The organism is Psychrosphaera haliotis (assembly GCF_039523615.1).
Taxonomy (GTDB): Bacteria; Pseudomonadota; Gammaproteobacteria; order Enterobacterales; family Alteromonadaceae; genus Psychrosphaera; species Psychrosphaera haliotis.
On record NZ_BAAAFQ010000001.1, the window covers coordinates 519,044 to 575,618 of the forward strand.

Annotated in this window: 53 protein-coding genes (1 of these 53 only partly in view); 31 read left to right on the top strand and 22 right to left on the bottom strand. The window is 40.4% G+C overall.

What is annotated here, in order from left to right; translation table 11 throughout:
* The 8 genes from fabF to yceD all read right to left on the bottom strand — a co-directional run.
* Window positions 1-1,140 carry the 5' portion of a beta-ketoacyl-ACP synthase II gene (fabF, locus tag ABD009_RS02280; RefSeq protein WP_343822391.1) on the bottom strand. The gene continues 99 nt to the left of window position 1, outside the view, so 1,140 of the gene's 1,239 nt are visible here — the first part of the coding sequence; the start codon lies at window positions 1,138-1,140; its stop codon lies beyond the left edge, outside the window.
* A 96-nt stretch (window positions 1,141-1,236) separates the two neighbouring features.
* Entirely contained in the window at window positions 1,237-1,470 is a 234-nt protein-coding gene (gene acpP, locus ABD009_RS02285) for an acyl carrier protein (protein ID WP_155695159.1), read from the bottom strand.
* Window positions 1,471-1,626: 156 nt separating this feature from the next.
* A complete protein-coding gene (gene fabG, locus ABD009_RS02290; RefSeq protein ID WP_343822392.1) occupies window positions 1,627-2,370 on the bottom strand; it encodes a 3-oxoacyl-ACP reductase FabG in 744 nt (247 codons plus the stop codon).
* An 11-nt stretch (window positions 2,371-2,381) separates the two neighbouring features.
* Window positions 2,382-3,311 carry an ACP S-malonyltransferase gene (gene fabD, locus ABD009_RS02295; protein WP_343822393.1) on the bottom strand — a complete coding sequence of 310 codons (930 nt, stop codon included), beginning with the start codon at window positions 3,309-3,311 and terminating at the stop codon, window positions 2,382-2,384.
* 27 nt (window positions 3,312-3,338) lie between these two features.
* Window positions 3,339-4,301, bottom strand: a complete 963-nt coding sequence (locus ABD009_RS02300; RefSeq protein WP_343822394.1) for a beta-ketoacyl-ACP synthase III — start codon at window positions 4,299-4,301, stop codon at window positions 3,339-3,341.
* A gap of 34 nt (window positions 4,302-4,335) precedes the next feature.
* On the bottom strand, window positions 4,336-5,361 hold the full coding sequence (gene plsX, locus ABD009_RS02305; protein WP_343822395.1) for a phosphate acyltransferase PlsX: 1,026 nt from the start codon (window positions 5,359-5,361) through the stop codon (window positions 4,336-4,338).
* Between the two features lie 19 nt (window positions 5,362-5,380).
* Window positions 5,381-5,545 carry a 50S ribosomal protein L32 gene (gene rpmF, locus ABD009_RS02310; protein ID WP_208832017.1) on the bottom strand — a complete coding sequence of 55 codons (165 nt, stop codon included), beginning with the start codon at window positions 5,543-5,545 and terminating at the stop codon, window positions 5,381-5,383.
* Window positions 5,546-5,554: 9 nt separating this feature from the next.
* Window positions 5,555-6,088: a 23S rRNA accumulation protein YceD gene (gene yceD / locus ABD009_RS02315; RefSeq protein ID WP_155695165.1), complete on the bottom strand. Its 534-nt coding sequence runs from the start codon at window positions 6,086-6,088 to the stop codon at window positions 5,555-5,557.
* 135 nt (window positions 6,089-6,223) lie between these two features.
* On the opposite strand from yceD, the gene ABD009_RS02320 reads away from it, so the two are divergent.
* The gene (locus ABD009_RS02320) at window positions 6,224-6,832 is read left to right on the top strand and encodes a Maf family protein (RefSeq protein ID WP_343822396.1); all 609 of its coding nucleotides are present in this window, start codon (window positions 6,224-6,226) and stop codon (window positions 6,830-6,832) included.
* Window positions 6,833-6,994: 162 nt separating this feature from the next.
* Here ABD009_RS02320 and rluC read toward each other — a convergent pair whose 3' ends face one another.
* Window positions 6,995-7,990, bottom strand: coding sequence for a 23S rRNA pseudouridine(955/2504/2580) synthase RluC (gene rluC, locus ABD009_RS02325; RefSeq protein ID WP_343822397.1), 996 nt, complete (start codon window positions 7,988-7,990; stop codon window positions 6,995-6,997).
* A gap of 537 nt (window positions 7,991-8,527) precedes the next feature.
* Between rluC and rne the strand changes: the two genes are divergently transcribed.
* Entirely contained in the window at window positions 8,528-11,506 is a 2,979-nt protein-coding gene (gene rne / locus ABD009_RS02330; protein ID WP_343822398.1) for a ribonuclease E, read from the top strand.
* A gap of 141 nt (window positions 11,507-11,647) precedes the next feature.
* Here rne and ABD009_RS02335 read toward each other — a convergent pair whose 3' ends face one another.
* Both ABD009_RS02335 and ABD009_RS02340 read right to left on the bottom strand, forming a co-directional pair.
* Window positions 11,648-12,772 carry a PilT/PilU family type 4a pilus ATPase gene (locus ABD009_RS02335; RefSeq protein ID WP_343822399.1) on the bottom strand — a complete coding sequence of 375 codons (1,125 nt, stop codon included), beginning with the start codon at window positions 12,770-12,772 and terminating at the stop codon, window positions 11,648-11,650.
* 21 nt (window positions 12,773-12,793) lie between these two features.
* The gene (locus tag ABD009_RS02340; protein WP_343822400.1) at window positions 12,794-13,852 is read right to left on the bottom strand and encodes a type IV pilus twitching motility protein PilT; all 1,059 of its coding nucleotides are present in this window, start codon (window positions 13,850-13,852) and stop codon (window positions 12,794-12,796) included.
* A 34-nt stretch (window positions 13,853-13,886) separates the two neighbouring features.
* On the opposite strand from ABD009_RS02340, the gene ABD009_RS02345 reads away from it, so the two are divergent.
* Genes ABD009_RS02345 through ABD009_RS02360 form a run of 4 tightly spaced genes read left to right on the top strand, consistent with a single transcriptional unit; the run spans window position 13,887 to window position 16,463 of the window.
* Window positions 13,887-14,594 carry a YggS family pyridoxal phosphate-dependent enzyme gene (locus tag ABD009_RS02345; protein WP_343822401.1) on the top strand — a complete coding sequence of 236 codons (708 nt, stop codon included), beginning with the start codon at window positions 13,887-13,889 and terminating at the stop codon, window positions 14,592-14,594.
* Window positions 14,595-14,617: 23 nt separating this feature from the next.
* Window positions 14,618-15,463, top strand: a complete 846-nt coding sequence (gene proC, locus ABD009_RS02350) for a pyrroline-5-carboxylate reductase (protein WP_343822402.1) — start codon at window positions 14,618-14,620, stop codon at window positions 15,461-15,463.
* Between the two features lie 2 nt (window positions 15,464-15,465).
* Window positions 15,466-16,008, top strand: a complete 543-nt coding sequence (locus ABD009_RS02355; RefSeq protein ID WP_155695172.1) for a YggT family protein — start codon at window positions 15,466-15,468, stop codon at window positions 16,006-16,008.
* 23 nt (window positions 16,009-16,031) lie between these two features.
* Window positions 16,032-16,463, top strand: a complete 432-nt coding sequence (locus tag ABD009_RS02360) for a DUF4426 domain-containing protein (protein WP_343822403.1) — start codon at window positions 16,032-16,034, stop codon at window positions 16,461-16,463.
* Between the two features lie 130 nt (window positions 16,464-16,593).
* Here the strand turns inward: ABD009_RS02360 and ABD009_RS02365 are convergent, their stop codons facing one another.
* Window positions 16,594-16,824 (bottom strand): DUF2789 domain-containing protein, encoded by a 231-nt coding sequence (locus ABD009_RS02365; RefSeq protein WP_155695174.1) that lies wholly within the window; start codon window positions 16,822-16,824, stop codon window positions 16,594-16,596.
* Between the two features lie 137 nt (window positions 16,825-16,961).
* Between ABD009_RS02365 and ABD009_RS02370 the strand changes: the two genes are divergently transcribed.
* The 12 genes from ABD009_RS02370 (at window position 16,962) to ABD009_RS02425 (ending at window position 26,832) form a co-directional block, all read left to right on the top strand.
* Window positions 16,962-17,597 (top strand): GNAT family N-acetyltransferase, encoded by a 636-nt coding sequence (locus tag ABD009_RS02370; RefSeq protein ID WP_155695175.1) that lies wholly within the window; start codon window positions 16,962-16,964, stop codon window positions 17,595-17,597.
* 18 nt (window positions 17,598-17,615) lie between these two features.
* Window positions 17,616-17,951, top strand: a complete 336-nt coding sequence (locus ABD009_RS02375; protein WP_343822404.1) for an Mpo1-like protein — start codon at window positions 17,616-17,618, stop codon at window positions 17,949-17,951.
* Window positions 17,952-18,029: 78 nt separating this feature from the next.
* Window positions 18,030-18,359, top strand: coding sequence for a ribosome silencing factor (gene rsfS / locus ABD009_RS02380; RefSeq protein WP_343822405.1), 330 nt, complete (start codon window positions 18,030-18,032; stop codon window positions 18,357-18,359).
* Window positions 18,360-18,365: 6 nt separating this feature from the next.
* Window positions 18,366-18,836, top strand: coding sequence for a 23S rRNA (pseudouridine(1915)-N(3))-methyltransferase RlmH (gene rlmH, locus ABD009_RS02385; protein ID WP_155695178.1), 471 nt, complete (start codon window positions 18,366-18,368; stop codon window positions 18,834-18,836).
* Window positions 18,837-18,839: 3 nt separating this feature from the next.
* Complete coding sequence (gene mrdA / locus ABD009_RS02390) at window positions 18,840-20,777, top strand: penicillin-binding protein 2 (protein ID WP_343822406.1); 1,938 nt, start codon at window positions 18,840-18,842, stop codon at window positions 20,775-20,777.
* The gene (gene rodA, locus ABD009_RS02395) at window positions 20,770-21,888 is read left to right on the top strand and encodes a rod shape-determining protein RodA (protein ID WP_330997724.1); all 1,119 of its coding nucleotides are present in this window, start codon (window positions 20,770-20,772) and stop codon (window positions 21,886-21,888) included. The genes mrdA and rodA overlap by 8 nt, the downstream gene beginning before the upstream one ends.
* A 1-nt stretch (window position 21,889) precedes the next feature.
* The gene (locus ABD009_RS02400) at window positions 21,890-22,672 is read left to right on the top strand and encodes a septal ring lytic transglycosylase RlpA family protein (RefSeq protein WP_343822407.1); all 783 of its coding nucleotides are present in this window, start codon (window positions 21,890-21,892) and stop codon (window positions 22,670-22,672) included.
* 79 nt (window positions 22,673-22,751) lie between these two features.
* Complete coding sequence (locus ABD009_RS02405; RefSeq protein WP_155695181.1) at window positions 22,752-23,906, top strand: serine hydrolase; 1,155 nt, start codon at window positions 22,752-22,754, stop codon at window positions 23,904-23,906.
* A gap of 50 nt (window positions 23,907-23,956) precedes the next feature.
* Window positions 23,957-24,229, top strand: a complete 273-nt coding sequence (gene ybeD / locus ABD009_RS02410) for a DUF493 family protein YbeD (protein WP_155695182.1) — start codon at window positions 23,957-23,959, stop codon at window positions 24,227-24,229.
* A gap of 14 nt (window positions 24,230-24,243) precedes the next feature.
* Window positions 24,244-24,927, top strand: coding sequence for a lipoyl(octanoyl) transferase LipB (gene lipB / locus ABD009_RS02415; protein WP_343822408.1), 684 nt, complete (start codon window positions 24,244-24,246; stop codon window positions 24,925-24,927).
* Window positions 24,924-25,895 carry a lipoyl synthase gene (lipA, locus tag ABD009_RS02420; RefSeq protein WP_155695184.1) on the top strand — a complete coding sequence of 324 codons (972 nt, stop codon included), beginning with the start codon at window positions 24,924-24,926 and terminating at the stop codon, window positions 25,893-25,895. The genes lipB and lipA overlap by 4 nt, the downstream gene beginning before the upstream one ends.
* Before the next feature lies 1 nt (window position 25,896).
* Window positions 25,897-26,832, top strand: a complete 936-nt coding sequence (locus tag ABD009_RS02425) for a M14 family metallopeptidase (protein WP_343822409.1) — start codon at window positions 25,897-25,899, stop codon at window positions 26,830-26,832.
* Between the two features lie 89 nt (window positions 26,833-26,921).
* Here the strand turns inward: ABD009_RS02425 and ABD009_RS02430 are convergent, their stop codons facing one another.
* A complete protein-coding gene (locus tag ABD009_RS02430) occupies window positions 26,922-28,616 on the bottom strand; it encodes an NAD-dependent malic enzyme (RefSeq protein ID WP_343822410.1) in 1,695 nt (564 codons plus the stop codon).
* Between the two features lie 207 nt (window positions 28,617-28,823).
* A complete protein-coding gene (locus ABD009_RS02435) occupies window positions 28,824-30,662 on the bottom strand; it encodes an alpha-amylase family glycosyl hydrolase (protein ID WP_343822411.1) in 1,839 nt (612 codons plus the stop codon).
* A gap of 250 nt (window positions 30,663-30,912) precedes the next feature.
* Between ABD009_RS02435 and hisF the strand changes: the two genes are divergently transcribed.
* Window positions 30,913-31,686, top strand: a complete 774-nt coding sequence (gene hisF / locus ABD009_RS02440) for an imidazole glycerol phosphate synthase subunit HisF (protein ID WP_343822412.1) — start codon at window positions 30,913-30,915, stop codon at window positions 31,684-31,686.
* Here hisF and ABD009_RS02445 read toward each other — a convergent pair.
* From ABD009_RS02445 to ABD009_RS02455, 3 genes are all read right to left on the bottom strand, one after another.
* A complete protein-coding gene (locus tag ABD009_RS02445) occupies window positions 31,683-31,928 on the bottom strand; it encodes a DUF6868 family protein (RefSeq protein ID WP_343822413.1) in 246 nt (81 codons plus the stop codon). The two genes, hisF and ABD009_RS02445, sit on opposite strands and share 4 nt — an antisense overlap.
* A 147-nt stretch (window positions 31,929-32,075) precedes the next feature.
* A complete protein-coding gene (locus ABD009_RS02450) occupies window positions 32,076-33,521 on the bottom strand; it encodes a PQQ-dependent sugar dehydrogenase (protein ID WP_343822414.1) in 1,446 nt (481 codons plus the stop codon).
* Window positions 33,522-33,658: 137 nt separating this feature from the next.
* A complete protein-coding gene (locus ABD009_RS02455; protein ID WP_343822415.1) occupies window positions 33,659-34,480 on the bottom strand; it encodes a DUF3025 domain-containing protein in 822 nt (273 codons plus the stop codon).
* Between the two features lie 129 nt (window positions 34,481-34,609).
* Between ABD009_RS02455 and ABD009_RS02460 the strand changes: the two genes are divergently transcribed.
* The gene (locus ABD009_RS02460) at window positions 34,610-36,226 is read left to right on the top strand and encodes a M28 family metallopeptidase (RefSeq protein WP_425543055.1); all 1,617 of its coding nucleotides are present in this window, start codon (window positions 34,610-34,612) and stop codon (window positions 36,224-36,226) included.
* 387 nt (window positions 36,227-36,613) lie between these two features.
* A complete protein-coding gene (asnB, locus tag ABD009_RS02465; RefSeq protein WP_343822416.1) occupies window positions 36,614-38,359 on the top strand; it encodes an asparagine synthase B in 1,746 nt (581 codons plus the stop codon).
* A 193-nt stretch (window positions 38,360-38,552) separates the two neighbouring features.
* On the opposite strand, the gene ABD009_RS02470 is transcribed toward asnB, so the two are convergent.
* On the bottom strand, window positions 38,553-39,482 hold the full coding sequence (locus ABD009_RS02470) for a patatin-like phospholipase family protein (protein WP_343822417.1): 930 nt from the start codon (window positions 39,480-39,482) through the stop codon (window positions 38,553-38,555).
* 226 nt (window positions 39,483-39,708) lie between these two features.
* On the opposite strand from ABD009_RS02470, the gene ABD009_RS02475 reads away from it, so the two are divergent.
* The gene (locus ABD009_RS02475; protein WP_343822418.1) at window positions 39,709-41,532 is read left to right on the top strand and encodes a M1 family metallopeptidase; all 1,824 of its coding nucleotides are present in this window, start codon (window positions 39,709-39,711) and stop codon (window positions 41,530-41,532) included.
* Window positions 41,532-41,954, top strand: coding sequence for an MAPEG family protein (locus ABD009_RS02480; protein ID WP_155695195.1), 423 nt, complete (start codon window positions 41,532-41,534; stop codon window positions 41,952-41,954). Before ABD009_RS02475 ends, ABD009_RS02480 begins: the two co-directional genes overlap by 1 nt.
* Here ABD009_RS02480 and ABD009_RS02485 read toward each other — a convergent pair.
* Window positions 41,913-43,004, bottom strand: a complete 1,092-nt coding sequence (locus ABD009_RS02485; protein ID WP_343822419.1) for a CNNM domain-containing protein — start codon at window positions 43,002-43,004, stop codon at window positions 41,913-41,915. The two genes, ABD009_RS02480 and ABD009_RS02485, sit on opposite strands and share 42 nt — an antisense overlap.
* Window positions 43,005-43,116: 112 nt before the next feature.
* Window positions 43,117-44,301, bottom strand: a complete 1,185-nt coding sequence (locus ABD009_RS02490; protein ID WP_343822420.1) for an acetyl-CoA C-acyltransferase — start codon at window positions 44,299-44,301, stop codon at window positions 43,117-43,119.
* A 215-nt stretch (window positions 44,302-44,516) separates the two neighbouring features.
* Between ABD009_RS02490 and ABD009_RS02495 the strand changes: the two genes are divergently transcribed.
* The 8 genes from ABD009_RS02495 (at window position 44,517) to ABD009_RS02530 (ending at window position 53,801) form a co-directional block, all read left to right on the top strand.
* Window positions 44,517-44,924 carry a MerR family transcriptional regulator gene (locus ABD009_RS02495; RefSeq protein WP_343822421.1) on the top strand — a complete coding sequence of 136 codons (408 nt, stop codon included), beginning with the start codon at window positions 44,517-44,519 and terminating at the stop codon, window positions 44,922-44,924.
* An 81-nt stretch (window positions 44,925-45,005) separates the two neighbouring features.
* Entirely contained in the window at window positions 45,006-46,175 is a 1,170-nt protein-coding gene (locus tag ABD009_RS02500; protein WP_155695198.1) for an isovaleryl-CoA dehydrogenase, read from the top strand.
* A gap of 95 nt (window positions 46,176-46,270) precedes the next feature.
* On the top strand, window positions 46,271-47,881 hold the full coding sequence (locus tag ABD009_RS02505; protein ID WP_343822422.1) for a carboxyl transferase domain-containing protein: 1,611 nt from the start codon (window positions 46,271-46,273) through the stop codon (window positions 47,879-47,881).
* A 13-nt stretch (window positions 47,882-47,894) separates the two neighbouring features.
* The gene (locus ABD009_RS02510; protein WP_343822423.1) at window positions 47,895-48,767 is read left to right on the top strand and encodes an enoyl-CoA hydratase/isomerase family protein; all 873 of its coding nucleotides are present in this window, start codon (window positions 47,895-47,897) and stop codon (window positions 48,765-48,767) included.
* Window positions 48,768-48,778: 11 nt separating this feature from the next.
* Window positions 48,779-50,800 carry an acetyl/propionyl/methylcrotonyl-CoA carboxylase subunit alpha gene (locus ABD009_RS02515; RefSeq protein ID WP_343822424.1) on the top strand — a complete coding sequence of 674 codons (2,022 nt, stop codon included), beginning with the start codon at window positions 48,779-48,781 and terminating at the stop codon, window positions 50,798-50,800.
* A gap of 2 nt (window positions 50,801-50,802) precedes the next feature.
* Window positions 50,803-51,717 (top strand): hydroxymethylglutaryl-CoA lyase, encoded by a 915-nt coding sequence (locus ABD009_RS02520; RefSeq protein WP_343822425.1) that lies wholly within the window; start codon window positions 50,803-50,805, stop codon window positions 51,715-51,717.
* Window positions 51,718-51,965: 248 nt separating this feature from the next.
* Window positions 51,966-52,439: a GNAT family N-acetyltransferase gene (locus ABD009_RS02525; protein WP_343822426.1), complete on the top strand. Its 474-nt coding sequence runs from the start codon at window positions 51,966-51,968 to the stop codon at window positions 52,437-52,439.
* Window positions 52,440-52,445: 6 nt separating this feature from the next.
* Window positions 52,446-53,801, top strand: coding sequence for an MFS transporter (locus tag ABD009_RS02530; RefSeq protein WP_343822427.1), 1,356 nt, complete (start codon window positions 52,446-52,448; stop codon window positions 53,799-53,801).
* Between the two features lie 1,939 nt (window positions 53,802-55,740).
* Here ABD009_RS02530 and ABD009_RS02535 read toward each other — a convergent pair.
* Both ABD009_RS02535 and ABD009_RS02540 read right to left on the bottom strand, forming a co-directional pair.
* On the bottom strand, window positions 55,741-56,058 hold the full coding sequence (locus ABD009_RS02535; protein WP_155695220.1) for a CcdB family protein: 318 nt from the start codon (window positions 56,056-56,058) through the stop codon (window positions 55,741-55,743).
* Window positions 56,058-56,303, bottom strand: a complete 246-nt coding sequence (locus ABD009_RS02540) for a type II toxin-antitoxin system CcdA family antitoxin (RefSeq protein ID WP_155695221.1) — start codon at window positions 56,301-56,303, stop codon at window positions 56,058-56,060. The genes ABD009_RS02535 and ABD009_RS02540 overlap by 1 nt, the downstream gene beginning before the upstream one ends.
* Between the last annotated feature and the right edge of the window lie 272 nt (window positions 56,304-56,575).

Genomic DNA, 56,575 nt, shown 5'->3' on the forward strand with positions numbered 1-56,575 from the left:
ATAATCTAAATCACAACCTTCGTCTGGGTTATCTAAATTAATGGTAGGGTGAACTTTTTGATCAATTAAACTCATAACAGTAATAATAGACTCTACTGCGCCAGCTGCGCCTAGTAAGTGGCCTATCATAGACTTAGATGAAGAAACTAGTACAGAGTGTGCAAATTCTCCAAAAACAGTTTTAACAGCTTGAGTTTCAGCTTTGTCACCGGCTGGAGTAGAAGTACCGTGCGCATTGATATAACCCACCTGGGCGGCTTTAATCCCTGCGTCATCTAATGCATTTTGCATTGCGCGTGCTGCACCGTTGCCGTCTTCTGGAGGTGATGTCATATGGTAAGCATCGCCACTCATTCCAAAACCAACAAGCTCTGAATAGATGGTTGCGCCTCGAGCTACTGCATGTTCATAGTCTTCAAGAACCATCATGCCTGCACCATCACCTAGTAAAAAGCCATCTCGCTCTTTATCCCAAGGTCTGCTTGCTTTAGTTGGGTCTTCATTTCGTGTTGATAACGCTCGTGCAGCACCAAAACCACCGATACCTAGCTCAGTGGAAGCCTTTTCAGCACCACCGGCCACCATAACGTCAGCATCACCATACGCAATCATTCGCGCTGCGTGGCCAATATTATGCACGCCTGATGTACATGCAGTGGTAATTGAGATGTTTGGACCTTTGAGGCCGTACATAATAGACAGTTGCCCAGCAATCATATTAATGATGGTAGAAGGTACGAAAAACGGTGATAACTTTCTTGGGCCATTGTGAACAAGTTTTGAGTGGTTTTCTTCTATAAGACCTAAGCCGCCAATACCTGAACCTATCGCAGCGCCAATACGATGAGCATTGTCGTCAGTTATTTCAATGCCAGAGTTTTTTATCGCTTGGATTGCCGCTACTATGCCGTATTGAATAAACAGGTCCATTTTTTTTGCGTCTTTGCGAGGGATATACTCTGAAAGGTCAATATCTTTGACCATCGCCGCAAACTTGGTACCAAACTGCTCAGTATCAAAATGAGTGATGAACTCCGCACCACTTTTACCTGCTAACAAATTTTTCCACGTGCTATCAACATCATTTCCGACTGGCGATAACATTCCCATCCCTGTCACTACTACTCTGCGCTTTGTCACTTGTACTCTCCGAAAGCTTTTATTACGGTACTAAATTTTCATTTTTTTGATAAAAAAAAAGGCAGCTTAGGCTGCCCTTCTTTCTACAAACTATTCTTATTCAGCGTGAGCTTTGATGTAATCAATTGCTGATTGAACTGTTGTGATTTTTTCAGCTTCTTCGTCAGGAATTTCAGTATCAAATTCTTCTTCAAGTGCCATTACTAATTCAACAGTGTCAAGAGAATCTGCACCAAGATCATCTACGAAAGAAGATTCAGATTTTACTTCTTCTTCTTTAACGCCTAGTTGCTCTACTACGATCTTAGCTACGCGATCTTCTATGCTCATGTTATTTTCCTTTTTTCTTTTTAAGTAATTTTTTAATGTGTCGTAGTGTAAATACACTCTTCGACGTGTTCAAGTTATTATTTAATATCTGGCGGTGGTCGAACCTCATAGAGAAATTCATGTAAGTTAACGTCAACTTGGCTACAAGATCGACGTTTATACCATATACATGCCGCCATTTACGTGAATCGTTTCGCCTGAAATATATCCTGCCTCATTACTGGCTAAAAAAGCAACTGTCGCTGCAATCTCTTTTGGGTCGCCTAAGCGCTCTGCTGGCACTTGATCTGAAATCGCTTTTCTTTGGGCGTCGTCTAACGCTTTAGTCATATCAGTATCAATAAAACCTGGTGCTACGACATTTACCGTAATGCCACGAGAGGCAATTTCCTTCGCTAACGATTTAGAAAAACCAATAACTCCGGCTTTAGCTGCTGCATAGTTTGCTTGTCCAGCGTTCCCCATAGTGCCCACAACCGAGCCAATATTGATAATACGGCCATGGCGCTTTTTCATCATAGGTCGCATTACAGCCTTACTTAACCTAAATATTGACGTTAAGTTTGTATCTATAATGTCGGCCCACTCATCGTCTTTCATACGCATTAGTAAATTATCACGAGTAATACCCGCATTGTTAACTAATACGTCAACGTCACCAAAGTCAGCCTTAATTGCTTCTAAGGTTTCTTTAATTGAGTCAGGGTTTGTCACATTAAGCGCATAACCCTTGCCGTTTTCACCTAAATATTCAGAAATATTTAATGCACCACTTTCAGAAGTTGCCGTACCTGCCACTTTAGCACCTTGTGCCACTAAAGTTTCCGCTACTGCCTTACCAATACCGCGCGATGCGCCGGTTACAAGCACAACCTTGCCTTCTAAACTAAATAAAGACATTTCTTTTCCTTTTATTCACCCGCAACTAGTGCGGCTACTGTTGCTGTATCATTCGCAACTTTATAATTAATTTCTTTTACAATTCTTTTGCCTAACCCAGTTAATACTTTGCCAGGTCCAAATTCATACACATCTGTAACGCCATTAGTATGAACTTGCTGAATTGTTTCAGTCCATCTAACTGGGCTGTATAACTGTTTTACTAAAGCTTGCTTAATTTCGTCAGCGCTTGTTGGCGCGGCTACATCAACATTATTTATAACCGGTATTACAGGCGTATTAAAATCAAGTTGCTGTAAATCTATTGCTAGCTTATCTGCAGCAGGCTTCATCAGCGCACAGTGCGAAGGTACAGAGACTGGCAAAGGTAATGCTCTTTTTGCACCTAACTCTTTTGCTAATAGCATGGCACGTTCAACCGCAGCTTTTTCACCGGCTATAACAATTTGGCCTGGAGAATTAAAATTAACAGGCGCAACAACGTCACCATTAGCAGCATCAGTACACGCTTTACTTACCAGTTCATCTTCCAAACCGATAATAGCAGCCATTGCTCCTGTACCCGCGGGCACTGCTTGTTGCATATATTGACCACGTTTCTGAACTAATAAGACGGCTTCTGCTAGTGTTAATACTTCTGCACATACTAACGCTGAGTATTCACCAAGGCTATGACCCGCTAAGTAGGAAGGAAGTTCCCCACCTTTAGCAACATAATCACGCCATATAGCTACTGAGCTAGTTAGTAACGCAGGTTGAGTAAATTCAGTTTGATTTAATTGCTCATTTTCATCTTTAGAAACTACAGCCCACATATCATAACCAAGTGCGCTTGATGCTTCGTTAAACGAATCCCTTACAACCTCAGATGTTTCATATAATTCGGCTAACATGCCTACGGCCTGAGAACCCTGGCCAGGAAATACTATTGCTTTTGTCATTGTGAATTTGTCTCTTATATGTGTTTTTTAATACTTAATTAACGCTGAGGCCCAAGTAAAACCAGCGCCAAATGCATTTAATAATAAAGTTTGACCTCGTTGAATTCTGCCATCTCTAATGGCTTCGTCAAGCGCAGTTGGAACGGTAGCTGCTGACGTGTTGCCATACTTATCTAGGTTAATAACGACTTGATCCATACTCATATCTAATTTTTTAGCTACGGCAGAAATAATTCGCATGTTCGCCTGATGTGGAATTAACCAATCAATGTCAGACTTTTCAGCGTTATTCAGTTTTAATGTCGTTTCAACAACTTCTGATAACTTTGTGACAGCGACCTTAAATACTTGGTTACCTTCCATATGTCCCCAAGCGTCGTGTACTGAATCTTCGTTGCCACGAGTTGGCATTTCCGCTTTAAGCAACTCTGATGCATTGCCGTCGGCATGAATATGTGTTGATAAGATCCCTGGCGTTTCGGTAGCTTCTATAATTACCGCACCAGCACCATCACCAAATAAAACAATGGTTTTACGGTCAGTTGGGTTCATTAAGTGACTTAAGCAGTCAGCACCGATAATAAGTGCCTTTTTAGCTGTGCCAGCTTTTATGAAGGTATCGCCAATGCTCAACGCATAACAAAAACCTGAGCATGCTGCCGCGACATCAAAAGCGGGTACACCTGAAGGTATTCCTAAGTCTCTTTGAACTTCACAGCCTGCTGAAGGGAATGCGCGCGCATGGCTAGTCGTTCCGACTATGACCAAGTCAATTTCTGAGGCATCAATACCTGCCATTTCCAATGCTTTTTTAGCAGCTTTAGTGGACATACTAGAAACAGTGTCATTTTCGTCCATGATACGGCGCTCTTTGATCCCTGTACGTTCGGTAATCCAATCGTCCGTAGTCTCAACCATTTTTTCTAAATCTTTATTAGAACGAATTTGCGGCGGGAAATAACTACCAGTACCGATAATTTTTGAAAACATGCAACCTCTCTGTTTGCCTTTAAGACTAATTCATTTAGTCAACAGCGTTTAACATGACCTCAACTTTGTCCTTTATTTTTTCCGGAACCTGGCGCTGAGCTTCTGTTATCGCTTCTTTTATAGCACTGTAAAAGGCTTTTGAAGAAGCATTGCCGTGACTTTTGACAACAATTCCGCGCAATCCTACCAGACTCGCACCGTTATAGTGGTCGGGGTTCATCTTTGAAAAGAGTTTTCTTATACCTGGCATGAGTATGCCAATCATGATTTTGCTGAAAAATGAGGTTTCGCTCATTGCTCGCAACTTAGAGATAATAAGCTTCGCAACGCCTTCTATTGTTTTAAGCGCAACGTTTCCTACAAAACCGTCACACACAATAACATCGGCTTTTCCGGCAAATATATCATTGCCTTCTGCAAATCCTACATAGTTGATGTGCTCACACTGCATTAATTTATCTGCTGTGCGTTTTAGATGCTCCGCTCCCTTAATGTCTTCTTCACCTACATTAAGCAGTGCAATACGGGGGTTTTCTATACCTTCAACTTCTTTTGCCATCACAGCGCCCATTACAGCAAACTGAAACAGGGTATCGGAACAGTGGTGAATATTGGCACCTAAGTCTAGTAATAAGACTTTGTCGTCTTCATAAGTTGGCAAAGCGCTAATTAGTGCAGGTCGTTTTATTGAAGGTAAGGTTTTTAATACATATCGAGCAATGGCTAATAGCGCTCCGGTATTACCGGCGGAAACACACGCATCAGCTTGCTTGTCTTTCACTAACTCGAGTGCTTTTCGCATAGACGAATGCGGTTTTCTACGTAGAGCAAGATCTGGACGCTCATCTTGGTTAACAACTTGTTCGGCATGAACAACGGTTAATCGAGGGTGACCTAATGCATTGTTCTTATTTAAAGCAGTATGAATACTTTGTGAGTGACCACAAAGGTAAAGGTGCAGATATGGGAAATCAGCTACAGCTTTGATCGCTGCAGGAATAGTAGATCGGGGGCCATAATCGCCCCCCATCATATCAAGCGCGATGTGGATATCACGCATATTAAGTCTAGGCTAGGCCTTACTTAATTTTACGACCTTTATAATAGCCGTCAGCTGTCATGTGGTGACGACGGTGAGTTTCACCAGTCGTTTGATCTACAGACAAGTTTTCGATTGTTAATGCATCATGTGAACGACGCATGCCACGTCTAGCTCGGGATTTCTTACTTTTTTGAACCGCCATTGCCGTCTCCTAAGTTTTAAGTTTTTTTAATACTTCAAACGGATTAGGTTTTTCCTGCACCGTCGCTTCTGGCGCTAACTCACCAAAGCTCATGTTCTTGTTACCAAGTTCACAATCTTTTGGTTCATGCATTGCTACAATAGGCAGCGCCAACATTAATTCGTCTTCAACCAAATGAACAAGGCTAATAGAGCCATATTCGTCTAGTTCAATTTCATCATATGCTTCCGGTATTGGATCTTCACTTTCCTTAGCCGCGTTACGTATAGGCGTATAAACGAAGTCAGCTGTTACCTCTGCCTTCAGTCCTTTGCCACAACGTTGACAAGTTAGTTCTAAACTAGCTGTCGCCGTGCCCTGAATCACAACCAAATCCTGTGGATCAACTCCACATTCAATAGATACATTCACGTGATCTGTTAATACTTCAGCCACTTCATTTAGACGTGACAGATTTCCCTTGACGATAATACCGTCATAGGTCATACGTTTTAACGCAGCTTTCGCTGGCTCGATCGAGAGAGGAATTTTTACCGTTTGCATAGGGCGCGCATATTATAGTGAAGGAAACTGAGAGTCAAAAGAAAATGACCTTATTCCCTTAAAAAATAGAAATTAGCCATGTAAAATAGCGTATATTCCTTTTATCATCGTTAAATAGATTAAAAAAGAATCATTATGACTAATCGCGAAAATCGAACCATCATTTTAGGCTCAACTTCACCATTTAGAAAGGCCTTATTAGAAAAATTAAATATATCCTTTAAAACTGACAAGCCTGAAGTCGACGAAACCCCTCTTCAAAACGAAACGCCTGATAAACTAGTTGCAAGACTCGCTTTATTAAAAGCACAAGCCGTTGCTGAACGACACTCTAACTCTATAGTCATTGGCTCAGACCAGGTCGCCGTTTTTGATGGTGAAATACTTGGTAAGCCACATACTCACGAAAACGCCGTTAAGCAATTAAGTAAATTTTCAGGTAATACTGTGACCTTTTTAACCGGCTTAACAGTGATTGATACTAATAGTGGATTAACAAAAACACTTGTTGAACCCTTTGACGTGGTATTTAAAACATTAACGTTAGAAATGATTAATCAATATCTTTATGCTGAAAAACCTTATAAATGTGCAGGAAGCTTCAAGAGCGAAGCATTAGGTATTTGTTTATTTGAAAAGCTAACTGGTGACGACCCTAATACTTTAATAGGGTTACCATTAATAAAGCTAGTTGGCATTTTAGGCGAAATGGATTATTCGGTTTTATCGCAACAGAGCAACTAACAATAATGACTCATCCTAAAATGTGCTGATCTTTATTTAGATATAATGGCTATCTTAAATAAAAAGACCCCCAGTAATTGGAATTTTCAACTATTGGGGGCATTTCCGATAAGAGCTTGTGCTGATTCGCTATCATTTAGTTGGATAATAGCTAAATGGTAGCTAACCGTTGTCTGTGCTTTCACCAGCAACAATCATAGCCTGCTCACCAAGCTTTTGTAACACAACTTCTAACTCAGGTTGAAGCGGCGCCTCAAAACGCATTGTAGTTTCAGATAACGGATGAAAAAATGAAATTTCCTTAGCGTGAAGGAATAATCTATTTAACCCTACCTTTTTAACCACTTTATCAAATTCGCGATCACCATACTTATCATCACATGCAATTGGATGCCCTTGGCAAGCCGTGTGAACACGAATTTGGTGTGTTCGTCCGGTCTGAGGTCGAGCTTCAACTAAGCTACAATCTTTGAAATTACTCAATACCGAAAACAGCGTGCAAGACTTTTTGCCTTCCTCTCTATCTGTTATAACTAGACGTTCGCCAGACTTAGTGGTGATTTTCTTAAGTGGTTCCTGTACTGACTTTTGTTTTTCTGACCATTGTCCTCTAACTAAAGCCCAATAAACCTTGTTCATAGTCTTAATTCTTAATTGCTCATGTAACGAAACTAAAACGGAACGTTTTTTGGCAATTAGTAAAATACCTGAAGTATCTCGGTCAAGGCGGTGTACAAGTTCCATCATTTTTTCTTTTGGTCTTAACGCTCTTAAGCCTTCAATCACACCAAAACTTACGCCGCTACCACCATGCACCGCGATGCCCGAAGGTTTGTTCATTACAATTAGGGACTTGTCTTCAAAGATAATCGCTTTTTCCAACGCTTGCACTGAGCTTAAACCGGCAGAAATACCTTCGCTTTCTTCTTTTACGCGGACCGGCGGAACTCGAACAATATCGCCTAGTTGCAGCTTGTAAGTTTGCTTTATTCTTCCTTTATTAACCCTAACTTCACCTTTGCGGAGAATCTTATAAATTACGCTCTTTGGGCACCCTTTTAATAAGGTGATCAAAAAGTTATCTATGCGTTGACCCTCATGAACATCGTCTATTTCTATTTGTTGTACTTTTGGGAAATTTATCGCTTTTTCTGACATAGTTTTTGATTCACTCACAAATTTAAATAATTTTATTCAATTTTACGCTTAATTTCTGTTGCTATAATCCACTTTCACGTCGATAATAGCACGGCTTATAAAGCAACTGATTGAACTGCCTCACGTAATGAACGTAAGAGTCATGTAACGGAGCAGGGTTTGAGGCCGCGATGATATCAGAATTAACCGAGTATGTTTATCTTTCATTTTTAACAAACATACCGAATAAAGAACACCAGACCTCAAACCTCCACGCCACTTAAGTAAGGTAATGCGAGTAACATATTACCCTCTTCTTTAACCGTTCAGACCAGTCAAATCGAGGCGTCTATTTAACCAGTGCCACCATTCCCGTTTTGTTTACGATAATGGCACAGACAGAATTCTAAAAATTTGGAATTGATAAACCTTTAATTACAGTCGAGATGATTGAAATTTGACAGATAACTAGTTGAGAAACTACACAGTGTCGAGGTGTATTCAAGTGCATCGAACATTAATGGAATGTGGCCTACTACTAAAAGAAGAGCTACATACATGAAACGCATGTTAATTAATGCCACGCAACAAGAAGAAATGCGTGTTGCGTTGGTTGATGGTCAAAAACTGTACGATCTGGACATAGAAAGCCCAGGCCATGAACAGAAAAAGGCCAACATCTATAAAGGAACCATCACTCGAGTAGAGCCTAGCTTAGAAGCGGCTTTTGTTGATTATGGTGCCGACCGCCACGGCTTTTTGCCACTTAAAGAAATTGCACGTAATTACTTCCCATCAGATTATAAATTCAGTGGTCGCCCTAACATCAAAGAAGTGGTGAAAGAAGGCCAAGAAGTTATTATTCAAATTGATAAAGAAGAGCGTGGCCAAAAAGGTGCCGCACTTACTACTTTCATCAGTGTTGCTGGTAGTTATCTTGTATTAATGCCTAACAACCCAAGAGCTGGCGGCATTTCACGTCGAATCGAAGGTGACGAGCGCACTCAACTTAAATCTGCATTAAGCAAGCTTGAGTTACCAAAAGGTATGGGCTTAATCGTTCGTACTGCTGGTGTTGGTAAATCTTACGAAGAATTGGAATACGATTTACGTGCCCTACTTCTTCACTGGGATGCCATTCAACAAGCAGCTGACAGCCGACCTGCGCCGTTCTTAATTCATCAAGAAAGTAACGTTGTATTCCGTGCTATTCGTGACTATTTAAAACGTGATGTTGGTGAAATAATTATCGACAGCCAGAACGTATTTAATGAAGCAAAAAGCCACATTGAATTATTCCGTCCTGACTTTTTAGACCGCGTTAAGCTTTACCAAGGTGAAGTTCCGTTATTTACTCATTACCAAATTGAGTCGCAAATCGAATCTGCCTTCCAACGTGAAGTTCGATTACCATCTGGTGGTTCAATTGTTATTGATCCTACAGAAGCCCTTGTTTCAATTGACATTAACTCGTCAAAGGCAACAAAAGGCAGCGACATTGAAGAAACGGCGCTTAATACTAACCTAGAAGCTGCTGAAGAAATTGCTCGTCAACTTCGTTTGCGTGATTTAGGTGGTTTATTAGTTATCGATTTCATCGATATGACACCGCCAAAGCATCAACGTGATGTTGAAAACAGATTAAAAGACAGCGTTAAACAAGACCGTGCACGTGTTCAAATTGGCAAAATCAGCCGCTTTGGACTGCTTGAAATGTCACGCCAGCGTTTACGTCCATCATTAGGCGACGCGAGCCAACATACTTGTCCTCGTTGTGATGGCCAAGGCACAATTCGTTCTAACGAATCTTTAGCACTTTCTATTCTTCGTTTAATCGAAGAGGAAGCGATTAAAGAGAACACAGCTCAAATTCAAGCTCAAGTTCCAGTTGTTGTTTCATCTTACTTACTAAATGAAAAGCGTGATGCGGTTCGTCACATTGAGAAAAATAATAACGTCAGCGTTGTTATTATTCCTAATATTCATTTAGAAACTCCGCACTATGAAGTATTACGTGTTCGTGTTGATGAAGAATTAGCTGATACTAGTTTCAAAATGGTGAAGCAGCCAGAGCAGAATGATTTTGTTAAAGAAATTGTTGTGCCAATGAAAAAAGAAATTGAGCAGCCTGTACTAAAAGGATTTGCAGCTCCAGTAGCTCCAGCTCCTTCTCAACCAGCACCAACTCCAGCGGCAGCAACAAAACAAGCTGAAGCTAAAGGCCCTGGTTTATTTGAAAAAATTGGTAAGTTTATCTCTGACCTATTTTCATCTGATGACTCTGCAAAGAAAACAAGCAAGAGTAATTCAAGTGGTAAAGGTAAGAATGAACGTGGCGACAAAAACGATCGTAACTCAAATCGTCGCAACAACAATAAAAACAAAAACCGCAATAATAGAAACCGCTCTCAAGATAAAGACAAGAGTAAAGAAGCAGACTCTCGTAATGAGCGTGTAGAAAATACGGATGAAAAACGCAGCGACAATAAGCGTAACAAGCCTAAAAATCCGCGTAATCAAAACAGAAGAAAACCTGAAACTACTGAGAAAGTAGGTTCTGAGCAAGTAAGCCAAGCGCCTGCGGCGAAAGAAGAAAAGGTTCAAGAGCGTCGTAAACGCAGAAATAATCGTAAAAAAGTACGCATTGAGAAAACAGAAAACAATGCGATGGATGCAGCGATTAATAACGTTAGCGAAGCTGAGGTACCTAAGGTAGAGACTGTAAATACGCAACCTACTGTTGACGCTAAAACTGAAGAGCCAATAGTTGAAACAACTATGAGTGAATCAAATAGTGCACCGACAGAAACGCTAAAAGTTGAAGCAGTTGAGGCAACAAGCACTCAAGAAGCTGAAAGCAAAAAGGCTCCGGTAAAATCGCGTAACAAACCTTTGTCTAAGTCTAGTACTAAGAATGAAGAACGTAGAGGCTCTATTAAATCTAAAGTGCAAACTGAAGATAAAGCTGAGACTAATTCAGACTTGTCGAACGATGAGCCTGTAGCTGTAGACTCAACTTCAGAGGCTGTTGAAGCTAAGCCAGTTGTTGAAACTAAACCTGATGTTGAAGCAAAGCCTGTTGTTGAAGCTAAACCAACGACAGAAGCTCCAGTTGAACAAAAAATGGCAGAAGTACAACCTACTTCAGAGCCAGCATCTGAAGCCAATGTAGAAACTCCAGCAGAAGTTAAAGTAGATGCTGAAGTAAAAGTGGATGCTGAAGTAAAAGCAGATTCTGAGGTTGTAGAAAGTCGCTATCCAGAGAACGATGCTGAGTTCGAAAAGAACCACAAGCACCCGACTCCAGTTTCAGAAACTATTGAGAAGGTGTTACACGAACCTAGTGTTGCTAAACCAAGCTACAAAGGAACGTCTAGCGCGCCAATGACAAAGCCTGCTCCTGCCGAGAAAACTGAAGGCCCTATGCCAACAGTAATGGCTGCAGAAGACCGTACTAAGGTTGTTGTATCAGCAAGAACTGGCGGTGCGTCACAAGCTACAGGCTCTGCAACGTCTGAAACACAAAAAACGTTGTAAGGCTACCAAGCTGTAAGGCGTAAACAATAAGGTCTGTAAAACAGACCTTATTAAAAATAAAAAACGAGGCTATTGCCTCGTTTTTTTATGCTTACTAAAAGTGCTACAGCTTACATTAAATTTTAGTCCCTTAGATTTTACTTAGTCATCCTTTTGGATACCGTCCACAGTTACACCTTGTAAAAATCCAGAGCCAGTCTGCTCATTGTTTCTTAGTTTAATCATTAACCTTAAGTCATTTGGTGAATCCGCGTGATGCAGAGCATCTGCATAACTGATCCTAGACTCTTGGTAAAGGTCAAATAAAGCTTGGTCGAAGGTTTGCATACCAAACTCTTTAGATTTACCCATCACCTCTTTAATGCCTGAAATATCACCTTTTTTGATTAACTCTCCTACCATAGGAGAATTAAGTAATACTTCAATAGCTGCTACTCGACCAATACCATCGCTAGTTTGGATAAGCTGTTGGGCAACAATAGCTTTTAAATTTAGAGCCAAATCATACTTAAGCTTGTCGTGTTTTTCTTTTGGAACTAAGTGCATTATTCGGTCTATTGCTTGGTTAGCATTATTTGCGTGTAATGTAGCTACACACAAGTGGCCTGTTTCAGCAAACGACAGTGCATATTCCATAATTTCTTGAGACCGTATTTCACCAATTAAAATAACATCCGGAGCTTGTCTTAATGAGCTTTTTAACGCTGACTCAAAAGACGGCGTATCAATACCAACTTCTCTTTGAGTTACCATGCAACGTTTATGCTCGTGTACAAACTCGATTGGGTCTTCAATTGTAAGAATATGACCTTTAGAATTACGATTTCGATAGCCAAGCAACGCAGCTAGACTTGTTGATTTACCCGTGCCTGTGCCACCGACAAATAGTACTAGGCCTCGTTTCGCCATGATAACGTCTTTTAGAGCCGCAGGCAGGCCTAACTCATCTACATCAGGAATATTTGTAACGATACGCCTAACAACCATGCCTACATTGTCTCTTTGCCAAAACGCAGAAACACGGAAACGGCCGGCATCATTTGCGACGGCAAAATTACATTCCTTTTCTGAATCAAATTCGTTTTGTTGTTTATCTGACATACAGCTACGAACTAGTCGCTCTGCTTCCATGTCAGTAAGAGGTTCGTGATCTAACGGTGTTAATTCTCCATTAATTTTTGCACTAATGGGTAAGCCTGCTGTTATAAATAAATCAGAAGCTTTTTCTGCCACCATCTTTAAAAATATTTGTTCCATTGAGTCCATTACATACTCCAATATTGGCTCTTAAAAACCACCACCAAAACCTTGGCTAAATAAATTCTTATCGTGTGCCTTAGCTTGTGCGTTTTCTTTACTGACTAAGCCTTTGTTCATCAGGTTTAATAAGCACTGATCCATCGTTTGCATGCCGTGTGCAGCTCCGGTTTGGATAGATGAGTACATCTGCGCAACTTTGTCTTCCCTAATAAGGTTTCTAATCGCAGGAATGCCCATCATGATTTCATGCGCTGCAACTCGTCCGCCACCTGTCTTTTTACACAACGTTTGTGAAATAACTGCGCGTAACGATTCTGACAACATTGAGCGAACCATGTCCTTTTCATCACCAGGGAATACGTCAACAATACGGTCAATAGTCTTAGGTGCTGAGGTTGTATGCAAGGTACCAAAAACCAAATGTCCGGTTTCAGCCGCCGTCATTGCGAGTCTAATTGTTTCTAAATCTCGTAACTCACCAACTAATATAACGTCAGGATCTTCACGTAGAGCAGATCGTAAAGCATTACTAAAGCTCAACGTGTCTCGATGAACTTCCCTTTGGCTTATTAAACTTTGTTTATTTTGATGTACAAATTCAATTGGGTCTTCAATTGTTAAGATGTGGTCGTGACGTTGCGCGTTAATGTAATCAATCATTGCCGCTAACGTGGTTGATTTACCAGAACCTGTTGGTCCAGTAACAAGAACAAGGCCTCGAGGGTTTTCCGCAATATCTCTAAAGATATCAGGAGCGCCAATATCTTCTAAACTAAGTACCTCAGAAGGAATTGTACGAAATACTGCAGCGGCGCCACGATCTATATTAAAAGCGTTAACACGGAATCGTGCTAAATCAGGAACTGAAAAAGAAAAATCGGTTTCTAGATTTTCTTCGTATTCTTTACGTTGCTTATCATTCATAATATCGTAGATAAGTGCTTGAACTTCACGTGCATCTAACGCAGGTATGTTAACTCGTCTAACATCACCATCAACGCGGATCATTGGTGGAGTTCCAGCAGAAAGGTGTAAATCTGATGCTTTATGTTGAACACTAAAGGCAAGTAATTCAGTAATATCCATATGGCTAACCTATTAAATAACTAAGACACTGTATATGTCAGAAAATAACGTTAACATTACCATAGCAAATCGACTGGCAACTGCCCACGACAAAATAAGCGATGCCTCAAAAAAAGCAGGCCGACTTCCCGAACATGTCAGCTTAATTGCCGTTAGCAAAACAAAACCGCCGTCTGATATCGAAGCAGCCTTCCAAGCTGGGCAGTTAGAGTTTGGCGAAAACTATGTACAAGAGCTTGCTGATAAAGCCCAACAGCTTTCTAAATTAGAAAACCTTTGTTGGCACTTTATCGGTCCTATCCAGAGTAATAAAACTGCATTAATTGCTGAACATGCCAATTGGGTAGATAGTTTAGACCGCATTAAAATTGCCCGACGACTAAACAAACATTGTGAAGAGTTAAACAAACAATTAAATGTTCTAATTCAAGTTAATATCTCTGACTCAAATACAAAATCAGGCATTGCCCTTCTCGATGTAGCAAATTTTGCTGAAGAGATTCAAGAATTTAAATCTTTAACCCTCAGAGGCTTGATGGCTATTCCCGATGAATATTTAGATAAAAACAAACAAAAAGCAGAGTTTGAACAACTAAACACTTGTTTTTTGGCACTTAAGCATCAATATCAATCGGTAGATACCTTGTCATTAGGCATGACTAACGACATGGAAGCCGCTATATTTAGTGGTAGTACTATGATTAGGCTTGGTACCGCCATATTTGGCCCTCGTACTAATTAAATAAACAACATCACGGGATTTTAATGACACAAAATAACAACACTTCGTATGCATTTATCGGCGCGGGAAACATGTCTGGCGCTATTATTGGTGGAATGGTTAATAGTGGTGTAGAGCCATCTCGAATTATTGCAACCAATCGTACAAAGGAAAAACAACAAGCTTTAAAAGCTAAGTTTGGCATTATTACTGATTTAGATAATCAAGAAGCTATTAAACAGGCTGACGTTGTAATCCTAGGTGTTAAGCCACAAATGATGGCTGATGTGTTAACTGACTTAGTTTCAAACGGTGCAGACTTTTCTGACAAACTTGTGGTAACTGTGGCTGCTGGCTTATTGGTGAAACGTTATACTGACATAATTGGCGATGTACGATTTGTTCGCTGTATGCCAAATACGCCATCTTTAGTTGGTCACGGCGTGTCTGGATTATATGTTGGCTCTAGCCAAGCTCGTTTCGATAAATCAGTAATCGAACAAGATATACAAATAACGACTGAATTATTTAGCCACGTTGGCGCTACAGTTTGGTTGAAATCGGAGTCAGAGATTGATCAACTTGCCGCCGTTTCTGGTTCTGGTCCCGCTTACTTCTTCGCCTTTATGGAAGCGATGGCTAATAAGGCTAAAGAGTTTGGGTTTAGCGAAGATGTTGCCAATATAATGGTTCAAGAAACCGCAATTGGCGCTGCAAAAATGACATTTAACAAAGACAAGAGTTTTGCCGAGCTGCGTGAAAATGTAACCTCTCCTGGAGGCTCTACTGCCGCTGCTTTAAACGTATTTAATAATAACAACCTTCAAGCTACTGTAAATGAGGCACTCGATGCTGCGGTAACTAGAGCTCAAGAGATGAGTAAACTTTAATTATGCAAGCTACCCAATTTTTAGTTAATACTTTATTCGACCTCTATCTAATGGTCGCCATTTTGAGAGTCTGGTTACAATTGGCTCGTGCTGACTTTTATAACCCTGTTAGTCAGTTTGTTGTTAAAGCGACAAACCCTTTGCTCATTCCATTGCGCAAGGTCGTACCGGGACTAGGAGGAATAGACTGGGCCGGTGTGTTATTAGTTATCTTTGTTGCATTTGCAAAGGTCGCTACGTTGCAACTCATGTTTGGCGGTGCTTTTCCTTGGGTTAGTATTTTAGTAGCCAGTTTGATAACGGTTGTGCAAGAGGTGTTCACGTTGGTTTTTTGGGTGACCATAATTCGAGCTATTTTGAGCTGGATTAGTCAAGGTTACAATCCGATTGAGGCATTATTGCATCAACTCACAGACCCCCTGCTTGCGCCAGTTCGAAAGGTTATTCCACCTCTAGGCGGTCTAGATTTAAGCTTACTAGTATTCTTGATTGCCCTACAGTTTGTACAATTATTATTTAATGACTTTTTAAGTCGTTTACTATAAAAGCAATGAACGGAAGATTCATTATGAATAAATTAATATTAGCCATTACCTTGTTCGTTTCAGTGTTGCTGTTATCTCCTAGTACGAGTGCGGAACAAAAAATTACTAAAGGTGATTGGGACATCCATTACATTGCCTTTCCAAGTTCGTTTATTAAACCAGAAACTGCTCGCGAGTATAACTTGGAGCGCAGTCGTTATATGGCTATTGTCAATATATCGGTTTTGGATAGCAGCACACAGAAAGCCCAAAATGTGAGTTTAACTGGCAATGCAAAAAATCTCTTAGGCCAAACTAAGCAGCTTAGCTTCAAAAAAGTAAAGGAAGGCGACGCAATTTATTATTTGGCTCAGCTCAAGCACAGAGACGAAGAAAACCTTAACTTTACGATTGAAGTTCAACGAGGAAATCGTACAGAAACAATTAAATTCAAGAAAAAGCTCTACGTTGATTAACATCAGGGAGCTTAGTTAAAAACAATAATTAGGGCGTACAACAGCCCTATTTATTATACGACTAAACCTATAAACCTATGAACGACTTTGACATCTCTTGGCTTCATCATTCTAAGTTGTATTCTATGCGTTATTTTCGCAGCATCGCATCTAACTGATCTACTATTTCACTCCAATCACCATCCGATTCCAGAGAATCTCTTAAAAATGAAGATTGAGACGCGCTCCAAAAAGACGCTTCATCTATTGTTACGTCGTCCGGAATATTATGTTCTTTAACAAAGTGATATATACCAGAACGCGTGCCGTCTAGACCTAATTGTTCAAATAGCCCAGATATTGAATGTATCGACGTATCCATAAAACCCCCTAAGTTTTTAAAACTCTCTTATATAAAATAGCTTGTTTATTTAGGTACTGAAAAAAATATTCTTGGATATTTTAATAGTTATTGCTAACTTGGTTAAAATAACAACAAAAATGCAGGTATTCAAATATATGACTGTCACAACCCAACTAGCTGAAGATAATGGTATAAAAGCAATTCTTTTAACCGCAGAAGACGTTAATTTAGCGGCCTCACTTTTATATGTTGCTTACCACGACGATCCCATTTTCAAAGAAATATTTGATGGCACCAAAGAAGGTTATGATACTCGCTTGCGCGGTGCAATCAGAGAGGAGTTATCAGCATTTTGGCAAACTCAGCAGCCGATGATTGGGTTGTTTTCGGGTCCTCATTTACTAGGGGTGGCTTGTCTTATAGAACCACAGAAAGGCCTAGAGCCAGAACGGTTTTGGCATTGGCGATTAAAAATGATGCTTCATGCTGGTTTTCTAAGTACCCAAAACATGATTGAAAAAGAAAAAAAGGTTGCAGCTGCGATCCCACACGAGCACTACCACCTTCTTACTTTTATCGCCATTCATCCAGATCACCAGCACCATGGCTTAGGTCAATACTTAGTAAAGGCCGTAGACTCAATTGTTTCGGAAAATCAAATTAGCGAAGGTGTCGCTGTTTTTGTTACAAAAGAGAATAATAAGCCATTGTTTGACGGCGATAATTATGAAACATTAACGAATATAACGATAGGCGACGTTGCCGGCACTTTAATGTTCCGCAATAAATAAAGACATAACTGGATTATTATGGCTAAACCCAAAAAGCTAAACTCATTTAAAGCATTTTATCCGTACTATTTGTCAGAACATCAGCATCCTATTTGCAGAGGCTTGCATTATGCCGGAAGTACTTTTGTTATTTTAGTTGCACTTTATGCCATCACGTCCAATCAATATATGTACTTTTGGTTGCTTCCCTTCATTGGGTATGGCTTTGCTTGGGTTGGCCATTTTTTTATAGAAAAGAACCGCCCAGCAACCTTTACCTACCCGTTTTACAGCTTTTTAGGCGACTGGGTAATGTTTAAAGACTTTTTAACAGGTCAGTTAGACAAAAATTTAAAACTTCACAACCTCGATTAAACGCTTAATGGCTGTACTATAAAAGCGTAGAAAGGTAGAATGGTTGTCCAAAAATTTCTTCTGAGAGTAACAAACGTTTTGCAAAATAAACAAATATTAGATTTCGTACTAGACAAAATTGATGATCTTAAAGCAAAAGGCGTGCTTACATTTGATGTAGCAGAGACGTCTTCAATTACAGACTACATGGTAGTTTGCTCGGGTACATCAAAAAAACACGTCCAATCAATTGCAGATCACGTTTTAATGGAAGCAAAACAAACTGAAGACCCAGCATTAGGCTATGAAGGCATGGAAGAAGGCGAATGGGTTTTAGTTGACTTGGGTCCAGTGGTTTTACACGTAATGCAAGATGCAACAAGAGACTTCTATCAACTTGAAAAACTTTGGCAGGAATCTAGCAAGTAATCGCTTATGAAGATTCAATTAGTCGCCGTTGGTAACAAAATGCCAGGCTGGGTAACATCAGGATTTCAAGAATACCAACGCCGCTTCCCTAGAGATTGTGCGTTTGAGCTTATTGAGATCACCCCTGGCAAACGAGGTAAAAATGCTGATATAGCAAGGATCCTTGAGCAGGAAGGTGAACGGATGTTAGCGGCGGTGCCTAAGTCAAATAGAGTTGTAACGCTTGAGGTAACCGGAAAGCCTTGGACTACACACGACCTTTCAAAACAACTTTCAAGTTGGCAAATGGATGGTCGCGACGTTAGTTTACTGGTTGGTGGACCAGAAGGGTTGGCACCCGCTTGCATTGCACGTTCTGAGCAAAAGTGGTCGCTATCACCTTTAACGCTGCCTCACCCAATGGTTCGCGTTGTTGTAGCAGAGAGCTTATATCGAGCTTGGAGTCTCAATAACAATCACCCTTATCATCGCGAATAACGTATGCGCAGAAACTCCTATCAAATGCAAGATCACACCGCCGAAGCGCATCTATTTGCTAGGCGCGCTATAACGGCTTTGATAGCGGTGGCCGCTCTGATGGGAGTGCTAATAGCGAATCTGTATTATTTACAGATAGAAAAATATCAAACATATCAAACCCGTTCTAATGAAAACCGCATCAAAGTCCAGCCTGTCCCGCCAAACCGAGGGATAATACGTGACATTAATGGCAACATACTCGCTGCCAATGAGCCAAGCTTTTCTTTAGAGATCATCCCCGAAGCAGTCACTGATATGGAATGGACGCTGTCAGAGTTACAGTTAATTATTGATATCCCGGACGAGCAAGTAGAACAATTTAAACGAATTATAAAATACCAGCGCCGTTTTAAGAGCATCCCCATAAAAACAAAGCTAACCGAAAACGAAGTCGCCGCATTTTCAGTAAAACAACACTTATTTCCTGGCGTCGCTATTGAAGCTCGACTTAATCGCCACTATCCATATACAGACACCATGACTCATGTAATAGGTTATGTGGGTAAAATTAACAAACGTGACTTAAATAGGTTAGAACGAGAAGAACGAATTAAGAACTACGCAGCCACTCGTAGTATCGGGAAGTTAGGGCTCGAACGATTTTATGAAGAGCAACTTCACGGCACTACGGGCAGTGAAGAAGTAGAAGTAAACCATCGAAGCCGAGTATTAAGACAGCTGAGCATTGAAGAGCCCAAACCAGGTACAGACCTTCACTTAGCAATTGCCGTGGAAATGCAAGAACAAGCCAAAAAGTCGCTAAGACAAAACCGGGGAGCTATTGTTGCAATGGACCCTCGTGATGGCGCCATTTTAGCTATGTATTCCAACCCCAGTTACGACCCAAACCTTTTTGTAACAGGCATATCTCAAAAAGATTATTCATTGATATTGAATTCCAAAGATAAACCAATGCTCAATCGTACTACGCAAGGCCAATACCCGCCTGCGTCAACTATCAAGCCACAATTAGCATTGTTGGGCTTACACAAAAAGCTAGTTACTCCTGAAACTACCGTTTGGGATCCAGGATATTGGCGATTCCCTAATGTTGAAACCCAACGGAATTTTAGAGACTGGAAAGTTGGCGGCCATGGTTGGGTAGACCTAGTTACCGCGATTAAACAGTCTTGCGACATTTATTTTTACGACCTAGCCTACCGCCTAGGTATTGACGAAATAAGTCCATTCATCTCTAAATTTGGATTTGGAGATTATACCGGCATAGATATTCATGAAGAATATAAAGCGACGATGCCGTCAAGAGAATGGAAAAAAGAAAAGAAGCGTCAACCTTGGTATCAAGGAGATACTATTTCAATTGGAATTGGCCAAGGTTATTGGACAGCAACGCCTATGCAACTTGCGATGGCGACGTCTGTATTAGTTAATAAAGGCGATGTGATTGAACCCAAAGTAGTATCAGCAACCAGTGTAGATGAATCTATTTCATTAACACCTATCAAAAAGCGAAATCCAGTTGTGGTCAACAACCCAAAACATTGGGACACTATTTTAGATTCAATGTATCAAACGGTAAATGCAATTGACGGTACAGCTCGCGCAGCTTTTGTCGACGCTGTTTATACCGCTGCTGGTAAAACAGGGACCGCGCAACTGTTCAGCCTTGGCGAAGATGAAGAATACGACGCTTCCAAAATCAATGAACGCCGACGTGATAATGCAATGTTCGTTGGTTATGCCCCTTATGATAATCCTAGTATTGTTATTGTTGTAGCGGTAGAAAATGCCGGAGGCGGCAGTGCTAATGCGGCTCCAGTTGCGAGAGAAATGATGGATTTATATTTTTCGATGGGATTAGCTAACAAACGAAACATCTCGACTGAAATCATAAATGTTGAAGAGACAGAATTAGCTGAGGAGAATAACGGTGGCTAAAACCGAAAATGAACGCCGACGCAGTTCTCTATTTTTTAGATTCCATATCGATTTGCCTTTATTGGCCGGTATTTTAACTCTAATGCTTATAAGCCTATTTGTGGTTTATAGTGCTGGTAGTCAAAATATGGATATGGTTGTAAGACAAATGGTTAGGATGGGTCTTGGTTTGTTTGTCATGTTGCTGGTCGCCCAAATTTCACCTTTCACCTATCAAAAATGGGCCCCTCATATATTTGTCACTGGTATATTATTACTCGTTGCTGTTCTGTTGTTTGGCGATATGGGAAAAGGCGCTCAGCGCTGGTTGAACCTCGGTATAATAAAGTTTCAACCTTCTGAAATAATGAAACTGTCTTTACCTATGATGATGGCTTGGTTTTTAAGTAAATACACGTTACCGCCGTCCCTAAAGAATACCTTCTTAGGGTTTATCATTATTGCAACACCTACACTTCTGATAGCTAAACAGCCAGATTTAGGTACTTCATTACTAGTAGCAAGTAGCGGCTTTTTTGTTATGTTTTTAGCCGGTTTAAGCCTGAGAGTATTATTTGGTTTAGTTATTTCTGTTGGCGCATTTTTACCAATCCTTTGGTTTTATTTAATGCATGGTTACCAAAAACAACGCGTACTTACCTTCTTAAATCCAGAAAGTGATCCGCTTGGCTCCGGTTACCACATCATTCAATCAAAAATAGCCATTGGCTCTGGTGGCACCGAAGGTAAAGGCTGGCTGCAAGGCACACAATCACAATTAGAGTTTTTACCTGAGCGCCATACTGACTTTATTTTTTCTGTTTTTAGTGAAGAGTTTGGTTTTGTAGGTGTTCTTTTGCTGTTATCTATATACGCCTTTATTATCGTTAGAGGTATGCAAATAGCGTCGCGAGCGCAAGAAGCTTTCACCAAGTTATTAGCTGGCAGTTTAACGCTAACCTTTTTTGTCTATCTTTTTGTTAATATTGGTATGGTTTCGGGATTATTACCGGTTGTGGGTGTTCCTTTACCTTTGGTAAGTTACGGTGGAACATCAATAGTGACTTTAATGGCAAGCTTCGGTATTTTAATGGCTATTGGAACTAATAAACGACTATTGGCTAGTACTTAAAATGGACAAAAACAAATCATCAATTCTACTTACTGCGCTATGTATTGCTTTAATGCTTGTACAAGGCTGTGCACCTACAGGGCGTTATAAAGATAAGTATGATAGTGCGCCAGTTCGACCACCAACATTAACAGAACAACAAGACCCTCGAATAGTTCACGAGCCAGTAGGACGTGGCAACCTGCCATATAAAGTATTTGGTAAACATTACACACCAATGAAAGAACGTAGTCCTTTCTCACAAAAAGGCACTGCATCTTGGTACGGGAAAAAGTTTCATGGGCATCTAACATCAAACGGCGAAGTATATAATATGTTTGGTATGTCCGCTGCTCACAAAACACTGCCACTACCTAGCTATGTGCGAGTTACCAATTTAGCTAACAATAAATCAGCCATAGTGCGTGTAAACGACAGAGGCCCTTTCCACCAAGACCGAGTTATTGATCTCTCTTATGCGGCGGCGTTTAAAATTGGCGTATACGACACTGGCACTGCAAACGTTAACATTGAGTTAATTTTACCCGGAGAGGAACCTTTACCTACTGAGAGTAGTCTATATCAGGTTACCCTAACCGGTTTCAAAAATAAATTGGAAGCTAATGAGTCGCTTAAAGGCTTAACGATAATGTTAAACCATGATGCAGCAGTACATGAAAAAGACGAACAACATAAAGTTGTATTTGGTCCTTTTAAAAATAAAGTGCAAGCAACCGATTTAATTCAAAAAATAAAACAGTTTGGTTATCAATCTGTAAATCTAGAGAGTGTATTAGCGCCATAAACTGGACACGTAGCTTTGGTACATGGATAATACCGCTCTCAATTTTCTTTCTTTTAGCAAAAAACATGAATGGAACACAATGAATAAATTTTTACTCTCTCTGGTTAGTCTTTCGTCCCTAGCGTTTTCATATTTTGCAGAGGCAAAAGTACTAGTACCAAATCCACCTTCAGTGAATGCCAAAGCCTATATCTTAATGGACTTTGATACTGGAAAAGTATTAGCCGAAAAGAATGCGGATGAATTGCTGAACCCAGCTAGCTTAACAAAAATGATGACGAGCTACGTCATTGGTAAAGAAGTTCAAAAAGGTAACATCGCACTAACAGATATGGTGACGGTGAGCCGTAATGCTTGGGCAAAAAACTTTCCTGAATCTTCAAAAATGTTTATTGAAGTGGGTAAAGAAGTTTCTGTCGCTGATCTGAATAGAGGCATCATCATCCAGTCTGGTAATGACGCTTGTGTTGCAATGGCTGAACACATTGCTGGTAGTGAAGAACAGTTTGCTCAACTTATGAATTTGTATGGTGCAGACATTGGGTTATCTGACTCAAACTTTGTAAACAGCCACGGTTTAACCGCTGAAGGTCACCTTTCAACGGCTCGTGACATGGCAAAAATTGGTATCGCTTTGATTAGAGATGTACCAGAAGAATATGCTATCTATAAAGAAAAAGACTTCACTTACAACAATATTTCTCAAATAAACCGTAACAGCCTGTTATGGGACAAAAGCTTAAATGTTGATGGTATTAAAACCGGTCATACAGACGCTGCGGGTTATTCTTTAGTTGCTTCAGCAATGGAAGGTGAGATGCGCTTGATTTCAGTGGTAATGGGCGCTGAAAGCCAACGTGGTCGTAAAGTAGAAAGCAAAAAGCTGTTAAATTACGGTTTCCGTTTCTTCGAAACATTAACGGCATATGAAGCGGGTACTGAGTTTGCAAAACAAAGAATCTACATGGGCGATAAAGATCAAGTTCGTTTAGGTATAAATCAAAGTACACCTTTAACTATACCTCGTGGCTACCGTGAAAAACTAAAAGCGTCTTTCACCCTTGATAAACCATTAGAAGCCCCTATTAACAAGGGCGAAGTGGTTGGAACGTTAACAATCAAAATCGAAGACGATGTAGTTACTACTTACCCTCTTGTTGCACTTGACCAAGTCAATGAAGGTGGTTTGTTTAAGAAGGTAACTGATTACTTTAAAAAGAAATTTGAACTATAAAGTAAATTACGAGTAATGAGTCTAGGGAAGGCTTTTAAAAGGTATAAAAGATGACAGTTAAAGACACTAAATTTGATGAACTATTAGACTTCCCTTGCCACCAAACTTTTAAAGTTATGGGTGTGGCGCATGAAGAGCTGACAATTAAAATTGTAGAAGTATTACAAGACGTAGCGCCTGGCGACTTTTCTCCAAAAGAAAAGCCTAGCAGCAAAGGTAAATACAAGTCAGTTTCAATAAGTGTAAAAGTGACAAGTAAAGAACACATGGAACTGGTTTATAACCGATTAGGTGCCATCGACCTCGTTCGTGTTGTTCTGTAGATTACGGTTATTGAATGTCAGATATAAATAATAATATAGTCATCAGAAACATTGATACTGGAGACTACCAAGATATTTGGCAGTCAATGCAGTTGTTTACCGATACCCGTGACGAAAACGTTACGGATGAACTTTGGGTGGTTGAGCACAATCCAGTGTTTACTCAAGGTCAAGCAGGTAAAGAAGAGCACTTACTAGATACCGGTGACATTCCCGTAGTTAAAGTTGATAGAGGTGGGCAAGTTACCTATCACGGCCCTGGCCAGTTGGTAGTTTATTTGCTCATTAATCTACGAAGAAAAAAAATAGGCGTTCGAGACCTAGTGACATTAATCGAAAATGCGATTGTGGACATGCTAAAAAGTTTTGAAATTAGTGCCTATGCTAAAAAAGACGCACCTGGTGTGTATGTAGATGAGAAAAAAGTCGCATCACTTGGATTAAGAGTACGTAAAGGTTGTAGTTTTCATGGATTAGCGTTGAACGTTGACATGGACCTAGAACCTTTTTTGCGAATTAATCCGTGTGGTTATGCCGGCTTAGAAATGGTGCAAACCAGCCAAATAAATGGTCCAAAAACTATTCAAGAAGCAGCCAAACCGCTAACCGAATTGTTAGCTTCTGCCCTTGGCGCCTCTAACATTGACTATCAGCAAGGGTTACCAAACCTAGCGCTGACAGAAAAGAGAGCTGTATGACAACCGTTAAAACTTCTAAATTAGCCGCTGGCGTAAAATTACGTGACGCGGAAAAAATGGCCTTAATTCCCGTTAAAATCATGCCTTCTGAGCGTGATACTATGCTTAGAAAGCCAGATTGGTTAAAAATTCGCTTACCAAAATCAAGTGAAAAAATCGACAACATCAAAAAGGCGATGCGCAGTCAGGGTTTAAGCTCAGTATGTGAAGAAGCATCCTGCCCTAACCTACCTGAATGTTTTAATCACGGCACAGCAACATTTATGATTTTAGGCGATATTTGTACACGCCGTTGTCCGTTTTGTGATGTTGCTCACGGTCGACCTTTACCACCAAGTGCACAAGAACCTGAAAAACTAGCTCTAACCATTAAGGAAATGGGCTTAACCTACGTTGTTATTACCTCTGTTGACAGAGACGATCTTCGTGACGGTGGTGCTCAACACTTCGCTGATTGTGTTAAAGCAATTCGAGCGCACAACCCTGGAATTAAAGTAGAAATTTTGGTTCCTGACTTCCGTGGTCGTATGGATAAAGCACTTGAGATTTTATCTACTGCACCGCCAGATGTGTTCAACCACAATTTAGAAACTGCACCACGCCTTTATCGCTTAGCTCGACCTGGTGCTAACTACAAATGGTCACTAGACTTACTTAAACGTTTTAAAGAAATGCACCCTGAAGTTGATACCAAATCAGGCTTGATGGTTGGCTTAGGTGAGACAAACGAAGAGATTGTTGAAGTTCTTAGAGACCTAAGAGAACACAACGTAGATATGCTGACTATTGGTCAATACCTACAACCAAGCAAACACCATTTGCCGGTTGAACGATATGTACCGCCAGCTGAGTTTGACATCTTTAAACAAGAAGCTGATGACTTAGGCTTTAAGCACGCAGCATCAGGTCCATTTGTTCGTTCAAGCTATCACGCTGATAAACAAGCCGCTGGAGAGGAAGTTAAGTAACATGACTGAGCAAAGTTATTCAATTGGCACACCAGGAAAAAAATGGGGTGATGCAGAAAAGCATCAATGGCTGGCAAAACAGTTGGTGAAACGTTCTTATCAAGAACAAGTCGTCGCTAAACTGGCAAATTTGTCAACGCAATTTGAAACGCAGGAATATGGCTATTTAAAATATGCTGACCTTCCTGTTGTTAAAGATGCCGATAACTACCCATTATTTATTATCAAAAGTGTGAATTGGAATGATGAGCTCCCTACTGTATTGATTACAGGCGGTGTCCACGGCTATGAAACCAGCGGTGTTCAAGGCGCGTTAAGATTTGCCTTAGAACATGCAGGTAGTTATGGAAATAAGTTTAACTTTGTTATTGCGCCGTGTGTAAGCCCTTGGGGTTACGAAACAATTAATCGTTGGAACCCGCTTGCAGTGGATCCAAACCGTAGTTTTTTTGAAGGTTCAAAAGCGCAAGAAGCCACTTTGTTGATGCAATATCTAAAGCACAATGAAATTAAGCCTATTTGCCACATTGACCTGCATGAAACCACAGATACGGATAACTCAGAGTTTCGTCCGGCGTTGGCCTCTCGAGATGCAATTGAGCAAAAGAATTGGAATATTCCAGATGGTTTTTATCTTGTTGCTGATTCGCAAAACCCACAAGTAGAATTCCAGTCGGCCATTATTGAGTCAGTTAAAAAAGTAACTCATATAGCTCCAGCTGATGAAAATGATTGCTTAATTGGCGCACCACTTCAGCAGTTTGGCGTTATTGAATATGATGCTAGACCACTTGGGTTATGCATGGGTATGACAGATGCCGAATACAAAACAACAACGGAAGTTTATCCAGACAGCCCACTTGTTGATGATGAAAACTGCATAATGGCGCAAGTTGCTGTTATAACGGGCGCTTTGAATCACTTATTGTCACGTTAGCTTTGTAAGCTGGTAACTTGATCGAGTTAACCTTACAAATAAAAAAGGTCTGCATAAGCAGACCTTTTTGTTATCTAAAAACCAATTCTTTATGCGCTAACACGCTTATAAGGACGATATTCTGGAGTCCAGAAATTCTTTTCAATTCGGTTTTGTATCTCTTCGTCAGTAATCGAAAGTGCATGACCTTGTTCAATTGCTACCTTAGCAACGTTAAACGCAATTTCCTTACTTAACCTCGGTAAGTCCACTAGATCAGGTAATAACGCACCTTCACCTTTATTAACTAACGGTGAGTTTTGAGCCAATGTTTCGCTGGATGCCATGATCATTTCGTCAGATATAATCTTAGCACCAACCGCAAGTACACCAAGACCAATACCAGGGAAGATATAGGCATTATTACATTGAGCAATTTCAAAGGATTTACCTTCAAACTCAATCACATCAAATGGGCTACCGGTGGCTAGAATTGCATTACCGTCTGTCCAACTAATTACATCTTTAGGATGCGCTTCTATTTGTTTAATTGGATTACTAAGTGGGAAGATAATTGGTTGATTATCATTGCTGTACATGGTTTTAATCGCTTGCTCAGAAAACAGGCCCGGCACTCCAGATACACCTATTAGAATGCCTGGTTTTGCATTTTCCATTACTTCTACAAGTGATGGATATTGACCTTCAATTTCCCAGCTTTCATAGTCACGAGACTCTTGTGCTAACGCTTGTTGGAAGTCACGTAAATCATTCATGCCGTTTGTCACTAAGCCAAAACGGTCAATCATAAAGACTTTCTTACGTGCCTCTGCGTCTGTAAGCCCTTCTGCCACCATTTGCATAATAACTTGCTCAGCAATACCACAACCTGCTGAACCAGCACCAACAAAGGTAACATTCTGTTCAGACAGTTTTTTGTCTTTTTTACGACAGGCCGCTAATAAAGTTCCAACAGTCACCGCCGCAGTGCCTTGAATATCATCGTTAAAGCAGCAAACTTGGTTTCTGTATCGTTTTAATAATGGCATTGCATTAGGTTGAGCAAAGTCTTCAAACTGAATCATTACGCCCGGCCAGCGTTTTTGAGCTGCGGTAATGAACTTATCAACAAAAGCATCATATTCGTATTGGCTAACACGTTTATGTCGCTCGCCCATATACATAGGATCGTTAAGTAACTTAGGGTTGTTAGTACCTACATCAAGCGTAATAGGCATAGTATACGCTGGGCTAATACCACCGCAGGCGGTATACAAAGAAAGCTTACCAATCGGAATACCCATACCGCCAATACCTTGGTCACCTAAACCTAGTATCCTTTCGCCATCGGTCACCACAATTACTTTTACTTTTTGCTTAGTCGCATTTCGTAAAATATCGTCCATTTGGTCACGTTCTGTGTAGGAAATAAACAAGCCGCGGTTACTACGATATATATCAGAAAACTTCTCACATGCATCACCGACAGTAGGTGTGTAAATGATTGGCATCATTTCGGCGATATGTTGATTAACCAACTTAAAAAACAAGGTTTCGTTGCTGTCTTGAATTGCACGCAAGTAAATATGTTTATTAATCGGTTCTTGGAAACTTGAGTACTGTAAATAAGCTCGTTCTACCTGCTCTTCTATAGATTCATATCGAGGTGGTAACAGCCCCATTAGGTTAAAGTTGGTACGTTCTAATTTAGAAAATGCAGTGCCTTTATTTAGAAGTGGCGTTTCAATTAATGCAGGGCCTGCATAATGAATGTATAACGGACTTTTTTCAGCTTTTTGGTTCATATAGATCCCGAAAGAATGTGGGTCGGATGTTTTTGATTTACACCATAATTTACATGCAATTATAGTCAATTGTTAAAGCATAGTAGAGGATTAAGTAAAAGTTAAGGCACTGGTAATACCTGTTAAATCAACTTTTTAACTAAATATGGGTGTGTTTTAGGCTAAAGCGCGGAAAAACCGCACTTTGCCTATTATTAATAGTGCTAATTATTTGCTTTTAAAAATAACAAAACTTAGCGGAGCAAGTTCAAATTGATTTTCAGTGACTTTTGCTTCACCTAATACAAATTCAACATCGCCTGCCTTATTGTGTTTATATACCTTGCTTGTTGTTGACGAGTTATACACGACAACATATTTAGGCTGTCCTGCAATTTCACGTGAAAGCGCTAAAACACCAGGCTCAGCATTGTGCTCAATAACTTCCTGCTTACCTTTTCTTAGCACTTCATGCTGATGGTAAACCGCAGCATACTCAGCTAAAGACTGGTAAATAGGATGCGTTACATCAAAGTTATCATCTGCTGTTGTTTTATTTGTGCCATATAAGTTGTTGTCATTATAATCAGGTGTTAATGACGGCATCATGTCTTCACGAGCACCGCGATCGCCACCATCACCCGTAAATCCTTGCTCATCTCCGTAATATAGAACGGGAATGCCTCTAGCAAAATACATAAGAGAATTTGATAGTAAGAAACGTTTAATTTTTTCTTCTTCTGACGCCTCTGGCAACGACTGATCAAGCGTATAAGCAAGACGGCCAACATCGTGGTTACTAACAAAATTCATTAGATAGTCAGCGGAGCTGTTGTGGTCGTTGTAAAGGTGATCGTTGCTAAATAGATCTTGTAAATTATCTGTGCCTTTATCATAAGCAAATACGTCTTTTGTACGATACTGGAACGCGAAGTCTAGTACCGATGGAATATCGCCTTCCGTTGTAAACTTACTCAACTCTTTTGGATCGCCAGAATAAACTTCACCAAAAACAAAAAACTTAGGAATGCCTAACGATTTTGCATGCTCGATAATGGCCGGAGTAAATTGTTGCCAAAATTCCATATTAACGTGTTTAACGGTATCGATACGGAAGCCGTCTGGTTTAAATTCAGTGATTAAGTTATTAAAGATATCCGTCATGCCTTTTACAACTTCTGGGTTATCAGTATCTACGTCATCTAGTCCCATGAAGTCACCATAAACTGAGTTCTCGCCCTGCCAGGTACTATCACCTTGATTATGATAAAACTTAGGATCGTTTAACCAAGCGGGTGTTTTTAAGTCCTCATGCCCTTTGGGAATAAACGGTGTGTAACCTTTTCCCGCAGCTTTATCGGCTAAGCTAATGTACTCACACAACTGTGAAGAGGTACTAAACTGAGGTTTGTTTTCGCCATGGCACTCTTCATATTTAATAACGTCGGCCGTGTGGTTAGTAATGATGTCAAAAAACACTTTCATATTTTTAGCGTGCGCAGCGTCTATAAACTCTTTTAAATCGGCATTCGTCCCTAAGTGAGGGTCAATTTCTGTGAAATCTAGTGGCCAATAGCCGTGGTAACCAGACGAATCCCCTTGCACCGCTTGGTTTCTTAAAATAGGTGTTAACCAAATAGCAGATATGCCTAAACCTTTTAGATAATCTAAACGTTTTGTGAGGCCTTTAATGTCGCCGCCATGGTAATGACCATTACTTGTTTTATCAAAACCACCAGCACTTTCAGCGATTGTTTTAGAACCGTTATCATTGGACATATCGCCATTATCAAATCGGTCTGGCATAACAAAATAAAACACGTCGTCACGAACATCACGAGTTAGGTAGTGTTCGCTAAATTCACCATTAAACTGAATATTTTCCGACTGCTGTGCGTTATCGCTATCTGAGTTTTTAATTTGTACCGAACTGACACTTTTAGCCGCTGTGCTTTTTGTACTTTCATTAGCTGAGTCATTTGGATTATTACAACCTGTGATAACTAAACTCGCAAGAAGAGATAAGGAGATCACTGACGATTTACTGAAGCGCTGCTTTATTTTCATTATTATTGAGTTCCGAATTAAGTTCCGACAATCTAAATATTAGATATAACATAACGAATCGAAGGCCTTATGAAAATTAAAAACGTAACCACACTGCATGACTACGTATGTAATTCTTTGTTATTGGCGCCACGTAAGGTTAAATTGCGCTAATTGAACATAAATTCATTATGGATAGATCTACAATCGCCACAACAATGTAGATATACTCTCATTCCAAAATTTTAAATAGCACTCACGAGTACCCAATATGTTAGCAAAACGCATTATTCCTTGTTTAGACGTAAAAGACGGAAAAGTTGTTAAAGGCGTTCAATTTAGAAACCATGAAACCATTGGTGATATTGTGCCATTAGCTGAGCGTTATGCGTTGGAAGGTGCTGATGAATTGGTATTTTATGATATCACCGCGTCAAGTGACGTGCGTGTTGTAGATAAAAGCTGGGTGAGTCGTATTGCTAAAGTGATTGATATACCTTTTTGTGTCGCCGGTGGAATTAAAACCGTTGAACAAGCCGGTGAAATACTGTCTATGGGCGCCGATAAAATTTCCATTAACAGCCCTGCATTATTAAATCCAGAATTGATCACAGAGCTACACGATACCTACGGTCAACAATGTGTTGTTGTTGGCATAGACTCGTATTTTAATGCTGAGTCTGGCGAATATGAAGTGTATCAATTTACTGGCGATGAAAGCCGTACTCAAAACTCAGGCCGCAAAACGATTGATTGGGTAAAAGAAGTACAAGAACGCGGTGCCGGTGAGATAGTTTTAAACTGTATGAACCAAGATGGTGTGCGTCAGGGATACGATTTAAAACAACTTGAACTAGTTCGCGCTCACTGCAATGTGCCACTAATTGCGTCAGGCGGAGCGGGTGAAATGGTTCACTTTAAAGACGCTTATGAAATTGCAAACGTAGATGGAGCCTTAGCTGCCTCTGTGTTCCATAAAAAGATCATTGATATAAATGAACTTAAAGATTATTTAAATGAAGAAGGCATTGCCGTTCGACTTTAATAACCTATTATTTTTAATGCTAGGTATGGGGCAAAGGCAAAAACAAAGATCAAAATTTTGTATTGTCCCAAAATCTTTAAGTACATCGACTTTAGTTCTGCTTTCTCTAAACCAAATATGGCTTGATGAATTGAAAAAACCAGGCCTTCAAATAACGTTATGAATAAAAAGGCGATCGTAATTGCCGCAAAATGAATAACGGACATCCAGCCAAATAACGTTGTGAGTTCTTGAATAGTCATCGCCACTTCCTTTTAAAATTAATCTTGCTGCTATTAACTATTAACTATTAACTATTAACTATTAACTATTAACTATTAACTATTAACTATTAACTATTAACTATTAACTATTAAAAATAATAGTTCTTATCACATGATAGTTGAATATTAATCGCCTTTCGAAAGCCTAATTAACTTTCCAGAGTCAGTAAGCAACAATAATCGGCCTTGCTTATCTTCCGTTATGTCGCGTAAACGCTCGTCAAATGACTTCAAAAAAGTTTGTTCCGAATCCAACATCAAACCGCTGTGACTTTTAGAAACAAATTCACCCGACTGAATAACGTTCTCTGCACTGCCTTTTGAGTTTGAGTTTGAGTTTGAGTTTGAGTTTGAGTTTTCAGAAGGTTTTAATGACACCACGCGCATTTCACGATATTTCAAGGCTGTATTGACCAACTGACCTTTAAATTCAGGAAACTCTTCGCCGCTGTATACCAGCATAGAACCAGGCGCTATTGAAGGTGTCCAATTCACTAGTGGTGACTCCAACCCTTCCATTTGATGATGTGGAGTAATTTCAAACCCAGTGTAATCTATGCCGTAGGTAATTTTGGGCCAGCCATAGTTTAATTTAGGTTTGATAATATTAATTTCATCGCCGCCTTTAGGACCATGCTCATTTGAAAACAACAACTCGCGTTGATTATCATAAAATAAACCTTGTGGGTTTCGGTGTCCGTATGAGTATATTTCTGGAAGCGCGCCTTTTGTTTTTATAAAAGGATTGTCAGCAGGGACAGAGCCGTCATCGTTTAGGCGGATAATTTTACCTAAGTGTGAATCTAATTTCTGTGCATCATCCATGTAAGAGTACCCATCGCCAACCCCAAATACTAACGTTTGATCAGGTAAAAACGCCATACGTCCTGCAAAATGGTACGTCGCTGCTTTTTGAGGTGAGGCTCTGAATAGGAATTTTATGTCGGTAAGTTCAAAACCAAATGGTTTACTGCTTTTGTTATTTGAAGGTTGAGACTGATTTAAAACGATCTTTGCCCTTACCAACGTTGTCCCGTTAGAAAATTTATGGCCTGATGCAAATGTGACATAAACCCAATGATTTTCTGCGAACTTAGGATGCGCGATGACATCAAGCATACCGCCTTGACCGCTTTCATAAACACTATCTTCTAACTGTTTGTTTGCGTTCGACATTGTCGACGTCTGGTTATCCCAAATACGAAGCGCGCCGTTACGTTCCGTAATGATAAAACGCTCATTAGGCAAAGCCGCGATGCCCCAGGGCTTATGTAAACCATCAAACAAAATCGAAACTTTAGGAGCACTATTTTCCTTGTCACTTGTTTTGCTACTATCCTTGGCACTTGCCTCGTCATTTGTCTCGCCACTAGCTAAAGAATACGTTAATAGTGGTGCGGATGAAATTTCAGCGGCTTGGAATTCAGCTGAACAGACAGCTGACGTCACTAATAACGCGAAGCTACTAACTAATTGAAAACTAAAACTGCCGCGTACTTGATGTGGCTTTTTAGCCTTTTTTATGGAACTTACTAGTTCGTTCAGCCTGTTATTTTTAGAAAAAAAGAACATTCGCATTCCCTATTTAGTTTTAGTTTTAGTTTTAGTTTTAGTTTTAGTTTTAGTTTTAGTTTTAGTTTTAGTTTTAGTTTTAGTTTTAGTTTTAGTTTTAGTTTTAGTTTTAGTTTTAGTTTTTCAGATTATTAACATTAACTGCTTTTCGGTCTAAAGTAATCGGTATTGTCGTAAAAGTCTGCCGCCTCATTTCCATCATACCAAGTTGGTACTCCTAGCAAAGGCAGCGGTGAAAGCTCAGAGTTATCTTTCAGTGCTCCAGACTTGATTTTGGCGGCCAAGCGCTCATCAAGCAGTCTATATTGAACATTCTTTGGCAAACCTAAAATTTCTGCACTGCTGTCAATTACTAACCATTTGCCAGTAAGGCCAATAAAGGGTTTTGTTAACATCTCATAATTTGCATGACCAAATTGATAAGCCGCTACTCCATCACCCTCGGCTGATTGCCAGTGGGCCTTCATCTCTACAAAAGCCTTTTTCCAATCATGACTTTTTAACGCGTCTAACAAAGTTTGATTTTTTGTTACTAATACAACCCCACACTCGTCAAATAACGTCAGAGCATTTCGTTGTTTAGAACGCTCTTGTGAATCAGAGGACTTGATATCGAGATAATGTAATTCATTAATTAACGCTTTGGTCCTTGGGTATAAGCTCCAAACAATGGCACCAAACACGTCGTGCCAGCTTTCCTTTCTGGTTGGAACTTGGCCCGTTTCGTAAATAAACGTTTCATACTCTACGGCGTTGTAATCTTTGCTTGCTGCTTGCTCTACAAAACGAATAGTTTTGCCATTTTTGTTTTCTACTTCGTAGGGAAGCAACGAATCTAAAGCAGCGCAAGAAGGCCACTGCACCCAATCATCAAAGGCGGCGACGTGATTAATGTCATTAAAACAGCCTTGGTCAGCAAACTCTGTGGTCCAATGGGTAAAACTAGAAAACTTCTTCATTTCGTCTCAAATCCCTACAAACAGATAATAAAAACGACTCGAATTACAAATCGTTCTGGAATATAGTCTTAATATAGCTGTAATGATAACGCAGCTAAGCGTATGTTTTAATTTAAAAGGGAAATAATAATGATAAAAAAACTAGCCGCCCTCTCCTTCTTGGCTATTCAACCCGCTATGGCGGCAGATAACGACTTCGATAAAGCGTATCAATCTATTAGCGAAGCCGATTTAAAAGTGCACGTAAAAGAAATTGCTGCTGATAAATACATGGGCCGCTTACCAACTGGTCCAGGCGAAAAGCTTCTACTGGATTATCTAACCAAACAGTTTACTTCTTATGGTTTTGTTCCTGGTAATGGCGATAGCTTTTTACAACCGGTAGACCTAGTAGAAATAACTGCCGCTGATGATCAAGTGCTGACTATTGGTGGTAAAGATTATCAATATCGCAAAGACATGGTTATGGGCACGAGCCGCACCAGTGAGTTTGAAGAAATAAAAGACTCGGAACTGGTTTTTGTTGGTTACGGCATTAATGCGCCTGAATACGACTGGAATGACTATGCTGGTATAGACATGAAGGGCAAAACCGCCGTTATTTTAGTAAACGATCCTGGTTTTGAGTCTGGAGACGCTTCTAAATTCCAAGGCAAGACAATGACCTATTATGGTCGTTGGACTTATAAATATGAAGAAGCTAGCCGTCAAGGTGCTGCTGGCGCCATTATTATTCATGAAGACGCACCGGCTTCGTATCCTTGGAGCGTTGTAGAAAACTCTTGGACAGGCCCACAATATGGCTTATTTAAAGCCGATGGTAATAAATCGCGCGTTAACGTAGAAGGCTGGGTTCAAGCTTCTGTAGCACGAGAACTATTTAGCAAGGCTGGTTTAAACTTTGCCAAACTAAAACAGCAAGCCATGAGCAAACCAACTAATGTTGACTTAGGTGACCTAACGGCGACAGTTAAAGTTAAATCAACGGTGAAACCGTCAAAAAGCTATAACTTTATTGCAACGTTACCAGGAACTAAACGTCCTGATGAGCATGTGATCTATACCGCGCATTGGGATCATATTGGCGTAGATAAAAACAAAAAAGGCGACCAGATATATAACGGCGCCCATGATAACGCGACCGGTATTGGTGGCGTACTAGAAATTGCACAAGCTTTTTCAACACTAAAAAACAAACCTGAACGTTCAGTCTCAATATTAGCGGTAACGGCAGAAGAGCAAGGTTTACTAGGCTCTAAGTATTACGCGCAAAACCCAATCATTCCACTGACTAAAACCGTTGCTAACATTAATATGGATAGCTTAAACGTATTAGGTAAAGTGAAAGAGATCAGCGTTCAAGGTAAAGGTAAATCAGAAATGGACAACTACCTTGCTACAGCTGTCAAAAAACAAGACCGAACATTAATTGAAGGCGATAACCCGTCTGCTGGATATTATTACCGTTCTGACCACTTTAACTTTGCCAAAGTAGGTATTCCTGCACTTTATGCCGGCGGTGGCGCTACACCGATTGATGCTAAAACTGCAGAGTATCGCAAAAAAATGAGCTTGATTGTACGTGGCTGTTATCACCAACCATGTGACAAATACAGAGAGAGCTGGGACTTATCAGGTGCGCAACAAGACGTGCAATTGTTCTTTGATGTTGGCTATCAAATTGCAAATGACGATAAGTGGCCTGCGTGGTCAAAAGGCGCTGAGTTTAAACGTCCGAGCAAATAAGCTTTATCTTAACCACTTGCGTTAAGTAATCACGTTAACTGCTTGCGTTCATAAACATACGTAATCTTTCAAAATTTAATCAGGGCAGCAACCGCTGCCCTTTTTTGTTACCCGTTCAACAGAATTTTTGTTATACAACTATCGGTTAATTTAAAACAAAATTGCTCAAGAAAACAGCACCCAGCCTCCTGAACCAAAAAATAACGAACTTCCCATTAATCTTTGCTTGTCTTCACATTTTACCCATGGCAGTCTGAATTCAGAGCAAAATTTAAAGTAGATGCTCTAAATATAAAACAAGTAACGAACGTTGTTTTGTCGCGCCGACTCACAAACTTCGTCCGTGTGAATTTCGATAACTAAGAATAAAATGGAGTGAACTCACTTATGTGTTCAATTTTCGGTATTTTAGACATCACTACTGATGTCGCTGAATTACGCCCAAAGGCGTTAGAATTATCTGGTCTGTTAAGACACCGTGGCCCTGACTGGTCTGGTATCTGGAGTAATAACAACGCGATTTTAGCCCACGAACGTTTGGCTATTGTCGATTTAGAGAATGGCGCGCAACCTCTAATAAATAACAATCGAAATCACATCTTGGCCGTTAACGGTGAAATATATAATCACAAGCAGTTAGAAGCTGCGTTGACAACTGACTATGCCTTTCAAACACAATCTGACTGTGAAGTTATTTTGGCTTTATACCAACAGCAAGGCATTTCATTTATTGACCAGCTTGAAGGCATGTTTGCCTTTATCCTTTTTGACGAAAGTGACGGCAGCTACTTAATAACACGCGATCATTTAGGGATCATTCCACTTTATTATGGTTATGACGTACATGGACAACTTTACGTCGCGTCTGAAATGAAAGCCCTAGTACCGGCTTGTAAATCTGTATTTGAATTTCCTCCTGGGCATTATCTTTCTTCAAATGAACAAAAAGGCGAGTCATCTCTTAAGTTTACTCGTTATTACCAACGCGAGTGGACGGATTTTGACAATATTAAGTCAGCCGGCGGCGACGCTAAACTAGTTCACGATGCATTAACCGACGCAGTGCGTTCACACATGATGTCCGACGTACCTTATGGCGTGTTACTTTCTGGCGGTCTTGATTCATCGGTTATCGCTGCCGTTGCACAAAAATTTGCACAAAAGCGCATTGAAGATGAAGGTCAAAGTAAAGCGTGGTGGCCTCAACTTCATAGTTTTGCTGTAGGCCTAAAAGGTGCTCCCGATTTAATTGCCGCTCAAAAAGTGGCGGATCACATTGGCACAATTCATCACGAACTTAACTACACAGTTCAAGAAGGGATTGACGCCATACGTGATGTAATTTACTTCTTAGAAACCTATGACGTCACTACTATTCGTGCCTCTACACCAATGTATTTAATGTCTAGAAAAATTAAAGCCATGGGCATTAAGATGGTGTTATCTGGAGAAGGCGCTGATGAAGTATTTGGCGGTTACCTATATTTCCATAAAGCGCCAAACGCAAAAGAGTTTCATGAAGAAACCGTTCGTAAGCTTGACCGTTTACATATGTTTGACTGTGCCCGTGCAAACAAGTCAATGTCTGCTTGGGGCGTTGAGGCAAGAGTGCCATTCCTAGATAAAACCTTTTTAGACAAAGCCATGTCAATTAACCCTGAGTTAAAAATGTGTGGCGAGCATGCCCCTCGTTTAAATGAAGGCGAAGCCGGCTATGGTAAAAACGGCGTGAAAATGGAAAAGCATATCGTTCGTGAGGCGTTTAAAGACTATTTACCTGCTGAGGTTTTATGGCGCCAAAAAGAACAGTTCTCGGATGGTGTCGGTTACAACTGGATAGATTCTTTGGTTGAACAGGCAGAAGCCCAAGTGACAGACCAAATGATGGCAAGTGCTGAGTTTAGGTTTCCTCACAATACGCCTCAAACTAAAGAAGCTTATTTTTATCGAACTATCTTTGAGCAACACTTCCCGTTAGATTCTGCGGCAGAATGTGTACCTGGCGGAAAGTCAGTGGCATGTTCCACTCCAGAGGCATTGGCGTGGGATAAAAAGTTTAGCGAAAATGCCGACCCTTCTGGTCGTGCTATGTTTGATATCCACCAGCAAGGCTACGACGACAAATCAGCCTAACGGATAGTAAATTTAACGCCCAATTATTTGGGCGTTTTTATTTCGAAGTTTTTGTTTGAGTTAGAAATTCAAACCTCCAGTATTTAACCTTTAATTTCAAACTTTTCCTGTTTGCCCATTAATATTTACCTATTACTTTACTCGTGTTAATTTTTGGCTGTTAAAGTTAATTAACCTTTAGCCTGCACTTACATTAACTGTGTAAACGTTTATTCGTACCTGGCGTCATTAACTGATGCTGAACTAAAAAGTCATAACCCGCTTTTAAGCCTTGTTTGTAATCGGAAATCAATGCCGCTTTTGTGCTGCCAAGTACTTTGCTTTGAAGCGGTCTACTTGGAGTTACTTCTAATACATCAACGCCCGTTGGTGGATTTTGAATAAACGACTGAGCTTCAGCGTATGATGACTCATGAACGTCTAATATTTTATATACTTGAGGCGTCCTATTTCTAGAACAGAATATTGGTTTCGCTCTTTTTAATACTTCACCAATCGCCGTTTCAGCGGTTTTTGACGTTCTAATTACAACTGCTTTATTAGCGCCTAAATTCACAGCTTCTTTAATAGGAATAGGCGCACTCACTCCGCCATCAACTAATGCTTCTTGATTAAGTGTTACCCCTCGGCGATATAAAAACGGAATCGCACTAGATGCTTTTAATGCCGGGATCCAACCTATTTTGTTAGGATCTAACAATGCTGTTTCCATGCTAGTTGCTTTGGTTGAAGAAAAATAAAGTTTTCTGTTTTTGGCCTTAAGCGTCGCAGCTTTTGTATCTAACTGATAAGCAGAGGCTTCAACTTGGCTGAAATACCAATCTAAGTCCATCATGTGTTTGCCTTTGAAGGCACTCCACACATTAAAAAACTCATCACTATTGGTTAGATCAGAAATCGCACTGTAAGCATAACCAAACTGCTCACTCATAAAACTAGCAATGTTCTGTGCGCCCGCAGACGTGCCAACCAAAATTTCAAACGGGTTAAAATTAGATAATAACCAACTATCTAGTACGCCTGCCGTAAATACGCCACGCTGCCCACCACCTTCAGCAACCAGTGCCAAACCTTGCTGTGGTTCTGTTAAATTAGTTTTAGAATAGTCGGTACTGCCAATCATTTTTCGCCCCTTAATGTAGAGTCTCTATACTAAGGCATGGGGATGATTCTTAAAATTTCAAACTTTTGATGTTTATGATTCAAAAAACTGAACATTAATAGTTATATTAAGTTAGCCAGTTTCGTCATTCCCAATTCGTATTTCACCGCAAAAATAAAATCTTTAGTCGATTTATTAAAACCCATTTGGTAAAACTAAATGACTAAAATCAACAACTAGGCTTTTTATGCGCTTATCTGCTTTAAAAAACAAACTAATTTCAGATAAAACTTTAGTTAGTATCGCCCTTGTTACAGCCCTTTCCGCCTGCTCTTCAACAGGCGATAAGCTAGTTGATAACGTAGCTAATAGTGACATGGCTAATGTTGACGCTAGCCAACAACTGACAAGTAGCGACTATTCTAAAAAAAGTGGCGGCGTTGCTCCGATTCGTCAGCATGGCTTGATAATGCAATATGCCGACTTGCACTTTACGGTGCTGCCTGACACAAAATCTTTAGTGGTTAAATCAAAATTAAAGTTAACCAGCGCCAAACCAACAACAGCTGTCTCTGTGGATTTAGACCGCGTATTTCAAATTGATAGAGTCATGGTCAACGGGTCAGTATTGCCTGTTTCAAATTATTCAAACCCAAATGGCGAACTTCAACTAGACCTATTGTCAGAAGTGAGTGGTGAATTTGAGGTTCAAATAGACTATCAAGGTAAACCAAGAGAGGCCATCAGAGCGCCATGGGATGGAGGTTTTGATTGGAAAAAGACCAAATCTGGAGAGCACTGGATTGCAACCGCTGTTCAAGGTGAAGGGTGTGACTTATTCTGGCCTTGCATAGACCAACCTTACGGTGAAGTGCAAAACATGGACATTAAGATCACTGTGCCTGATAACTTAGTTGCGGCTTCAAACGGTGTGCTAATGAACGTTAGCTGTAATAACGGACAAAAAACCTTCCACTGGCAAACCTCGTCACTTCATAATACTTACGCAATTGCACTTAATATAGGTCCTTACGACGTTCTAGAGTCCACCTACAAAAGTGTTTTTGGTAATGATATTCCCGTTTCTTTTTATCATTTAAAAGAGAATACCGAGAAGTCGAAAGTGCTTTTTGAAGAAATTCCTCCTATGCTGGACTTTTTTGAAACCGTAATTGGCCCTTATCCATTTGGTAATGAAAAAATGGGCGTGGCTGAAACGCCTCACTTAGGCATGGAACACCAAACTATCAATGCCTATGGCAATAACTATCGAAAAGACGAGTTTGGTTACGACTGGTTGTTACACCACGAGTTTGCGCACGAATGGTTTGGTAACCAACTGACCAACAATAATTGGGATCACATGTGGCTTCACGAAGGATTTGGTTCTTACATGCAGCCTTTATACACCCAATATTTACATGGTGACATGGCTTATAAAGCGCACTTATTTAAGCAACGTATTGGGTTAATAAACAAGTTCCCAATTGTCTCCAATAAACCATTGGCCGTTGAAGAGGTTTATAACCGAAAGGTTGGCCCAGGAAATGACATTTATGCCAAAGGGTCTCTTATTTTACATTCGTTAAGAGAATTAATTGGCGACGAGGCGTTTTTTGATGCAACTCGTCAATTAGTGTATGGCACTACAAAACCGATACCAGGAAATTTTGCACCGAGATTTAGCGATACCAATGAATTTATTAGCATTGTAAACAACATCACGGGCAAAAACTTACAATGGTTTTTTGACGTTTATATTTATCAAGCAAAGCTTCCAGAGCTAACAATGGACCGAACCGAACAAAGTTTAACCTTACGTTGGGAAATTGAGAACAATCGCCCATTTCCTATACCGCTTGATGTGAGTATTAATGGTAAGGTGCGGACACTCATTTTAGATGAGCCAAAAACCATTGAGGTTGGCCGCAAGGACGTTGTTATTGTTGACCCACTATCTAAAGTTTTACGTCATCAAGAAAACATTGAACGTTATAAAGCTTATTTAAAAGCACAACGTGAAATGAAAATGGCTGAATTTAATAAAGAAATCAAAAAGGCGGAGAAGTAATGTTTTATCCTATGTTTGCCATGTTTATGTTAATTTTTGTAGTAGGTGTGGTGACAGCACGAGCCAGATTTAGCAACATTAAAAGCCGAGACGTGAGTCCTAAATACTTTTTGTTGATGCAAGGCGATAACGTGCCTGAATCTGTTTTAAAAACTGGTCGTTGCTTCAGTAATCAATTTGAGTTTCCAATGCTCTTTTTTGTGGTTTGTTTGGCTTATATGGTTTTAGGTTTTGAGACCTTAACAGGTTGTATTGCGGCATGGACTTTTGTCGTATTTCGTTTTATCCATGCCTTCATATTCTTAACAAGTAATAACCTGATTAAACGTATGCTAACGTTTTGGGCGGGTGTATTAGCGGTTATCGTTATGTGGATTGATCTATTTATCCTTGTCAGCGCTAACGGCGGGCTCAATAACTAGGTTTTCATCGGCATTTAAGTCAGGGTCTATTAAAGGCTCTGACTCTCCTTTTACACTCTCTTTATCAACCTCAGCACTATTATCTTTTTCATCAAATATATGAACCTGCAATAAGGCTTCTAATAAGTCTTCTAGAGTCACAATGCCTCTTACTTCGCCATATTCATCAATGATCAAACTCATATGAATGTGTTTGGTTAACATATTAGTAAACAGGCTTGGCAGGCTCATGCTTTCAGACACCACATACAATGGTTTGGTCAGCTTACCTATTTTATAGTTTGGCTTAACACGTACATTGGCAAGAATCGCATCGCTTTTAAATACATACCCAATAATATCGTCTGGGTCTTTATCAAAGACTAAAATACGAGAAAACTGATTTGAGCCATGTTGTTTACAAAAATCTTCAACGGACATTTCTTTTGAGATACGAAACAACTTGTTCCTTGGCGTTAAAATGTTGCGAATAGCCGTGTGTCTAAACTTCATTAAACCTTTAATAATTTCAGACTCTTGCTGATGCAAAACACCCACTTGAGAACCAAACATCGCCATGGCTTCAATCTCAGCTCGCACGTGTTTCCCGTCATCTTCTTTTTTGCTAAACAAGGTAGTTATTTGATCTGAAAGCCAAACAAAAGGAGCAAGTATTCGTACCATAAAGACTAAAATTAATGACACCGACGGTGCCAATGAACGCCAGTGGTTTGCCCCTAGTGTTTTAGGGATAATTTCAGATAATACTAAAACTAATAAAGTCATTACCGCCGATGCAATACCAATCGCTGCATCACCATAAATAGCGGCGGCTTGTGCACCAACACCTGCAGCACCAGCTGTATGCGCTACGGTATTTAATGTAAGAATGGCAGCCAAAGGCTGATCTACACGCGCTTTTAACTTATCAATTCGTTCTGCAACTGTGGCATTTTTTTCTGTTAATGCTTGAATATAGCTTGGCGTAATACTGAGTAATACGGCTTCCAAAACACTGCATATAAACGAAATCCCAATCGCCAAAACGCCATAAATTAACAATAAAGTCACTAACCTGTACTTCCCTTTTAAATAAAAATAAAATTTAAACAATAAAAAAGGCTACCTAAGCAGCCTCTTTACTAAAACCTTATGCCCTTCTTTATACGAGCATAGTTGAAACTTAGAGCATTTCTACTGTAATTGCAGTTGCTTCACCACCACCAATACATAGTGATGCTAAACCTTTTTTCAAGCCTTTGTTTTGTAAGGCGTGTAATAAAGTAACAATAATTCGCGCACCAGACGCTCCCAATGGGTGACCTAAAGCACACGCACCGCCATGTACATTCACTTTTTCAGCTGGAAGAGACATTTCTCTCATCGCCGCCATTGTGACCATTGCGAAAGCTTCATTAATTTCAAATAAATCAACGTCAGATGTACTCCAACCCGCCTTCTCTAGCGCACTTTCCATTGCACCAATTGGCGCAGTTGTGAACTTCTCAGGCTCAATAGAGTTTGTTGAATGACTCACCATTTTTGCCAATGGTTTTAAACCACGACGTTCTGCTTCAGATAGCTTCATCATAACTAAGGCCGCAGCACCGTCACTGATAGACGATGAATTAGCAGCAGTGATAGTGCCATCTTTTGCAAACGCAGGACGAAGTGTAGGAATTTTGTCAATTCGAGCAGCACCTGGCTGTTCATCAACAGAAACAGTAACGTCACCTTTGCGAGTTGAATAAGTCACTGGCGCAATTTCATTATCAAAACGACCGCTTGCAATCGCTTCTTGAGCTCTTGTTAGTGAACGGATAGCGTACTCATCTAAAGATTCACGAGTAAATTTAAATTCGTCGGCAGTATCTTGCGCAAAACAACCCATGGCTTTACCTTGATATGCATCTTCAAGGCCATCTAAAAACATATGGTCCATTGCTTTGCCATGACCCATTCGCATGCCACCGCGTGCATTTGGTAACATATAAGGCGCATTTGTCATGCTTTCTAAACCACCAACTACCGCAATATTAATTGAACCAGCTTGAATAAAGTCATTGGCCATCATGGCTGCTTTCATGCCAGAGCCACATACTTTGTTGATTGTAGTTGCACCTGCCGATAATTGTACGCCAGCTTTAATGGCTGCTTGACGCGCTGGTGCTTGACCTAAGCCCGCAGGTAACACACAACCCATAATGACTTCGTCTATATCAGTCCCTGTAATACCGGCACTTTCAATGGCTGATTTAATTGCTGTCGCGCCTAAGTCTGGAGCAGATACTGAAGACAAAGAACCTTGGAAACCACCTAACGGCGTACGTTTAGCGGATACGATTACTACTGGATCATGATTTGACATTTTAATACCTCTAAATATTTTTATGCGGGCATAGTACGACTTAACAAATCGTTTCACAAACTCCGCTTACGCGAATAAAAATTAGCAAATGGCAGAAAAAATTTACATTTTAGCGAAATACCATCATTTACGACGTCAGTAGGACACCTCGTTAGGTTTACGTTAACGTAAACTTACCCTAAACTGATCGTAGAAAAAAAACTCTAGGTAACATAATGACGGCTAACTCAACTCAACAAACGAACAATACAAGTATCACCTACACCATTGGTGAGCTTGCAAAAGAGTTTGATATTACAACTCGAAGTATTCGTTTTTATGAAGATGCCCAGCTGTTATCGCCAACACGAAATGGCCAAACACGGGTTTATAGCCCCAAAGACAGAACACGTTTAAAGCTGGTTTTAAGAGGCAAACGCCTTGGGTTTTCATTGCAGGAAACTAAAACCATTTTTGAGCTTTATGACAACGAAGATACCGAAGAGAAACAATTGCACATAATGTTGGAATTAATTGAAGACAAAAAGCAGAAATTAATCCAGCAACAACAAGACATTGCCGATGTTCTAAAAGATTTATCAGAATTAGAAAGCGGCTGTAAAGATTCATTAGCTAAACTGTAAGCGTTCATATAGCTAACTACTTTGGCAAAATAATAAAAATACTAAATTAAATATCAAATTCAACAGATAAAGAGACCTATTATGATCAGTTCATTTTCATCACTAAACTTCAACCTTGGCGAAACCGTAGACATGATCCGCGACACAGTAAACGCCTTTGCTCGCGACGAAATTGCGCCTCGCGCTGAACAAATAGATCACGACAACGAATTCCCAAGAGACTTATGGCGTAAATTTGGTGAGCTAGGCTTACTAGGCATGACAGTAGAAGAGCAATATGGCGGTTCGGACTTAGGTTACTTAGAACACGTTGTTGCAATGCAAGAAATTAGTCGTGCCTCTGCATCTGTTGGCCTTAGCTACGGCGCAATGTCTAACTTGTGCTTAAACCAATTAAGCAAAAACGGTTCACATGAACAAAAATTAAAATATCTTCCAAAACTTTGTTCTGGCGAGCACGTAGGTGCATTAGCTATGTCTGAGCCTAATGCCGGTTCTGATGTGGTAAGCATGAAACTTAAAGCTGAGAAAAAAGGCGATAAGTACATTCTTAACGGTAACAAAATGTGGATCACAAACGGTCCAGACGCTGATGTTTACGTTATTTACGCAAAAACAGACCTTAATGCCGGCTCTAAAGGTATTACCGCGTTTATTGTTGAGCGTGACTACCCTGGTTTCTCTCGTCACCAGAAGCTAGATAAATTAGGTATGCGTGGTTCAAACACTTGTGAATTAGTATTTGAAGACTGTGAAGTACCTGCAGAAAATATTTTAGGCCATGAAAACAAAGGCGTTCGCGTACTTATGTCTGGTTTAGATTATGAGCGCGTGGTTTTATCTGGTGGCCCACTAGGTATCATGGATGCATGTATGGACATCGTGGTTCCTTACATTCACGACCGCAAACAGTTTGGTCAATCTATTGGTGAATTCCAGCTAGTACAAGGCAAAGTTGCAGACATGTATACCGGCATGCAAGCGGCTAAGTCTTATGTATACGCAGTGGCTCAAGCCTGTGACCGTGGTGAAACAACTCGTAAAGATGCAGCAGCGGTTATTTTATACTCTGCTGAATTAGCCACCAAAATGGCACTTGATGCGATTCAACTATTAGGTGGTAACGGTTACATCAACGAATTCCCAACAGGACGTTTATTACGTGATGCTAAGCTGTATGAAATTGGTGCTGGCACGTCAGAAATTCGCCGTATGCTTATTGGCCGCGAATTATTCAACGAATCTAACTAAGTTTAATTTTTGAAAATGACAAAGACTAAGAGGTTATGTGTTTTAAACAGACCTCTTTGTTTTATTCCAGTTAACCTGAATACGAAGATAAAATTATGGCTAAGATCACAAGTAAGGTAAATCCTCGCTCGCAAGAATTTTTGGATAAGCAAAATGCCATGCAGGCTGTTGTTGATGATGTTCAACAAAACGTAAATAAAATTAAATTAGGTGGTGGTGAGAAGTCTAAAGCTCGCCATGAATCACGCGGCAAACTTTTTGTTCGTGACCGCATTGAAAAGCTAATCGACCCAGGCTCTGCCTTTTTAGAAGTCGGTCAGTTTGCTGGTTTTGATGTGTACGATGACTACACACCATGTGCTGGCGTTGTTGCGGGTGTTGGCCGAGTATCTGGCGTTGAATGCATGATCATTGGTAACGACGCCACTGTTAAAGGCGGTACTTACTATCCGCTTACCGTTAAAAAACATTTACGCGCTCAAGAAATAGCAGAGCGTTGTCACCTACCCTGTATTTACTTAGTTGATTCAGGTGGCGCTAACCTTCCTCAGCAAGACGATGTATTCCCGGACAAAAATCACTTTGGTCGTATTTTCTTTAATCAAGCTAATATGTCAGCCAAAGGCATTCCACAAATAGCTGTGGTTATGGGCCTTTGTACCGCAGGTGGTGCATATGTACCGGCTATGGCTGATGAAAGTATTATCGTAAAAGAACAAGGCACTATTTTCTTAGCGGGTCCTCCACTTGTTAAAGCGGCAACGGGCGAAGAAGTGTCTGCTGAAGAGCTGGGCGGCGCAGACGTACATTGTAAAATTTCGGGTGTGGCAGATCATTACGCACAAAATGACGAGCACGCGTTGCAAATTGCTCGAAGCTGTATTGCCAGAACCAACCGCAATAAAAACCTTCAAGTCCTTAATACAAAACCTTCAGAAGAGCCACTTTACGATGCCAAAGAGCTTTATGGCATTGTAGGTACCGACTTGAAAAAACCATTTGATGTTAAAGAAGTTATCGCTCGTATCGTTGACGGCTCTGACTTTGATGAATTTAAACAGCATTACGGCGCAACGTTAGTATGTGGTTTTGCCCGTATTTTTGGTAACCCGGTTGGTATTGTTGCGAACAACGGCATCCTATTTTCTGAATCTGCTGAAAAAGGCGCTCACTTTATTGAATTGTGTTCACAGCGCAAAATACCTTTATTGTTCTTACAAAACATTACTGGCTTTATGGTTGGTAAAAAATATGAACATCAAGGTATCGCCAAACACGGTGCAAAAATGGTTATGGCGGTGTCTTGTGCAAAAGTGCCTAAATTCACCGTATTGATTGGTGGCTCTTATGGTGCCGGTAACTACGGCATGTGTGGTCGCGCTTATGACCCAACGATGATGTGGATGTGGCCAAATTCTCGTATTTCAGTTATGGGTGGCGAACAAGCTGCAGGCGTAATGGCACAAGTAACCAAAGACGGTATGGCTCGTCGTGGTGAATCTTGGACTGACGAGCAGGAAGCGGAATTTAAAAAGCCAATTGCAGATCAGTACGAAAAACAAGGTCATCCTTATTATGCATCTGGCCGATTATGGGACGATGGCATTATTGACCCTGCACAAACTCGTATGACCGTTGGTTTAGCTTTATCAGCGTCATTAAATGCACCAATTGAGGACACTAAATTTGGTGTCTTCAGAATGTAATTGGAGCCTAATTATGAGTTCAAATAAAGTAGACAACGCAGCTTTAAATACAGAACAGTCTGGATCTGCAGTGCTTGTTCATATGGATGAGCGCGGCGTAGCAACCGTGACGTTAAATCGACCGGCAAAACATAATGCCTTTGACGATGCAATTATCTGTGATTTAACCGCTGCCTTTCAAGCCATTCAGCAAAACCCAGAAGCAAGAGTATTAGTGCTTGCTTCTAACGGTAAAAGCTTTAGTGCCGGCGCAGACTTATCATGGATGAAACGCATGGCGGGTTATTCATATGAAGAAAACCTGCAGGACGCAAAAGCCTTAGCTGAAATGTTACGTGTGCTTAATTTTATGTCCATTCCAACCATTGCAAAAGTGCAAGGTGCCGCCTTTGGTGGAGCAGTTGGTTTAGTGGCCTGTTGTGACATGGCCGTTGCGTCCGACCGAGCTAGCTTTTGTTTAAGTGAAGTCAAACTAGGATTGATTCCAGCAACCATTAGTCCGTATGTGGTTGATGCTATTGGTGCTCGCGCGTCACGTCGATATTTTCAAACGGCGGAACGTTTTTCGGCAGAAGCAGCAAAACAACTTAATTTAGTGAGTGAAGTTACCTCATTAGAGCAATTAGACGACCAAGTAGAAGCTATGATTGGCACGTTATTAGCCAATGGTCCTGTAGCAATGAAAGCCGCAAAACAGTTAGTTTTTGATGTGCAAAACTTTGATGCGTCTACCAAAGGACTAGAGCAAGGCTCAGCGTTGATTAACGATACCAGCGAGCGTATTGCCGCTATAAGAGTATCGGAAGAAGGCCAAGAAGGCTTAACCGCTTTCTTTGATAAACGCAGTGCCAACTGGACACAATCGACTCCGTCAGATAAGGGTTAATGGAATTTCTTATGTTTAATAAAATTTTAATAGCAAACCGAGGCGAAATCGCCTGTCGTGTTATCGAAACGGCCCATAAAATGGGTATTCGTTGTGTGGCTGTTTACTCTGAAGCTGACGCGGATTCTCGTCATGTCAGTATGGCAGACGAAGCGTTCTTAATTGGTCCAGCACCGAGCAAGGACTCATACTTAAAATACGAAACCATTATTGACGTTGCCAAAAAAGCGGGCGCACAAGCTATTCACCCTGGTTATGGATTTTTGTCTGAAAACTCATTATTTGCCCAAGCCTGTGCAGACAATGATATTGTTTTTATTGGACCTCCAATTGGTGCCATCGAAGCCATGGGATCAAAAAGTGCCGCTAAGATCATCATGGAAAAAGCCAATGTACCATTAGTACCTGGTTACCATGGCGACAATCAAGACCCAGCATTCCTAAAAGCTGAATCTGCAAAAATTGGCTACCCGCAATTATTAAAAGCAGCTTACGGCGGCGGTGGTAAAGGGATGCGCATTGTTGAAAATGAAAAAGAATTTGACGATGCCCTCGCCTCAGCTAAACGTGAAGCCATTAATGGTTTTGGCAACGACAAAATGCTTATTGAGCGTTATTTAACAAAACCTCGCCACGTTGAAATACAAGTATTCTGTGACCAACATGGCAATGGTGTTTATTTGGCAGAGCGCGACTGCTCTGTGCAACGTCGTCACCAAAAAGTGATTGAAGAAGCGCCAGCACCTGGTTTACCAACAGAAATACGCATCGCCATGGGTGAAGCTGCTGTTAGAGCCGCGCAAGCAATTGATTACGAAGGGGCCGGTACGGTTGAGTTTCTATATGACGTAGACGGGTCTTTCTACTTCATGGAAATGAATACACGTCTGCAAGTTGAACACCCTGTAACTGAAATGATCACAGGTCAAGATTTAGTTCAGTGGCAATTACAAATTGCTTCAGGCGAATCACTGCCGATATCGCAACAAGACGTAGCGGTTAATGGACACGCTTTTGAAGTACGTATTTATGCTGAAGATCCAGACAACGACTTTTTACCGGCCACGGGTCACCTTCATTATTTGCGTCAGCCTGAGCAAAATCGTCACGTGCGAGTTGATACGGGCGTTCGTGAGAACGACGAAGTGTCGACCTTTTACGACCCAATGATCGCTAAGCTAATTGTGTGGGATGAAAATCGTGAACGTGCCTTACAACGAATGTTGCGCGCTTTAGATGACTATCGTATTGCCGGTGTTACCACCAACTTAGCGTTTTTAGCCAGCCTACTTGAGCATAAGTCATTTCAAGCTGCAGACTTAGACACCAACTTTATTACTAAACACAACGATGACTTGTTTGTTTCTAAAACAAAAAACCAAGAACAGTCCTTAGCGTTAGTAGCCTTGTATCAATTGTTAAAACAAGCCAACGATAATGCGACTCTTGCTGAGACATCGAGTGATCCATTCTCTCCTTGGCATGGATTTACCGGTTGGAAAGTCAACGAAGCCCAGCAATTTACCGTGAAGTTAACCGATGAATCTGGTGAAGCGCATGTGATATCAGCGGAACAAGTTGATAATGCTTATACGATGGCGATAGCTGGTAATGATAGCGTTACCGATAGTAAATTGGTTGTCACTGGTACACTAACCAATGATGAATTAGTGGCCTCTATTGATGGTCATCAAATTAACGTCACCATTGCTGACTTTGACAATAAACTAACGGTATTTAACAACAAAGATATAACAACGTTCACTAAAGACGTTCCTGTTGACTATGCCAATGCCGAGCTAGAACAAGGTGGCGGTTTAACGGCCCCAATGAACGGCACATTAGTTGACGTTATGGTGAGTGCGGGTGACAAGGTTGCTGCAGAACAAAACCTGATCATCATGGAAGCCATGAAAATGGAGTACACAATCAAAGCGCCAAAAAACGGTGTGGTGAAAGAAGTGTTTTTTGCGCCGGGTGATTTAGTAGCAGACGGCGCAGAGCTTATTGCAATTGAATACGAAGAGGAATAGTTATGACCATAGTGATGAGTAATAGTTTTCCTGAGTCAGTAAAAATTGTAGAAGTTGGCCCTCGAGATGGTTTGCAAAACGAAGTGCCAGTGAGCATCGAAGATAAAGTCACATTAATTAATGACTTATCTGGAACTGGTCTAAGTGTTATTGAAGCAGGTTCATTTGTGTCACCTAAATGGGTGCCGCAAATGGCGGGCTCTGCAGAAATATATAGCATGATCAATCAAGTTGATGGAATCAACTACCCTGCTCTCACACCTAACATGAAAGGTTATGAGGCTGCAGTAGCCGCAGGCGTTAAAGAAGTGGCTATTTTTGGTGCGGCAAGCGAAGCGTTTAGTCAAAAGAATATCAACTGTTCAATTGAAGAGAGCTTAGCCCGTTTTCAACCAATAATGGAACGCGCTGAACAAGATGGTATTCGCGTTCGTGGTTACGTTTCCTGTGTGCTTGGCTGTCCTTATGAAGGTGAAGTGGACGTAGCAAAAGTAGTAGAGGTTGCTCGTACACTTTATGAAATGGGTTGTTATGAAATTTCACTAGGCGATACCATTGGTGTAGGTACCCCAGAGAAAGCAAAAGCAATGCTAGCAGCTGTAGCTCAAGCGGTTCCAATGGAATGCCTTGCTGTTCATTTTCATGATACTTACGGACAAGCATTAGCAAACATATACGCGTGTTTAGAGTTAGGCGTTAGCGTCATAGACTCTGCCGTGGCAGGATTGGGCGGTTGTCCTTATGCTAAAGGTGCATCCGGCAACGTAGCGTCTGAAGACGTGGTATACATGCTTAATGGTCTCAACATAAAACACGGTGTAGACCTTCAGAAGCTTGCGGAAACTGGCGCTAAGATTTGCACAGCGCTCGGTAAAAGCGGCAACTCTAAGGTTGCGACAGCTCTGTTAACCAAGTAATAAGTGCTACGAGATTTAGTTTAGTTAATTGGTTTAATTAATTATTTGGTTTAGTTAGCTGGTTTAGTTAGTTAAGAAAAGCGGGCGCCAAGTCCGCTTTTTCATTTTTAGCTGTTTATTCATCTTTTATGATCTTACTTTCAACATAACCAGCTATTAATTCGCCATAAAAGCGTTATTATTTATCACCTAATAAATAAAACTAAAGAAGCGTACCACAAATGATTTTCACCACTGAGCGGCTAGTAGTGCGCGAATTAACTATTCAGGACGCTCCTTTTATATTCAATCTTTTAAATACCGAAGGTTTTAAGAAAAACATTGGTGATAGAGGTATTGATACCCTCGAAAAAGCTAAACTTGAGATCGACACCCGATACACAACTAGTTACCCCAACTTTGGCTTTTTTGTTGTGGAAGATGCAGTTACTGGCCAAGCCTATGGTGGCGTTACGTTAATAGACAGAGACTCTCTAGAATATCCAGATTTGGGATATGCCTTTCTACCGGAATTTAACGGACAAGGTTTTGCATTTGAAGCCAGCCTGGGCCTAGCAAAATGGGCAAATGAAAAAGGGTTTAGCACCTTGTGTGCAATCGTCCAATCAGACAATGTGCCATCAATATCATTGCTTAAAAAGCTAGGCTTTACTTTTAGCGGTACTAAAAAAATGGAAAACCCAGAAGAGATCCTCGATTATTACCTTCGAATAGCGGACTAAAAAAGAATGCAGTCAGATATTTCAATTCAACGTCTAAAGCAGTTCCCCCCGTTAATGTGGATTCTTTTGTTTGGCTCATTCATTACACGCGGTAGTTTTTATATGGTGTGGCCATTTTTGGCAGTGATCCTATACGAGCGCTTTGGTTTATCCGCTACTGAAGTAGGATTAATATTATCTTCGGCTGCTTTTGTTTCCGTTGGCGTTAGTTTTATTGGCAGTGCCCTTTCAGATAAGTTTGGCCGACATTTAATGATGTATGGAACCGGGCTTTTATACATTGTCTCCTTTGCTTTACTCGCTGAAGCTGATTCCGTTGTTAGTTTTATCGTGGTAATTACACTCTGCTCAGTGGCATCTTCACTTTGGCGCCCTCTTACCTCTGCGTTAATTGGAGACATAATTGAAAACAGCCAGACTAGAGAATTGGCTATGCAATCGCTCTATTTTATAGTGAACGTAGGTTGTGCCATTGGCCCTATTGCTGGCGTTTGGTTGGGTTTAACTGGCGAACAGTCGAGTTTTTACATCACCACCTACGCATTTGCAATCTTGCTCATTTTACTATTTTGGGGTTTTGGAAACCAAAAAAAGAAAGAGCTATCTCGCGATGTGAATATAGAAGTGAATAGCGAGTTTACAACGCCAACAATCACTCCCCTTTCTCAGAATATTGATGGGGGCTATGCTCAGGAACAGGAACAGAAAAAAGAGCAAGAAAAGTTTCCTAGTTCGGGAGAGGATTTGGAAAAGCCAACATTTAAGCAAACGTTAAATGTACTTAAAAACGATAAATTATTTCAATGTCTTATATTTGCTAATGTCATTTGCATGTTCATCTACGGACAAATGGATAGTTCTTTAGTGCAGTATCTCACTCGTGCTGAAGTACCTAATTTGCTCGAGCTTATATCTTCCATTATTTTTACCAACGCTATCATTATTATTAGCTTTCAGTTCATCTTACTAAGGTTGATGCGTCGCCAAAGTTTAATCACAAGAGTTAAGATAGGGCTATTGTTACTCTCCGCTTCGCAGTTTTGGATCGCGGTCAATCCATTGACTTTATTTTGGGGCTTCATAGGCGCAACAATTGTCATGAGTTTGGCTGAAGCTATTCTGTTTCCAACAATGAACGTGCATATTGACCGAATTGCTCCTGCCCACCTGAGAGGTGCTTACTTTGGAGCCGCTTCCATTTATGAGTTTGGATTTGCATTAGCGCCATTAGGCGGCGGTTTGATACTAGATTACCTTAACGGATTCTGGTTATTTACTTTTGCTGGAGCTCTAACATTTATCGTTATTTATCTTTATCATATCTTAGAAAAATTACCTCGCGGTTTCACCCCAAGAGCATAAGGGACCTAAAAACAAAGCGAGAACGCACTTGTTAACAATAACAACCAAGCGTATTTTTAAAGCATTGAATTAAAGAGATTTTCCAGACACCCAAAAATAAAACCGAGACTCTCATTCGCATGTATAACTTCCCTTAGGGTCGGTTTGAATTTTAAACAACTGGCTAGCTTCGATGCCAAAACTATTGTAGAGTCTTGATATTAGTAAATTAAAAAAAAGTACAGTGTTTACCGACCTCCCAATCCCCTCGGACTTATACGGAGTTACCGATAATACGCTGTTATAACGACGGTAGGAATGAAGCTCAACAGCCAATTGTTAAACTGGACTCAGTTCGGCAAAATACTGGACTTGAGGTACGTTGTTTTACGAAATATTTCATGGTATTTCTAAGCGCAGTGAATACTGATTAGAAGCTAGCTTCGATAAGGTATTCGCCTCGATTAGAAATAGTAGGTAAAAGGAACTCTCAGTGTCATTTTTATTCTGAGCTGACAAGTGCATTAAATGCCGGTATTCCTGACAGACCGAAGTGTACCGTCGAAATAACAAGCGCATAAAGCTGACTCACCTTGTGTGCCAGATTTTTGCATAAGAGAAACGGCGCAAAAATGCGTCCCACATTGCTCGCTGCTTATACGGGCGTTAGGCTTACAAGGAAAGTATGTGCATAAATTCAGGTTTGTAGCTTTATTTATATTAATGATCGTTGGGTGTGAGGATAAATTACCTGAGATTAGTACCTGTTATGGATCGATTACAGAAGGAACTATTTGGGTTTCAATATCAGCTGATAACAGGGTTAGTATTGGAGACTCTATATTCTCGGAACAACTTTTAAATAAAAAATATAATGCTGTTAAACAAACGTGTGAATCTGTTGTTGTAATCGTTCAAGCAGAGCAATTGGCTAAGCATAAAATAGTTTACGATACTGTAAAACTTATAGAATCGCTCAATTTTAAGGTGTCACATTAAGCCTAACAAGTGCCTTAAGGCTCGCAAGCTCGCTCGGACAATTAACAATGGGCTATTGTCGCTGCGCTCAATATTTTAGCCCATTGCTAATTCGCCGCTTAGGCGAGCGTTATAACGACGGTAGGAATGAAGCTCAACAGCCAATTGTTAAACTGGACGTAGTTCGGCAAAATAATGGACCTGAGGTACGTTGTTTTAAGAAATATTTCATGGTATTTCTAAGCGTAGTGAATACTGATTAGAAGCTAGCTTCGATAAGGTATTCGCCTCGATTAGAAATAGTAGGTAAAAGGAACACTCAGTGTCATTTTATTCTGAGCTGACGAGTGTATTAAATGCCGGTATTCCTGACAGACCGAAGTGTACCGTCGAAATAACAAGCGCATAAAGCTGACTCACCTTGTGTGCCAGATTTTTGCATAAGAGAAACGGCGCAAAAATGCGTCCCACATTGCTCGCTGCTTATACGGGCGTTAACTTCACGTAAAATTCTGCAATATAATTAATCTTTCGGAATATAAGAGTTTCACGGATTTAAACGTCCCCTTTTCTCTTTATTCTGAATTTTTGAGTCTGCTTTCAAAAACTATTGGCCAGTATCACAAGACGCCAAGCCTAGCCGCTTGGCTATTGAAAGTTCAAATCAATAAAAACGTTCAGCAAGGTTTAAATTAGTTTCAACTTCTGTTGCTTAAAGTTGCTAAGGATTTTGGAGCTTTTTTCTTTTGGTACTTACTACCGCCGCGCTCATGGCTTGGCTTCTCAACTATTCGAGTAGTAGGCCTTAGTTTTTCTGAATAAATAGACGTTTGATTTAGAAAGGAAATTAGGTAAAGTAATTTTCTGAATGTTCAACGTTGGCTAGTGATAGTTAACAAGTGGTTCAAGAGGGTCTCGTAAAAGCTTGCTCGAGCCTTCGGCAAACAGTTTAGCAAGCTAAAACTCGCCTCTTAACCAGGCGTTATATGCCCGTAATCAGGAAATCGAGTGCAGCGATAATTTCATTTCGAAATGTGCTTAGATCGTTTACTTCATCTTTTAATATCTTCACTGGTACGCTCGTCATTTGTTGAGTCAAAATAACAAAATCACCTTGCTCTATATGAATAATTGGACACAAGTAACTCGGCGCTTTCGATTCAATTAGCTCTAATGGAGTTAATGGTATAACCATTCTGGAATCCAAGCTGCTTAACAAATCTGACTGTACGTTAACAAAATATGGGTACGCTTTTGATGAAGAGCTGTCTTGGTTCTTATATAGAAAAAATTGAGACATCAAAACTTCCTGTAAGCGTCGGAGAATAGGCCAAAACTTTCAGTTAACTTATTACATGCATTAACTGCATCGCTATTTTTCTCTAACCACTCTTCACTTAACCTTTCGCTTACTTCTTGTTTTAATGCCTTTTCCATCGTTGCTGATAGGTTGATATTTAATCGCTTGGCTTCAGCTAGTAAATCACTGCTTAAGCTCAGGTTAGTGGCTTTTTTGGATGGCTTATTAAAGCTTTCATTTCTCATGTTGCACCTCATGCGCATAGTTATTGCGCATTAATACTATTGCAACAACGGGAAAATAACAAGTCAATAAAGTAGGACAAAAACCAATTGGTTTACAACGCAAACACCGCTAAAGTATAACCAATTAATTTTTAACCTCTTATTGAGGCGTTAACTTCACATAAAATTCTGCAATATAATTAATCTGTCGCAATATATTGGTGTCATTAAATCAAAGTCCCCTTTTCTCTTTATTCTGAGTTCATGCGTCTGCTTTCAAAAACTATTGGCCA

What these genes read in the sequence shown, in the direction of transcription:
- ABD009_RS02425 (WP_343822409.1), top strand. Translation starts at nt 25,897, where the DNA reads ATGACTGAGCAAAGTTATTCAATTGGCACACCAGGAAAAAAATGGGGT.
- rne (WP_343822398.1), top strand. Translation starts at nt 8,528, where the DNA reads ATGAAACGCATGTTAATTAATGCCACGCAACAAGAAGAAATGCGTGTT.
- ABD009_RS02460 (WP_425543055.1), top strand. Translation starts at nt 34,610, where the DNA reads ATGATAAAAAAACTAGCCGCCCTCTCCTTCTTGGCTATTCAACCCGCT.
- ABD009_RS02495 (WP_343822421.1), top strand. Translation starts at nt 44,517, where the DNA reads ATGACGGCTAACTCAACTCAACAAACGAACAATACAAGTATCACCTAC.
- ABD009_RS02345 (WP_343822401.1), top strand. Translation starts at nt 13,887, where the DNA reads ATGTCAGAAAATAACGTTAACATTACCATAGCAAATCGACTGGCAACT.
- ABD009_RS02365 (WP_155695174.1), bottom strand. Translation starts at nt 16,824, where the DNA reads ATGGATACGTCGATACATTCAATATCTGGGCTATTTGAACAATTAGGT.
- ABD009_RS02540 (WP_155695221.1), bottom strand. Translation starts at nt 56,303, where the DNA reads ATGAGAAATGAAAGCTTTAATAAGCCATCCAAAAAAGCCACTAACCTG.
- fabG (WP_343822392.1), bottom strand. Translation starts at nt 2,370, where the DNA reads ATGTCTTTATTTAGTTTAGAAGGCAAGGTTGTGCTTGTAACCGGCGCA.
- ABD009_RS02445 (WP_343822413.1), bottom strand. Translation starts at nt 31,928, where the DNA reads ATGACTATTCAAGAACTCACAACGTTATTTGGCTGGATGTCCGTTATT.
- ABD009_RS02370 (WP_155695175.1), top strand. Translation starts at nt 16,962, where the DNA reads ATGACTGTCACAACCCAACTAGCTGAAGATAATGGTATAAAAGCAATT.
- ABD009_RS02490 (WP_343822420.1), bottom strand. Translation starts at nt 44,301, where the DNA reads ATGTCAAATCATGATCCAGTAGTAATCGTATCCGCTAAACGTACGCCG.
- lipA (WP_155695184.1), top strand. Translation starts at nt 24,924, where the DNA reads ATGACAACCGTTAAAACTTCTAAATTAGCCGCTGGCGTAAAATTACGT.
- ABD009_RS02360 (WP_343822403.1), top strand. Translation starts at nt 16,032, where the DNA reads ATGAATAAATTAATATTAGCCATTACCTTGTTCGTTTCAGTGTTGCTG.
- ABD009_RS02335 (WP_343822399.1), bottom strand. Translation starts at nt 12,772, where the DNA reads ATGGACTCAATGGAACAAATATTTTTAAAGATGGTGGCAGAAAAAGCT.
- ABD009_RS02355 (WP_155695172.1), top strand. Translation starts at nt 15,466, where the DNA reads ATGCAAGCTACCCAATTTTTAGTTAATACTTTATTCGACCTCTATCTA.
- ABD009_RS02300 (WP_343822394.1), bottom strand. Translation starts at nt 4,301, where the DNA reads ATGTTTTCAAAAATTATCGGTACTGGTAGTTATTTCCCGCCGCAAATT.
- ABD009_RS02405 (WP_155695181.1), top strand. Translation starts at nt 22,752, where the DNA reads ATGAATAAATTTTTACTCTCTCTGGTTAGTCTTTCGTCCCTAGCGTTT.
- ABD009_RS02340 (WP_343822400.1), bottom strand. Translation starts at nt 13,852, where the DNA reads ATGGATATTACTGAATTACTTGCCTTTAGTGTTCAACATAAAGCATCA.
- asnB (WP_343822416.1), top strand. Translation starts at nt 36,614, where the DNA reads ATGTGTTCAATTTTCGGTATTTTAGACATCACTACTGATGTCGCTGAA.
- ybeD (WP_155695182.1), top strand. Translation starts at nt 23,957, where the DNA reads ATGACAGTTAAAGACACTAAATTTGATGAACTATTAGACTTCCCTTGC.
- ABD009_RS02320 (WP_343822396.1), top strand. Translation starts at nt 6,224, where the DNA reads ATGACTAATCGCGAAAATCGAACCATCATTTTAGGCTCAACTTCACCA.
- proC (WP_343822402.1), top strand. Translation starts at nt 14,618, where the DNA reads ATGACACAAAATAACAACACTTCGTATGCATTTATCGGCGCGGGAAAC.
- ABD009_RS02535 (WP_155695220.1), bottom strand. Translation starts at nt 56,058, where the DNA reads ATGTCTCAATTTTTTCTATATAAGAACCAAGACAGCTCTTCATCAAAA.
- mrdA (WP_343822406.1), top strand. Translation starts at nt 18,840, where the DNA reads ATGCGCAGAAACTCCTATCAAATGCAAGATCACACCGCCGAAGCGCAT.
- ABD009_RS02480 (WP_155695195.1), top strand. Translation starts at nt 41,532, where the DNA reads ATGTTTTATCCTATGTTTGCCATGTTTATGTTAATTTTTGTAGTAGGT.
- hisF (WP_343822412.1), top strand. Translation starts at nt 30,913, where the DNA reads ATGTTAGCAAAACGCATTATTCCTTGTTTAGACGTAAAAGACGGAAAA.
- ABD009_RS02435 (WP_343822411.1), bottom strand. Translation starts at nt 30,662, where the DNA reads ATGAAAATAAAGCAGCGCTTCAGTAAATCGTCAGTGATCTCCTTATCT.
- ABD009_RS02475 (WP_343822418.1), top strand. Translation starts at nt 39,709, where the DNA reads ATGCGCTTATCTGCTTTAAAAAACAAACTAATTTCAGATAAAACTTTA.
- yceD (WP_155695165.1), bottom strand. Translation starts at nt 6,088, where the DNA reads ATGCAAACGGTAAAAATTCCTCTCTCGATCGAGCCAGCGAAAGCTGCG.
- lipB (WP_343822408.1), top strand. Translation starts at nt 24,244, where the DNA reads ATGTCAGATATAAATAATAATATAGTCATCAGAAACATTGATACTGGA.
- rluC (WP_343822397.1), bottom strand. Translation starts at nt 7,990, where the DNA reads ATGTCAGAAAAAGCGATAAATTTCCCAAAAGTACAACAAATAGAAATA.
- ABD009_RS02515 (WP_343822424.1), top strand. Translation starts at nt 48,779, where the DNA reads ATGTTTAATAAAATTTTAATAGCAAACCGAGGCGAAATCGCCTGTCGT.
- ABD009_RS02455 (WP_343822415.1), bottom strand. Translation starts at nt 34,480, where the DNA reads ATGAAGAAGTTTTCTAGTTTTACCCATTGGACCACAGAGTTTGCTGAC.
- ABD009_RS02450 (WP_343822414.1), bottom strand. Translation starts at nt 33,521, where the DNA reads ATGTTCTTTTTTTCTAAAAATAACAGGCTGAACGAACTAGTAAGTTCC.
- acpP (WP_155695159.1), bottom strand. Translation starts at nt 1,470, where the DNA reads ATGAGCATAGAAGATCGCGTAGCTAAGATCGTAGTAGAGCAACTAGGC.
- ABD009_RS02375 (WP_343822404.1), top strand. Translation starts at nt 17,616, where the DNA reads ATGGCTAAACCCAAAAAGCTAAACTCATTTAAAGCATTTTATCCGTAC.
- plsX (WP_343822395.1), bottom strand. Translation starts at nt 5,361, where the DNA reads ATGCGTGATATCCACATCGCGCTTGATATGATGGGGGGCGATTATGGC.
- ABD009_RS02430 (WP_343822410.1), bottom strand. Translation starts at nt 28,616, where the DNA reads ATGAACCAAAAAGCTGAAAAAAGTCCGTTATACATTCATTATGCAGGC.
- rpmF (WP_208832017.1), bottom strand. Translation starts at nt 5,545, where the DNA reads ATGGCGGTTCAAAAAAGTAAGAAATCCCGAGCTAGACGTGGCATGCGT.
- rlmH (WP_155695178.1), top strand. Translation starts at nt 18,366, where the DNA reads ATGAAGATTCAATTAGTCGCCGTTGGTAACAAAATGCCAGGCTGGGTA.
- ABD009_RS02400 (WP_343822407.1), top strand. Translation starts at nt 21,890, where the DNA reads ATGGACAAAAACAAATCATCAATTCTACTTACTGCGCTATGTATTGCT.
- ABD009_RS02520 (WP_343822425.1), top strand. Translation starts at nt 50,803, where the DNA reads ATGACCATAGTGATGAGTAATAGTTTTCCTGAGTCAGTAAAAATTGTA.
- ABD009_RS02500 (WP_155695198.1), top strand. Translation starts at nt 45,006, where the DNA reads ATGATCAGTTCATTTTCATCACTAAACTTCAACCTTGGCGAAACCGTA.
- ABD009_RS02510 (WP_343822423.1), top strand. Translation starts at nt 47,895, where the DNA reads ATGAGTTCAAATAAAGTAGACAACGCAGCTTTAAATACAGAACAGTCT.
- ABD009_RS02530 (WP_343822427.1), top strand. Translation starts at nt 52,446, where the DNA reads ATGCAGTCAGATATTTCAATTCAACGTCTAAAGCAGTTCCCCCCGTTA.
- ABD009_RS02505 (WP_343822422.1), top strand. Translation starts at nt 46,271, where the DNA reads ATGGCTAAGATCACAAGTAAGGTAAATCCTCGCTCGCAAGAATTTTTG.
- ABD009_RS02470 (WP_343822417.1), bottom strand. Translation starts at nt 39,482, where the DNA reads ATGATTGGCAGTACCGACTATTCTAAAACTAATTTAACAGAACCACAG.
- fabD (WP_343822393.1), bottom strand. Translation starts at nt 3,311, where the DNA reads ATGACAAAAGCAATAGTATTTCCTGGCCAGGGTTCTCAGGCCGTAGGC.